At 71.5% G+C, this 57,671-nt stretch carries 45 protein-coding genes (1 of these 45 running past the window's edge); 23 read left to right on the top strand and 22 right to left on the bottom strand.

The features are described from left to right. The 5 genes in view from Psi02_RS12430 to Psi02_RS12410 are tightly spaced (at most 38 nt apart) and all read left to right on the top strand, a layout consistent with a single transcriptional unit that may run on beyond the window. Positions 1 to 677, top strand: the 3' portion of a protein-coding gene (locus Psi02_RS12430) for an ATP-binding protein (RefSeq protein WP_203973659.1). The gene continues 391 nt to the left of window position 1, outside the view; only the last 677 of its 1,068 coding nucleotides appear in the window; the start codon falls outside the window, past its left edge; its stop codon occupies positions 675 to 677. Then, positions 667 to 2,811: a DUF5682 family protein gene (locus tag Psi02_RS12425; RefSeq protein ID WP_203973657.1), complete on the top strand. Its 2,145-nt coding sequence runs from the start codon at positions 667 to 669 to the stop codon at positions 2,809 to 2,811. The genes Psi02_RS12430 and Psi02_RS12425 overlap by 11 nt, the downstream gene beginning before the upstream one ends. Further along, complete coding sequence (locus Psi02_RS12420) at positions 2,811 to 3,929, top strand: VWA domain-containing protein (protein ID WP_203973655.1); 1,119 nt, start codon at positions 2,811 to 2,813, stop codon at positions 3,927 to 3,929. The genes Psi02_RS12425 and Psi02_RS12420 overlap by 1 nt, the downstream gene beginning before the upstream one ends. A 10-nt stretch (positions 3,930 to 3,939) precedes the next feature. Further along, entirely contained in the window at positions 3,940 to 5,286 is a 1,347-nt protein-coding gene (locus tag Psi02_RS12415; protein ID WP_203973653.1) for an MFS transporter, read from the top strand. Between the two features lie 38 nt (positions 5,287 to 5,324). Further along, a complete protein-coding gene (locus Psi02_RS12410; RefSeq protein ID WP_203973651.1) occupies positions 5,325 to 6,320 on the top strand; it encodes an enolase C-terminal domain-like protein in 996 nt (331 codons plus the stop codon). Positions 6,321 to 6,337: 17 nt separating this feature from the next. Here Psi02_RS12410 and Psi02_RS12405 read toward each other — a convergent pair whose 3' ends face one another. Then, positions 6,338 to 7,723 (bottom strand): LCP family protein, encoded by a 1,386-nt coding sequence (locus Psi02_RS12405; RefSeq protein WP_203973649.1) that lies wholly within the window; start codon positions 7,721 to 7,723, stop codon positions 6,338 to 6,340. 149 nt (positions 7,724 to 7,872) lie between these two features. Between Psi02_RS12405 and Psi02_RS12400 the strand changes: the two genes are divergently transcribed. Next, the gene (locus tag Psi02_RS12400) at positions 7,873 to 8,823 is read left to right on the top strand and encodes an alpha/beta hydrolase (protein ID WP_203973647.1); all 951 of its coding nucleotides are present in this window, start codon (positions 7,873 to 7,875) and stop codon (positions 8,821 to 8,823) included. On the opposite strand, the gene Psi02_RS12395 is transcribed toward Psi02_RS12400, so the two are convergent. Then, positions 8,796 to 10,298 (bottom strand): alpha/beta hydrolase family protein, encoded by a 1,503-nt coding sequence (locus Psi02_RS12395; RefSeq protein ID WP_203973645.1) that lies wholly within the window; start codon positions 10,296 to 10,298, stop codon positions 8,796 to 8,798. The two genes, Psi02_RS12400 and Psi02_RS12395, sit on opposite strands and share 28 nt — an antisense overlap. A gap of 126 nt (positions 10,299 to 10,424) precedes the next feature. On the opposite strand from Psi02_RS12395, the gene Psi02_RS12390 reads away from it, so the two are divergent. Beyond that, positions 10,425 to 11,543: an exonuclease SbcCD subunit D gene (locus Psi02_RS12390; RefSeq protein WP_203973643.1), complete on the top strand. Its 1,119-nt coding sequence runs from the start codon at positions 10,425 to 10,427 to the stop codon at positions 11,541 to 11,543. After that, entirely contained in the window at positions 11,540 to 14,638 is a 3,099-nt protein-coding gene (locus Psi02_RS12385) for an AAA family ATPase (protein WP_203973641.1), read from the top strand. Before Psi02_RS12390 ends, Psi02_RS12385 begins: the two co-directional genes overlap by 4 nt. A 9-nt stretch (positions 14,639 to 14,647) precedes the next feature. On the opposite strand, the gene Psi02_RS12380 is transcribed toward Psi02_RS12385, so the two are convergent. Beyond that, positions 14,648 to 15,361: a M50 family metallopeptidase gene (locus tag Psi02_RS12380; protein WP_203973677.1), complete on the bottom strand. Its 714-nt coding sequence runs from the start codon at positions 15,359 to 15,361 to the stop codon at positions 14,648 to 14,650. A 112-nt stretch (positions 15,362 to 15,473) separates the two neighbouring features. Here Psi02_RS12380 and Psi02_RS12375 point away from each other — a divergent pair, with 112 nt between their 5' ends. The 5 genes from Psi02_RS12375 to Psi02_RS12355 all read left to right on the top strand — a co-directional run bounded on the left by Psi02_RS12375 (position 15,474) and on the right by Psi02_RS12355 (position 21,302). Then, positions 15,474 to 16,559: a magnesium and cobalt transport protein CorA gene (locus Psi02_RS12375; protein WP_239094834.1), complete on the top strand. Its 1,086-nt coding sequence runs from the start codon at positions 15,474 to 15,476 to the stop codon at positions 16,557 to 16,559. 85 nt (positions 16,560 to 16,644) lie between these two features. Beyond that, complete coding sequence (locus Psi02_RS12370) at positions 16,645 to 17,193, top strand: PadR family transcriptional regulator (RefSeq protein ID WP_203973637.1); 549 nt, start codon at positions 16,645 to 16,647, stop codon at positions 17,191 to 17,193. Further along, positions 17,193 to 18,164, top strand: coding sequence for an ATP-binding cassette domain-containing protein (locus Psi02_RS12365; protein WP_203973635.1), 972 nt, complete (start codon positions 17,193 to 17,195; stop codon positions 18,162 to 18,164). Before Psi02_RS12370 ends, Psi02_RS12365 begins: the two co-directional genes overlap by 1 nt. Before the next feature lie 4 nt (positions 18,165 to 18,168). Continuing rightward, positions 18,169 to 19,023 (top strand): ABC transporter permease, encoded by an 855-nt coding sequence (locus Psi02_RS12360; RefSeq protein ID WP_203973633.1) that lies wholly within the window; start codon positions 18,169 to 18,171, stop codon positions 19,021 to 19,023. 176 nt (positions 19,024 to 19,199) lie between these two features. Beyond that, a complete protein-coding gene (locus Psi02_RS12355; RefSeq protein WP_239094833.1) occupies positions 19,200 to 21,302 on the top strand; it encodes a thiamine pyrophosphate-dependent enzyme in 2,103 nt (700 codons plus the stop codon). A 7-nt stretch (positions 21,303 to 21,309) separates the two neighbouring features. Here Psi02_RS12355 and Psi02_RS12350 read toward each other — a convergent pair whose 3' ends face one another. Continuing rightward, positions 21,310 to 21,888 (bottom strand): SACE_7040 family transcriptional regulator, encoded by a 579-nt coding sequence (locus Psi02_RS12350; RefSeq protein ID WP_239094832.1) that lies wholly within the window; start codon positions 21,886 to 21,888, stop codon positions 21,310 to 21,312. 54 nt (positions 21,889 to 21,942) lie between these two features. Between Psi02_RS12350 and Psi02_RS12345 the strand changes: the two genes are divergently transcribed. Genes Psi02_RS12345 through Psi02_RS12330 form a run of 4 tightly spaced genes read left to right on the top strand, consistent with a single transcriptional unit; the run spans position 21,943 to position 27,468 of the window. Continuing rightward, a complete protein-coding gene (locus Psi02_RS12345; protein ID WP_203973675.1) occupies positions 21,943 to 23,511 on the top strand; it encodes a carboxyl transferase domain-containing protein in 1,569 nt (522 codons plus the stop codon). 7 nt (positions 23,512 to 23,518) lie between these two features. Continuing rightward, positions 23,519 to 25,438 (top strand): acetyl/propionyl/methylcrotonyl-CoA carboxylase subunit alpha, encoded by a 1,920-nt coding sequence (locus Psi02_RS12340; protein ID WP_203973673.1) that lies wholly within the window; start codon positions 23,519 to 23,521, stop codon positions 25,436 to 25,438. Further along, the gene (locus Psi02_RS12335) at positions 25,429 to 26,322 is read left to right on the top strand and encodes a hydroxymethylglutaryl-CoA lyase (RefSeq protein ID WP_203973627.1); all 894 of its coding nucleotides are present in this window, start codon (positions 25,429 to 25,431) and stop codon (positions 26,320 to 26,322) included. The genes Psi02_RS12340 and Psi02_RS12335 overlap by 10 nt, the downstream gene beginning before the upstream one ends. Then, the gene (locus Psi02_RS12330) at positions 26,323 to 27,468 is read left to right on the top strand and encodes an acyl-CoA dehydrogenase family protein (protein WP_203973625.1); all 1,146 of its coding nucleotides are present in this window, start codon (positions 26,323 to 26,325) and stop codon (positions 27,466 to 27,468) included. Here the strand turns inward: Psi02_RS12330 and Psi02_RS12325 are convergent. The 3 genes from Psi02_RS12325 to Psi02_RS12315 form a co-directional block, all read right to left on the bottom strand. Then, positions 27,465 to 27,905, bottom strand: coding sequence for an ester cyclase (locus Psi02_RS12325; RefSeq protein WP_239094831.1), 441 nt, complete (start codon positions 27,903 to 27,905; stop codon positions 27,465 to 27,467). The genes Psi02_RS12330 and Psi02_RS12325 overlap by 4 nt on opposite strands. 147 nt (positions 27,906 to 28,052) lie before the next feature. Further along, complete coding sequence (locus tag Psi02_RS12320) at positions 28,053 to 28,664, bottom strand: DUF3887 domain-containing protein (protein ID WP_203973621.1); 612 nt, start codon at positions 28,662 to 28,664, stop codon at positions 28,053 to 28,055. 77 nt (positions 28,665 to 28,741) lie between these two features. Continuing rightward, on the bottom strand, positions 28,742 to 29,557 hold the full coding sequence (locus tag Psi02_RS12315; RefSeq protein ID WP_239094830.1) for an alpha/beta fold hydrolase: 816 nt from the start codon (positions 29,555 to 29,557) through the stop codon (positions 28,742 to 28,744). 119 nt (positions 29,558 to 29,676) lie between these two features. Here Psi02_RS12315 and Psi02_RS12310 point away from each other — a divergent pair, with 119 nt between their 5' ends. Then, positions 29,677 to 30,246 carry a hypothetical protein gene (locus Psi02_RS12310; protein WP_203973617.1) on the top strand — a complete coding sequence of 190 codons (570 nt, stop codon included), beginning with the start codon at positions 29,677 to 29,679 and terminating at the stop codon, positions 30,244 to 30,246. Here Psi02_RS12310 and Psi02_RS12305 read toward each other — a convergent pair. Next, positions 30,243 to 31,292 carry a DNA alkylation repair protein gene (locus Psi02_RS12305; protein WP_203973615.1) on the bottom strand — a complete coding sequence of 350 codons (1,050 nt, stop codon included), beginning with the start codon at positions 31,290 to 31,292 and terminating at the stop codon, positions 30,243 to 30,245. The genes Psi02_RS12310 and Psi02_RS12305 overlap by 4 nt on opposite strands. Before the next feature lie 79 nt (positions 31,293 to 31,371). On the opposite strand from Psi02_RS12305, the gene Psi02_RS12300 reads away from it, so the two are divergent. Continuing rightward, positions 31,372 to 31,815, top strand: a complete 444-nt coding sequence (locus tag Psi02_RS12300) for a GNAT family N-acetyltransferase (protein ID WP_203951327.1) — start codon at positions 31,372 to 31,374, stop codon at positions 31,813 to 31,815. Here the strand turns inward: Psi02_RS12300 and Psi02_RS12295 are convergent. The 3 genes from Psi02_RS12295 to Psi02_RS12285 form a co-directional block, all read right to left on the bottom strand. Beyond that, on the bottom strand, positions 31,805 to 33,640 hold the full coding sequence (locus Psi02_RS12295; RefSeq protein ID WP_203973613.1) for a hypothetical protein: 1,836 nt from the start codon (positions 33,638 to 33,640) through the stop codon (positions 31,805 to 31,807). The two genes, Psi02_RS12300 and Psi02_RS12295, sit on opposite strands and share 11 nt — an antisense overlap. Positions 33,641 to 33,746: 106 nt before the next feature. After that, positions 33,747 to 34,685 (bottom strand): carbohydrate kinase family protein, encoded by a 939-nt coding sequence (locus Psi02_RS12290; RefSeq protein WP_203973611.1) that lies wholly within the window; start codon positions 34,683 to 34,685, stop codon positions 33,747 to 33,749. Next, entirely contained in the window at positions 34,685 to 35,590 is a 906-nt protein-coding gene (locus tag Psi02_RS12285; protein WP_239094829.1) for a pseudouridine-5'-phosphate glycosidase, read from the bottom strand. The genes Psi02_RS12290 and Psi02_RS12285 overlap by 1 nt, the downstream gene beginning before the upstream one ends. 55 nt (positions 35,591 to 35,645) lie before the next feature. Between Psi02_RS12285 and Psi02_RS12280 the strand changes: the two genes are divergently transcribed. Together Psi02_RS12280 and Psi02_RS12275 are read left to right on the top strand one after the other, a co-directional pair. Next, entirely contained in the window at positions 35,646 to 37,166 is a 1,521-nt protein-coding gene (locus Psi02_RS12280; RefSeq protein ID WP_203973607.1) for a phytoene desaturase family protein, read from the top strand. Positions 37,167 to 37,308: 142 nt separating this feature from the next. Beyond that, entirely contained in the window at positions 37,309 to 39,255 is a 1,947-nt protein-coding gene (locus Psi02_RS12275; protein ID WP_203973605.1) for a glycosyltransferase family 39 protein, read from the top strand. A 2-nt stretch (positions 39,256 to 39,257) separates the two neighbouring features. Here Psi02_RS12275 and Psi02_RS12270 read toward each other — a convergent pair whose 3' ends face one another. The 9 genes from Psi02_RS12270 to Psi02_RS12230 form a co-directional block, all read right to left on the bottom strand. Next, the gene (locus Psi02_RS12270; protein WP_203973603.1) at positions 39,258 to 39,515 is read right to left on the bottom strand and encodes a hypothetical protein; all 258 of its coding nucleotides are present in this window, start codon (positions 39,513 to 39,515) and stop codon (positions 39,258 to 39,260) included. A 70-nt stretch (positions 39,516 to 39,585) separates the two neighbouring features. Further along, positions 39,586 to 40,497, bottom strand: coding sequence for a helix-turn-helix domain-containing protein (locus tag Psi02_RS12265; protein ID WP_203973602.1), 912 nt, complete (start codon positions 40,495 to 40,497; stop codon positions 39,586 to 39,588). Between the two features lie 89 nt (positions 40,498 to 40,586). Beyond that, on the bottom strand, positions 40,587 to 40,793 hold the full coding sequence (locus Psi02_RS12260) for a hypothetical protein (protein WP_203951319.1): 207 nt from the start codon (positions 40,791 to 40,793) through the stop codon (positions 40,587 to 40,589). 82 nt (positions 40,794 to 40,875) lie between these two features. Beyond that, positions 40,876 to 42,612 (bottom strand): acyclic terpene utilization AtuA family protein, encoded by a 1,737-nt coding sequence (locus Psi02_RS12255; RefSeq protein WP_203973601.1) that lies wholly within the window; start codon positions 42,610 to 42,612, stop codon positions 40,876 to 40,878. A 7-nt stretch (positions 42,613 to 42,619) separates the two neighbouring features. Continuing rightward, a complete protein-coding gene (locus Psi02_RS12250) occupies positions 42,620 to 43,399 on the bottom strand; it encodes an enoyl-CoA hydratase-related protein (RefSeq protein ID WP_239094828.1) in 780 nt (259 codons plus the stop codon). After that, entirely contained in the window at positions 43,399 to 45,549 is a 2,151-nt protein-coding gene (locus tag Psi02_RS12245; RefSeq protein WP_203973599.1) for an ATP-binding protein, read from the bottom strand. The genes Psi02_RS12250 and Psi02_RS12245 overlap by 1 nt, the downstream gene beginning before the upstream one ends. Before the next feature lie 13 nt (positions 45,550 to 45,562). After that, entirely contained in the window at positions 45,563 to 47,158 is a 1,596-nt protein-coding gene (locus Psi02_RS12240) for an acyl-CoA carboxylase subunit beta (protein WP_203973597.1), read from the bottom strand. Continuing rightward, entirely contained in the window at positions 47,155 to 47,781 is a 627-nt protein-coding gene (locus Psi02_RS12235) for a TetR/AcrR family transcriptional regulator (protein WP_203973596.1), read from the bottom strand. The genes Psi02_RS12240 and Psi02_RS12235 overlap by 4 nt, the downstream gene beginning before the upstream one ends. A gap of 30 nt (positions 47,782 to 47,811) precedes the next feature. Further along, positions 47,812 to 49,176, bottom strand: a complete 1,365-nt coding sequence (locus tag Psi02_RS12230; RefSeq protein WP_203973594.1) for an FAD-binding oxidoreductase — start codon at positions 49,174 to 49,176, stop codon at positions 47,812 to 47,814. Positions 49,177 to 49,359: 183 nt separating this feature from the next. On the opposite strand from Psi02_RS12230, the gene Psi02_RS12225 reads away from it, so the two are divergent. Continuing rightward, a complete protein-coding gene (locus Psi02_RS12225) occupies positions 49,360 to 52,107 on the top strand; it encodes an immune inhibitor A domain-containing protein (protein WP_239094827.1) in 2,748 nt (915 codons plus the stop codon). Between the two features lie 126 nt (positions 52,108 to 52,233). Continuing rightward, positions 52,234 to 53,163 carry a diacylglycerol/lipid kinase family protein gene (locus tag Psi02_RS12220; protein WP_203973592.1) on the top strand — a complete coding sequence of 310 codons (930 nt, stop codon included), beginning with the start codon at positions 52,234 to 52,236 and terminating at the stop codon, positions 53,161 to 53,163. On the opposite strand, the gene Psi02_RS12215 is transcribed toward Psi02_RS12220, so the two are convergent. Then, on the bottom strand, positions 53,126 to 53,911 hold the full coding sequence (locus Psi02_RS12215) for an SWIM zinc finger family protein (RefSeq protein WP_203973590.1): 786 nt from the start codon (positions 53,909 to 53,911) through the stop codon (positions 53,126 to 53,128). The two genes, Psi02_RS12220 and Psi02_RS12215, sit on opposite strands and share 38 nt — an antisense overlap. Next, positions 53,911 to 56,994: a DEAD/DEAH box helicase gene (locus Psi02_RS12210; protein WP_239094826.1), complete on the bottom strand. Its 3,084-nt coding sequence runs from the start codon at positions 56,992 to 56,994 to the stop codon at positions 53,911 to 53,913. The genes Psi02_RS12215 and Psi02_RS12210 overlap by 1 nt, the downstream gene beginning before the upstream one ends. Positions 56,995 to 57,671 lie beyond the last annotated feature (677 nt).

The raw sequence follows: 57,671 nt of genomic DNA, 5'->3' as shown, positions 1-57,671 counted from the left end.
AGGCGATGACCCCGAGCCCGGTGATGCGGGCGATGGCCGAGGGGCGGCTGGCCCGGGTGGAGGAGCTCACCCGGATGCCCTCCGACGTCCAGGACGCGCTGATCACGGTCCTGTCCGAGAAGACGCTGCCCATCCCCGAGCTCAACGACGAGGTCCAGGCGGCCAAGGGATTCAACGTCATCGCCACGGCCAACGACCGGGACCGGGGGGTCAACGACCTGTCGAGCGCGCTGCGCAGGCGCTTCAACACCGTCGTGCTGCCCGTCCCCGCGAGCGCGGAGGAGGAGGTGGAGATCGTGTCCCGGCGGGTGGCCCAGCTCGGCCGCTCGCTGGAACTGCCCGAGACCCCGGCCGGGATTGAGGAGATCCGCCGCGTGGTCACGGTCTTCCGCGAGCTCCGCGCCGGAGTGACGTCGGACGGGCGGACCAAGGTCAAGTCGCCGAGCGGCACCCTGAGCACGGCCGAGGCGATCTCGGTGGTGACCAGCGGGATCGCCCTAGCGGCGCACTTCGGCGACGGCGTGCTGCGTCCCGCCGACATCGCGGGCGGGATCGTCGGCGCGGTCATCCAGGACCCGGTGGCCGACCGGGTGGTCTGGCAGGAGTACCTCGAGGCCGTGGTCCGCGACCGCGACGACTGGCGCGACTTCTACCGGGCCTGCCGCGATGCGGGCTGACGTCGCCGCACCGTCGATCCTGGGCGTCCGGCACCACGGCCCCGGCTCCGCGAAGGCGGTTCGCGCCGAACTCGAACGGCTCAAGCCGGACGTCGTCCTCATCGAAGGCCCCCCGGAGGCCGACCCGCTGATCGCGCTGGCGGGCGATCCCGGCATGGAACCGCCGGTCGCGCTCCTGGCGCACGCGCAGGGACGGGCCGCCTTCTGGCCGTTCGCCGTGTTCTCACCCGAATGGCAGGCGATCACCTACGCGCGCGAGGCGGGCGTCGAGGTGCGCTTCTGCGACCTGCCCGCCGCGCACAGCCTCGCCCTGCCCGAAGAGGAGGAGGCCGTACGGCTCGACCCGATCGGGGAACTCGCCCGGGCCGCGGGTTACGACGATCCCGAACGCTGGTGGGACGACGTCGTCGAGCATCGCGGGGAGAGCGGGACCCTCCACGCGGTCGCCGAGGCGATGGCGGCCATCCGGGAGGGACACGAGCCGTCCGGCACCGAGGCGCTGCGCGAGGCCGCCATGCGCCGGGCTCTGCGCAAGGCGCTCAAGGAGGGGTTCGGGTCCGTGGCCGTCGTCTGCGGCGCGTGGCACGTCCCCGCGCTGACCGACCTGCCGTCCGCGGCGGAGGACGAGCGGTTGCTACGGGGCATCCCCAAGGTCAAGGTCGACATGACCTGGGTGCCGTGGACGCACGGGCGGCTCGCCGCGCGCAGCGGGTACGGCGCGGGCGTCGCCTCGCCGGGCTGGTACGACCACCTGTTCTCGGCTCCCGACCGTCCCGTCGAGCGCTGGCTGGCCGGCGCCGCGGCGGTCCTGCGTGAGGAGGGCCTGCCGGTCTCCTCCGCCCACGTGATCGAGTCCGTACGGCTCGCGCAGGGCCTGGCCGGGCTCCGCGGCCGGCCTCTCGCGGGGTTGTCGGAGGTGACGGAGGCCGCCAGGGCCGTGTTGTGCGAGGGCGACGACCTGCCCGTGGAGCTCATCCAGCGCCGCATGGTCGTGGGGGAGCGGCTCGGCGGCGTGCCGGGCTCGACCCCGATGGTCCCGCTTCAACGGCACCTGCGGGAGGAACAGCGGCGGTGGCGCCTCAAGCCCGAGGCTCTCCCGCGCGAGCACGACCTCGACCTGCGCAAGCCGCTCGACCTCGGGCGCAGCCGCCTGCTGCATCGGCTCAACATGATCGGCGTGCGGTGGGGGACCACGCGGGAGACCCGCGGGAAGGGCACCTTCAAGGAGTCGTGGACGCTGGAGTGGCATCCCGAGTTCGACATCGCCCTCATCGAGGCCGCTCCCTTGGGAATCACGGTCGACGGCGCGGCGGCCGCCCGGGCCAGGGAACTCGCGGCGGAGGAGAGCACGTCCCTGGCCGATCTGACCTCGCTGGTCGAGCGGTGCCTGTTCGCCGACCTGGCCGGCGCGCTGCCGGACATCCTCCAGGCGATCAAGGACAAGGCGGCGCTCGACGGGCAGGTGTCCCATCTCATGGCGGCCCTTCCCGCGCTCGTCCGGGCGCAGCGCTACGGCGACGTCCGCGGGAGCGGCGGGCTGGCCGCGATCACCGACTCGCTGCTCGCGCGGATCTGCGCCGGCCTGGCGCCCGCTCTGACCGGGCTCGACGACGACTCGGCCCGGCAGATGGTCGCCCTCATCGACGGCGTCCACAGCGCGGTGGGGCTGCTCGAGAGCGACCTGTGGCAGGCGACGCTCGCGAACCTGGCCCGGCGCACCGGCCTGCCGGGGATCATCGAGGGCCGGATCGTGCGCATCCTCTTCGACGCCGACGCGAGCGTGGACGACGTCTCCGTCCGCATGGCACGGGCGATGTCCTCCGGCAACCCGCCCGAGCGGGCGGCAGCGTGGATGGAGGGCTTCCTGTCGGGCGGAGGCCTGCTGCTGGTCCACGACCCGAGGCTGCTCGCGATCGTGGACGGCTGGCTCACGGGGCTGCCGGCGGAGGCGTTCGTCGACGTGCTTCCGCTGCTCAGGCGCACCTTCGGGGCCTTCGCGGCGCCCGAGCGCCGCATGATCGGCGATCGCGTCAGATCCGGCGCCCCCGTTCCCGCCCACGAGGTGTCCGGCATCGACGACGAGCAGGCCGCGGGAGCCGTACGGACCGTTCTGGAAATCCTGGGGAGAGCGTGATGGACGAACGGGCACGCCGGTGGAGGCTGGTGCTCGGAGGCGCGGCTGAGGGCGCCCTGCAGGGCGCCGACGCCGGCATGGACGCCGCGCTCGCGGCGCTCTACGAACGGGGGGCAGGTCTCGGCGCGTCCGCGCCCCGGGTGGCGAGATGGCTGGGGGACATCAGGGAGTACTTCCCGTCGACCGTCGTCCACGTCATGCAGAAGGACGCGATCGAGCGGCTCAACCTGACCCGCCTGCTCCTCGAACCGGAGATGCTGGAGGCCGTCGAGCCCGACGTGCATCTCGTCGGGACGCTCCTGTCGCTCAACCGGGTGATGCCCGACAAGGCGCGGGAGTCCGCCCGGGCGGTCGTCAGGAAAGTCGTGGCCGAGCTGGAGGCCAGGCTCGAGCGGCGGACCCGCGCCGCCGTCACCGGTGCGCTGGACCGCTCGGCCAGGACCCACCGGCCGAGGCGGGCGGCCGACATCGACTGGAACCGCACCATCAAGGCCAACCTGAAGAACTACCTGCCCGAACGGAACACGGTGGTGCCGTCCCGGCTCGTGGGCTACGGCCGAAGGCAGCAGGCCGTCCAGCGGGAGGTCGTCCTGTGCATCGACCAGAGCGGGTCGATGGCCGCCTCCGTGGTCTACGCGAGCGTCTTCGGCGCCGTCCTCGCCTCGATGCGGTCGCTCCGGACCTCGCTCGTGGTTTTCGACACCGCGGTCGTCGACCTCACCGATCAGTTGCACGATCCGGTCGAGGTGCTCTTCGGCACCCAGCTCGGCGGCGGCACCGACATCAACCGGGCGATCGCCTACTGCCAGGGCCTCGTCACCCGGCCGTCGGACACGATCTTCCTGCTGATCAGCGACCTTTATGAGGGCGGCGTGCGTGAGGAGATGCTGCGCCGGGTGGCCGCGATGACCGACGCCGGCGTCCAGGTCATCGTCCTGCTCGCCCTGTCCGACGAGGGGACGCCGCAGTACGACCACGACAACGCGGCGGCGCTCGCGCAGATGGGGGTGCCGGCGTTCGCCTGCACACCTGACGCGTTCCCCGAGCTGATGGCCGCGGCGATCGAGCGCCGGTCCTACGACCAACGTCCGATGGCCGCCCCCGGCCGCCACCCGTAAGGTCCATGCCATGTCCGCCACGTTGACCGAGTCCGCCGTGTTCTCCCCGCGCCTGCGCGCTCTGAGCGCCGGGATGATCGCGCTGAGCACGCTGGTCGCGTTCGAGTACCTCGCCGTGGCGACGGCGATGCCCGTCGTCGGGCGTGAGCTCGACGGCTACCACCTGTACGGCCTGGCCTTCAGCGGCGGCCTGGCCGCGGGAGTGATCGCGACGGTCGTGGGCGGGCGCTGGAGTGACGCGAAGGGCCCGCGTGCGCCTCTGTGGACCGGCGTCGCCGCCTTCATGGGCGGCCTCCTCATCGCCGGGACGGCACCCACGATGGAGGTTTTCCTCGCGGGCCGGTTCATCCAAGGGCTCGGCGGCGGCCTGTTCAACGTCGCGCTCTACGTCCTGGTCGCCCAGGTGTATCCGGCCCAGGCGCACCCCCGGGTCTTCTCGCTGCTGGCCGCCGCCTGGGTGCTGCCCTCGGTGGTCGGGCCCGCGATCACCGGCATCGTCGCCGAGCAGCTGAGCTGGCGGTGGGTCTTCCTGGGCGTGCCGGTGCTCGCCGCTCCGGCGGCGCTCGTCCTGTGGCGCGGCCTGCCGCGGGGGACCGCGCCGCCCGCCGGGGCGGACGGGAACCGGGACTTCGTGCCGGCCCTCGTGTGGGGCGCGGTGGCCGCCGTGGGCGCGGCCCTCCTCCAGTACGGCAGCGGCACGTCGTGGCCCGGTTCGTCGCTGGCGATCGTGGGCCTGGTGCTCCTCGCTCTCGCGCTGCCCCGCCTGCTGCCGCCGGGGACGTTGCGGGCGGCGCGCGGCCTGCCGGCCGTCGTGGCCCTGCGCGGGCTCGCGGCCGGCGCGTTCTTCGCCACCGAGGTCTTCGTCCCTCTCACCCTGACGTCCGAGCGGGGGCTCAGCCCGGCTCAGGCGGGCATCGCCCTCACCGGAGGCGCGCTGGCCTGGTCGCTCGGCTCGTGGATCCAGGGGCGCGGGTCGTTCGGCAGGGCGACCGTCCTCCGCGTGGGCACGGCGCTGATCGCGGCCGGGATCGCGGTCACCGCTCTGGCCGTCTTCGAGAGTGTCCCCGTGCTCGCCGCGTTCGCGGGATGGGTCCTCGCCGGGCTCGGCGTCGGCCTGGTCTACCCGACGTTGTCCGTCCTCGTCCTCGAGTTGTCCGCGCCCGGCGAGGAGGGCAGGAACTCCGCGTCCCTCGCCATCGGAGAGTCCGTGTTCTCGATCGTCGCCGTCGCCGCCACAGGTGCGATTTTCGCGGGGTTCGGCGGCACACCGGCCGTCTATCTGGCGTGTTTCGGCCTGCTCGTCGTCATGGCGGGGACGGGTGCCGCCGTCGCCGGGCGTTTTGACCACGCTCGCTGAGCGGGCACCATGGAGATCTGAAACAAGGGGGATTTCCATTGCCGCGCGTTCGGGAGCTCGAGATCTTCAGGATGACCCTGCCGTACGGCAGGCGTCCGGAGAGCGCCCTGGTCAAGTTCACCGACTACGGCGGCATGGCCGGCTGGGGTGAGATCGTCCAGCCGTCGCCCGACAACCCGCTCGAGAAGTCCCTGCCCGCGCTGATCGGCGTCGACTGGGAGCATCCGTCCGAGCTCGGGGAGATCCCCGGCGGGGCGGCCGGCGACATGGCCTGCTGGGACCTGTGGGGACGGATGAGCGGAGTCCCGGTGTTCCACGCCCTCGGCGGGACCCGTACCTCGCTGATCGCCACCGTGCGGGTGCAGGCCGACCGCTCGCTGGAAAGCATGGTCGCCCGGGTGAACCGCCACGTCGGCGGGGGCTACGCCCACGTGACGATCGACATCCACCCCGGCTGGGACGTGGAGCCGGTCCGCGCCGTCAGGGCCGCCTATCCGGGGCTGGCCATCGCGGTGGACGGCCGCGGCGCCTACACCGAGATCTCCCAGCTCGAGGCGCTGGACTCCTACGACCTGGCCGCCATCGAGCGTCCGTTCGCGGACCTGCTGACCAGCGCGGAGTTGCAGGACCGGGTGAGCGCGCCGGTCGCGGTGGAGGTCCACTCGGTGGCCGAGCTGGACGAGGCGGTCGGCCTGCACGCCGGTCGCGCGCTGCTGCTGCGCCCGTCGCGGTTCGGCTCGCTCGGCGCCGTGCGCGCCGCGCACGACCGGGCGGTGGCGGCGGGATGGGACATCGTCTGCATGGGCGGTCTCGGCGTGGGACTGGCCCGCGCGGCGACGGTGGCCGTGGCCAGCCTGCCGGGGTGCACGCTTCCGAGCGCCGTGGCCGAGCCGCCGCAGAGCGCCCAGGTCGTCGTCCCCCCGGTCGGCGCCTCCGGCGGCGTCGTCGCGGTCCCCCTCACCCAGCCGGGCCTCGGCCACACCGTCGACGAGGCCAGGGTCCGCCGCCTGTCCAGGGAGTCCTTCCGGGTCTGAGGGACCGGCCAGGGGCGTCACACCGCGGCGCAGCCCTCACCGATGGCGGCGAACGCCGGTGCGGGCTCGGCGACGACGGGCCGGTGCGGCGCGGGGACGGGGGCGGCCGACTCGCGCAGGGCCTGCGCGGTGAGCGACCGGATCCGCGCCCAGTCGGGGGTGACCGTGCTGATCAGCGGAGGCATGAACTGCAGGCTCGTCACCCCGGCCTGCTTGACCTTCCAGGCGAGCGGGACCAGGTGCTCCAGCATGGGCCGGGGCACGTCGGTGCTGATGATCTCCTCGGTGGCCTCGGCCATCTGGCCGAAGTGCCTGAGCACGGCCGCCGGGTCCGCCTGCTGGAGCAGCGCGCCGAACACGCAGCGCTGACGGTGCATGCGGTCGTAGTCGTCGCTGCCGGTGCGCGACCGGGCGTACCAGAGCGTGTCGGAGCCGTTCAGCCGGCGGGTCCCCGCGGCGACCGTGCCCTCGCCGTAGGTGCCGTATGTGATGTCCCTGTCGACGCTGAGCACCAGCCCGCCGAGGGCATCGATGATCTTGGCGAAGCCCCAGATGTTGACCATCGCGTACCAGTCGATCCGGATGCCCAGGATGTGACCGATGGTCTCCTTCAGCACCTGGGGGCCCATGTTCGTGCGGCCGCCGAAGAGCTCGGGATGGTCGTCGGCGTACTGCCACACCGAATACAGCAGGTCCTCACGCCAGCCGGGCCGCGACTCCGGCAGGAGGAACCCGGTCGGGAAGCGCGCCGCCATGGGGCTGCCCGGCGGGAAGCGCACGTGCTCGAGGTTGCGCGGCAGACCCAGCAGCACGGTCTTCCCCGTACGGACGTCCACGCTGGCCACGTTGATGCTGTCGGTCCTGATCCCGACGCGGGTGGTGTCCCCGTCTCCGCCGAGCAGGAGCACGTTGACGCGGCTCCGGCCGGCCCAGGGGTCCTCCGGCCTGACGGGCTCACCGGGGATCCCCGGCGCAGTGAAGACCGTGTCGATGGTCCGTTCCGAGATCGCCGCGTACTCGGCGACGACGGTGAACGGCACGGCGACCAGGACGGCCAGCGTGCCCGAGGCCAGGCCGGTGACCACCTGCGCGCCCTGCGGCAGGGTTCCCGGGCGGAGCACCACGAACGAGTGCACCACGAGGCAGAGCCAGGCGACGGCGCCGACCAGGGCGCCGACGGTGATCGGGATCAGCCAGGCGATCGCCCGTCCCGCCGTGCCGGCGTCGGCAGCCGCCGACACCACGACGAGGCAGGCGGCGAGCGTCACGTAACCGCCGAGCAGGGCGAACCCGGTGCGCCGCCAGCCGGCGTGGAGGTGGGCGGCGCCCGGCACGAGAGCCGACAGCGCGACCCAGCCGATCAGCGCGGCGGCTTTTCTCGACGACACACCCCAGGAACGCATTTTCACATTGAAGCGGTCTGTCCCCGGACGTACCGATGGGCGAACGACGCCTAGCGAGTCGCGACCCGCGGTTTGCCCGGGCCCTGCCCGCGAGGTCTTCCGCTTGACCACCTCTTGTCCGTTAACCGACGCCGTTTACGATGTGCGCCGTGGACGACATTCTTGGCCCCGATTACGAGGCCATCACCCTGCCCATGGGCCGCGACAGCGAAGGGGAGGTCGTCGCGACGCTCGTCCGGCGGCCGGTTCCGGGGTCCCGCCGGGCCGTCCTCTACCTCCACGGGTTCACCGACTACTTCTTCCAGACGCACGTCGCCGACCACTTCGTCTCCCAGGGGATCGGCTTCTACGCCCTCGACCTGCGGAAGTACGGACGGTCGTTGCTGCCGCACCAGACCAGGGGCCTCGTCGGCAGCGTCACCGACTACTTCCCCGAGATCGACGAGGCCGTCCGCATCGTCAGGGAGGACTGCGACGAGCTGACGATCATGGCGCACTCGACCGGCGGCCTGATCGCCGTCCTGTGGGCCGACCGGACGCGCGGCCGCGGACTGGTCGACGCACTCGTCCTCAACAGCCCGTTCCTCGACCTCAACGTGCCCGCTCTCGTCAGGGGCGCCGCCGACGCGCTCGGGGGCGTCCTGGCCAAGCTGCCCCCGAAGACGGTGCTCCCGCTCGGCGTGGCCACCGCGTACGGCACGAGCCTCCACCGCGACCACCAGGGGGAGTGGGACTACGACCTCGCGTGGAAGCCGCTCGAGGGCTTCTCCGTCCACGCCGTGTGGCTGGCGGCGATCAGGCGGGCGCACCGGCGCCTCCACGCCGGGCTGCGCGTGGACGTGCCGGTGCTCGTGCTGGCCGCCGAGCAGAGCCTCAAGGCCCGCGACTTCGTGCCGGGGGCGCACGGCGCGGACATCGTCCTCGACACCGAGCAGATCGCCCGCTGGTCCACCCGGATCGGCCCGCACGTCACCTGCGTCCGCGTGCCCGGCGGCATGCACGACCTCGTGTTGTCGGCGGAGCCGGTGCGCAAGCAGGTGTTCGCGGAGATCGACCGGTGGACGGCCTACGCCTACCAGGGGAAGGCGTACAACCCGTAGTAGGCGGCGGTCAGCAGCAGCAGTCCCGTGCCGCCGAGGACGCCGATCAGGACGCTCTTCTGCCAGCGGGTCGGCTCCCAGCCGTCCCGCAGGCCGCTCAGCACCGCCGCGGCCGCGGCGACCTCCTGCAGGAGCATCACGACCGCCAGGAGCCGCACGACCAGCCATCCGGCCTGTACGGCGGGCCACGCGCCCGCCTGGTTGACCGAGAACAGCACGATCAGCGTGATGAACGCGAGGACTGCGGCGAGCTCTCCGAGACCGGTCCAGGCCATCCGCCGCAGCCGGCGCCGGACCGCGGGCCAGATGTCGACCACCGGCTCCAACGGCGCCTGCAGCCGCGTGTCGCGTCCCCGGATCCGCACGACCATCTCCGTGACCGGCGCCGCCACGTAGCCGACGGCGGCCAGGCAGATGGTCAGCCAGAGGATCGTGACGCCGCCGTACCACGGGGCGGCGGGCACGTCGCTCGCCTCGAACCGCTGCACGGGAGTCGCGCCCGCGATGGGCACCGACGGCTTGGCCGTACGGGGGAGGTCCCTGATCCAGTTGGCCAGGGTCGGCAGGTAGTCGGGGACGAAGGGGCCGCCGGTCATCCGCATGGCGTGGTCGGCGCCGGCGAGGAAGCGGATCGTGTAGTCGGGGTTCCCGGCCGTCCGCAGCGCGCCGGTCAGCGTCTCCGTGCTCTCCACGAAGGGGATGGAGGGATCGGTCGTGCCGTACAGCGCGAGGACCGGCTGCTTCATGCCCTGGAGCGCGGGGACGCCGTCGTGGCGCAGGAAGTCGAAGCCCACGCCGCCCATCGCGCGGGTCAGCAGGTCACGCACGCCGGAGGGGGCGTGCAGGCGCAGCAACTGCTCGTTCAGCGCCCACGCGACCTGCCGCAGGGGGGAGACGTTCGGCGACGACACCAGGACCACGTACGCCACGTCTCTGCTGGCCGCGGCGATCGGGACCACCCAGCCGCCTTCGCTGACGCCCCATAACCCGGCCTTGGCGGGATCGACGTCGGACCGTTGCAGCAGCGTGTGCAACATGCGCAGCGCGTCGTCCGCGAGCAGGGAGAAGTCACGCTGCCGGAAGTTGTAGCCCACGGTGCGCTTGTCATAGGAGAGGGTCACGACGCCCGCCTTGGCGAGCCACTCCGACTGGGTGGTGAACTCCGACCCGCTGCCCGATCCCGAGCCCTGGACGAACACCATCGCCGGGTGCCTGCCCGGCGTCGTGGGGGACTTGATCGTGGCCGTCAGCGTCTCGTTCTTGGCGGCCACCTTGACGTGCTCGGTCCTGATCGGCGCCGTGGCGGCGACCGGACGCGTCTCCGACGCCGGCTGGGCGGGCAGGTTGCTGAACTCTGGAGAGGCGGTCAGGGGTGGAGGATCGAACGCCGGAGGAGACAGCATGTAGCCGATCGCCGCCAGCACGACCAACAGCACACCCGCCGCGAAACCCAGCGTGCTCCGGCCGACATTCATGAGGCCGCTCCCCGGTGGATCATCCTGTACCGAGTCCAGGCTAAGTCATTACTCGTTCCATGGCCCGGATGGATTTGGGATCAGTGGGGCCGCATTTGTCGGAGGGACCTGTTAGCTTCCTGCGACATGCGTGTCCTGCACACTTCCGACTGGCATCTCGGCCGGTCGTTCCACCGGGAGAGCCTGCTGAGCGCCCAGGCCGCCTTCGTGGAGCACCTCGTCGAGACGGTCAGGGCCGAGCGGGTCGACGTCGTGGTGGTCTCCGGCGACGTCTACGATCGGGCGCTGCCGCCCGTCGACGCGGTGGCCCTCTGCGACGAGGCGCTCGCCCGGCTGAAGGCGGAGGGTGTGCACACGGTGCTGATCAGCGGCAACCACGACTCCTCCATACGGCTCGGCTTCGGCGCCGGCCTCATGGAGCGGGTGCACCTGCGGACCGACCCGGCGCGTGCCTGGGATCCCGTCGTCATCGGCGACGTGGCCTTCTACGGCATCCCCTATCTGGAGCCCGAGCTGGTCAGGGGCCCCTGGGAGCTGGCCGAGCGCACCCACACGGCCGCGATCACGCACGCCATGGAGCGGATCCGCGCCGACAGGTCCGGCCGGCGCAAGGTCGTGCTCGCCCACGCGTTCGTCACCGGCGGCGAGGCGAGCGACAGCGAGCGGGACATCAGCGTCGGCGGGGTGTCCCACGTGCCGCTGGCCGCCTTCGCCGGCGCCGACTACGTGGCGCTGGGCCATCTGCACGGCCGTCAGGTGATGAGCGAGACCGCCCGCTACTCGGGGTCCCCGATCGCCTACTCCTTCTCCGAGGCGGGGCAGCGCAAGGGGTCCTGGCTGGTGGATCTCGACGCCGGCGGGCCGGGGGACGCCCGCGTCGGCTTCGTCCCCGCGCCCGTTCCCCGGCCCGTCGGCACGCTGAGCGGCCGTCTCGACGACCTGCTGACCGATGCCCGTCACGCGGACCGCGAGGACCACTGGCTCCAGGTGACCCTCACCGACCCGGTCCGTCCGCGCGAGGCCATGGAGCGCCTGCGGCGCCGCTTCCCGCATACGCTGGCGCTCGCCTTCAAGCCCGACGGCCCGGTGGCCGCGCCCGCCCGGCCGCCCCGCGTCGCGGGGCGCGCCGAGATCGACGTGGCGGCCGATTTCGTCCGCGAGGTCCGCGGCGAGCCGGCCGACGACGAGGAGATCCGCCTGCTCGGGGCGGCCGTCGAGGCCTCCCGGATCAAGGAGAGCCTGTGAGATTGCACCGGTTGGTGCTGGAGGCGTTCGGGTCCTTCCCCGGGGCCGAGGAGGTCGACTTCGACGCCCTCGGCGAGGCGGGGCTCTTCCTGATCCACGGGGCGACGGGCGCGGGCAAGACGACCGTGCTCGACGCGGTCTGCTACGCGCTGTACGGCCGGGTGCCCGGCCGGCGGGACAGCGCCCGCAGTCTGCGCTGCGACCACGCACCTCCCGGGCGGGGGCCCGTCGTCACGCTGGAGGTGACGATCCGGGGGCGGCGCCTGCGTGTCACCCGGTCGCCCGCCTGGATGCGGCCCAAGCTGAAGGGAGAGGGTCTGGTCGAAGAGAAGGCCAAGGTCCTCGTGGAGGAGTTCACCGGCACGTGGATCGGGCGGAGCACCCGCGCCGACGAGGCCGGTCACCTGATCGGCGAGTTGCTCGGGATGAACGCCGAGCAGTTCTGGCAGGTCGCCATGTTGCCGCAGGGTGACTTCGCCCGATTCCTGCAGGCGGACGGCGACGACCGCCGCAGGCTCCTCGAGAAGCTGTTCTCCGTCAAGATCTTCACCGACGTCGAGGCGTGGCTGGCCGACCACCGCACGCGGACCGGGCGCGATCAGCAGGAGCTCCGGCAGCGGGCCCAGTCCGTCGTGGACCGCATGCGCGGGGCGGCGGGCGCGGAGCTTCCCGTCCCGGAGGACGAGCCCGAGGCGGTGGTCGCCCTCGCCGCCGCCGCCTTCGAGCGCGCCGCCGGGGAATGGGCGGTGAGCGAGGCCCGCCTGCGCTCCGCCCGGGACCGGCTCGCCGGCGGCCGGGCGCTGGCCGACCGCCGGCGCAGGCACGCGGACGCGCTCGCCAGACGTGAGGCACTGGACGGCGCCGCCGAGGAACGGGTGGACATCCAGGCGATCCTCGACGACGCGGCCAGGGCCGCGCGGGTGCTGCCGCTGATCCGCCTGGCGGAGCAGCGGGCCGAGACCGCGGCCAAGGCCCGGCGGCTGGCCGCCGACGCCACGAGCCGGGCGCTGCCGGGGGAGGAGCCGCCCGGTGAGGAGCGCCTGGCTGCCATGGAACGGGAGCGCCTCGACGAGGTCGCCCGTGTGCGGCAACTCCTCCCCGAGGAGACCCGCCTGCGGCAGGTGCGCGCCGATCTCGGCGCCGGCAGGCGCAGGCTCACCACTCTCGAGGAGCGTGAGGCGGTCCTCGCCGTCCGGCTCGCCGCATTGCCCGAGGGTCGGCGCGAGGCCGGCAGGCTCCTCGACGAGGCGCGACTGGCGGCGGCGGGCATCCCGGGCCTGGCGGCCGCCAGGGACACCGCGGCGCGTGCCGCCGAGGTGACCCGGCGGATCGGCGTGCTGGAGGCCGAGCTCGCGGCTCTCACGGAGAGCGAGAAGGAGATCCTCGCCGCCTCCCAGACCCGCCAGCTGGGGGTTCCGGCGCTGGCGGCCGCCGCGCGGCTGGCCCGCGAGCTCGACGCGGCCGAGCATGCCAGGCGCGTCGCGGTGGACGGGGCGCAGGCCGCGCGCGACCGGCTGCAGGAGGTGCGCCGTGCCCGGATCGAGGGCATGGCCGCCGAGCTGGCGGCGTCCCTCGTCGAGGGGGAGCCGTGCGTGGTGTGCGGGTCGGCCGACCACCCCGCGCCGGCCGAAGCCGCCGGCCGGGCGTTGAGCGGCGACGACGAGCAGGCGGCCCAGGACGCCTTCGAGATCGCCCGCCAGGCCCGCGAGGCGGCGGAGGAGAGGTGCGCCGAGTGGTCCTCGCGGCTCGCCGCCGAGATCCGTGACCAGGTGGCCCTGGCGGGCCGCCGCGTCGCCGAGACCACGACGGTGCTCGGCGCGTTGCTGGAGGAGAAGGAACGCCTCGCCGGCGACGGCGGCGACCTCGACGAGGCGGAGCGTAGCCTGCGGCGCGCCGAGCAGGTCGCGGGCCGGGAGCCCGAGCTGGCGGACAGGGCCGCCCGGCTGGCGGCCGAGCTGGAGGATCTGACGGTCCAGGCCCAGGAGATCGCGATCGAGGCGGCGGACACCCGGGCACGTGACGAGCAACTGACCGCGGACGAAGGCAGGCTCGCCGCGCTGGTGGACGCCGCGCGAGGTGGCGACGCGTCACTCGCGGCCCGGCTCGACCGACTCGTCGACGAGGCCGCCCTCCTCGGGGACGCCGGCGAGGCGGCCCGCGCCGCCGCCACGGCGGACCTCGAACGCCGGGCGGCGCTCGAGCGGGCCGCCGACGCCGCGACCGACGCGGGGTTCGCCGGGCTCGAGCACGCCGGGGCGGCGGTGCGCGCGCCGGCCGATCTGGAGGCGATGGCCGAACGCCTCAGGTTCCTCGACGGTGAGCAGGTGGCCGTCGGCCGGCTGCTCGCCGATCCCGAGCTCGTCGCCGCGGCGGCCGAACCCGCGCCGGACCTCGTGACCCTGGAGAGCGAGCATGACCGGGCCGACCGGGAGCACGCCGCCCGCACCTCGGCCAGGGATCTCGCCGGCGAGACGGCGTTCCGGCTCACGGCCCTCGCGGGGGAGCTGGGCGAGGCCCTCGCCCGCTACCGTCCGGCCGCCGAGCGGCACCGGCTCGCCCGCCGGCTCGCCGAGCTCGCGGGCGGGACGTCCGCCGACAACCAGTGGCACATGCGCCTGTCGTCGTTCGTGCTCGGCGAGCGGCTCAGGCAGGTGGTCGAGGCCGCCAACGAGCGGCTCGAGCACATGTCGTCGGGGCGCTACCTGCTCCAGCACGACCTCCGCCGGGCCGCGGGCGACCGGGGCCGGTCGGGCGGCGGGCTCGGCCTGCGCGTCCTCGACGCGTGGACCGGCGTCGACCGGGACCCGGCCACGCTGTCCGGCGGGGAGAGCTTCATCACCTCCCTCGCCCTCGCGCTGGGGCTGGCCGACGTCGTGACGGCCGAGGCGGGCGGCGCGGAGATCGGCACCCTGTTCGTGGACGAGGGCTTCGGCACGCTCGACGAGGAGACGCTCGACGACGTGCTCGACATCCTCGACGGCCTTCGCGAAGGCGGCCGGGCGGTCGGCATCGTCAGCCACGTCGCCGAGTTGCGCGTCCGCGTGCCCGTTCAGCTGCGGGTGGTCAAGGGCAGGGCAGGCTCGACGCTCGCGTGAGGGACGCCGTCAGGCGACGGGGATCCACCGGACCGCGAGGAGATAGGTGCCGGTCACGAGAGAGACCGCGGAGACGAGCAGGAACAGCAACACCCAGAAGGTGCCGGGAATGCGGGTGAGCCGGGCGAGCTGGTCGGCGTCGGAGTCGGGCGCCCGCCCCCTGCGCCGTTTGCTCTGCAGCTCGAGAATCGGGCGCATGCCGCCCAGCAGCAGGAACCAGACCGCTCCGTACGCCGACACGGCCTGGGCGGTCGGGGGCGCGAACCACGACAGAGTGAACACGGCCCCGCCCACGGCGAGCAACGCCGCCGCGCCGTAGAGGTTCCTGATCTTGAACAGCATGCACGCGAGCAGCAGGAGCACCGCCCACAGGAGCAACGTGATGTAGCCGTCCGCGACGAGCCAGGCGGCCCCGAACCCGAGCAGCGAAGGGGCGACGTATCCCGCGGCCGCGGTCGCCACCATCCCGACCCCTCTCGGGTTGCCCCGGGTGAGCGTCACGCCCGAGGTGTCCGAATGCAGCCGGATGCCCTGCAGCTTCCGCCGGGTCAGCACGGCCATCAGCGCGTGGCCTCCCTCGTGCGCGATCGTGATCAGCCCGCGGGAGACGTGCCACGACGGCCGGTAGGCGATGACCGCGAGCGCGACGCAGCCGGACAGGACGATCAGCCAGAGCGGGGGCGCGACCTGTGTCGCGGTCAGCTCGTTCCAGAGGGCGTTCAGGTGGGCCACCTCCGCGGGGAATCGTACGGCCTCCGGGCACTTCGTGGGTTCGAGGCTCTACCGTCTATGTGTGGCTGAGCGTGGAATACGTGGATTACGTGGATTGATGCGAATGAAGGCGGAAAATTCCCCCGAGCATTCGATGGATCCCCGGTCGGGCGAACAGGCGGCGACCCGGGAGAGCGTGGTCGACAACGCGATCTACGTCGGCGGCAGACGGGTGGACTCGCCCCCGTCGCTGGCCGCCGCGATCACCGCGCTGCGGTCCAGGCCCGGCGCGATGGCGTGGATCGGCCTCTACCGGCCGGAGGACTCGGAGCTGGTGAAGGCCTCCGAGGAGTTCGGCCTGCACGAGCTGGCGATCGAGGACGCCATCGTCGCCCACCAGCGGCCCAAGGCCGACCGCTACGGAGAGACCCTCTTCGTGGTGCTCAGGGCGGCGCGCTACCTCGACCAGGAGGAGAAGGTCGAGTTCGGTGAGCTGCACGTCTTCATCGGCTCCGACTTCGTCCTGACCGTACGGCACAGCGAGGCGCCCGACCTGTCGAGGGTGCGCCGCCGGATGGAGTCGAACCCCGACCTCCTGCGCCAGGGTCCGCAGGCCGTGCTGTACGCGATCCTCGACGCGGTCGTGGACGGGTACGCGCCCGTGGTCGCCGGGCTGCAGAACGACATCGACGAGATCGAGGTCCAGGTCTTCGGCGGGGACCCGGCCGCGCCCCGGCGCATCTACGCGCTGTCCCGCGAGGTCATCGAGTTCCAGCGCGCGACCAGCCCCCTGGTGGGCATGCTCGACGGGTTCATCGCCGCCTCGCCCAAGTACGGCGTGGACGAGGAACTGCAGAGCTACCTCCGTGACGTGTCCGACCACGCCATCACCGTGACCGAGCGGGTGTCGGTGTTCCGGCAGATGCTCCAGGACATCCTGATCGTCAATTCGACGCTGGTCAGCCAGGCCCAGAACGAGGAGATGACCAAGCTCACCGCCGCCAGCATCGCCCAGGGCGACGAGGTGAAGAAGATCTCGGCGTGGGCGGCCATCCTGTTCGCGCCGACGCTGGTCGGCACCATCTACGGCATGAACTTCGACCACATGCCCGAACTGCACTGGGTCGTCGGTTACCCGTTCGCCGTCGTGCTCATGGGCGTCGTCTGCCTGACCCTCTACTTCGTCTTCAAACGCCGCGACTGGCTCTGAACTCCCAAGGCACAGTAAAAAGTGCCTTGCTCTGTCAACTATCTAGATATATCTTTACGCTATCTCGATAGTTGAGGAGTAGGAGATGTACGAAGACGAGCACCCGCACTGGATGAACGCCCCGTTCCCGCCGCACCCCGGGCTTCCCCCGCTGCCGCCGATGCCCCCCGCACCCCCCGTGCCGCCGCATTTCGCGCCACGGGTACGGCGCGGCGACGTCAGGATCGCCCTGCTCAGGCTCCTCACCGAGGAGCCGCGCAACGGCTACCAGATGATCGAGGAGATCTCCCGGCGCAGCGGCGGCGTATGGCGGCCGAGCCCCGGTTCGGTCTACCCCGCGCTCCAGCAACTGGAGGACGAGGGCCTCGTCCGGGGCGAGGAGTCGGGCGGCAGCCGCACCTATCGGCTGACGGACAAGGGCCGCGACAACGCGGACGAGGGCGCCGAGCCGTGGGCAGACGTGGCCCGCAGCCTCCCCGAGGACCGCCACGAGCTGCGCCTGTTGTGGGGCCATCTCGGCGAGGCGTTCGTGCACCTCACGCACGTGGCGGACGACCGGCAGGTCGCCGAGACGAAAAAGCTTCTCCGGAGCACCCGTCAGGCGATGTTCAGGATCCTTTCGGAGGGCGAGTGATGGATGCCGCGGTGGCCGTGAAAGGCCTGAAGAAGACCTACGGAAAGGTCGAGGCGGTGAAGGGGGTCGACTTCGAGGTCGCCCCTGGCGAGGTGTTCGGCTTCCTCGGGCCGAACGGCGCGGGCAAGACGACGACGATCAGCATGCTCTGCACGCTGATCAACCCCACGGGCGGCACCGCGACGGTGGCCGGGCACGACGTCGTGACCCAGCGCGACCAGGTCCGCCAGAACATCGGGCTGGTCTTCCAGGACCCGACGCTGGACGGATACCTCACCGCCGAGCAGAACCTGCGCTTCCACGCCGAGCTGTACGGCGTGCCCAGATCGGCGCTCGACGACCGGCTCAGGCAGGTCATGGAGATGGTCGCCCTGTGGGACCGCAAGGACAGCAAGGTCATGACCTTCTCCGGCGGCATGAAGCGCCGGCTGGAGATCGCCCGCGGCCTGCTGCACTCGCCGCGTGTGCTGTTCCTCGACGAGCCCACTGTGGGGCTCGACCCGCAGACCCGGTCCGCCATCTGGGGATATATCAACAAATTGCGCCTGACTGAGGACATCACGATCTTCATGACGACGCACTACATGGAGGAAGCCGAGTTCTGCGACCGGATCGCGATCATCGACCACGGGGAGATCGTGGTGATCGACTCTCCGGAGGCGCTCAAGGCGAGCATCGGCAAGGACCGGGTCCAGCTCCAGACGGGTGACGACGACAAGACGATCGCGCTGCTCAAGGACCGCTTCGACATCGACGCCGCCGTCCACGAGGGCCAGGTGACCTTCGCCGTCGCGTCCGGGGAGTCGTTCGTGCCGCGACTGTTCGCCGATCTCGGGCTGCCGATCCGGTCGGTCAGCGTGTCCCGCCCGTCGCTCGACGACGTCTTCATGTCCTACACCGGCTCCACCATCCGCGACGCCGAGTCCGGCGACGGCAACGCGTGGATGCGTGCGATGGCTCGAGGAAGGTGAATCGATGACCGCCGAAGTGGTCGGGGTGCGCGTCATCCCGAGGACCGGCTCGCACGACGTCCGTGCGATCAAGGTGGTGCTCCACCGGGAGCTGCTGCGGTTCGCGAACGACCGCACCCGCATGATCACGATGCTGATCCAGCCGATCCTGTGGCTGTTCGTCATGGGAACCGGGCTGGGCACGCTGGTGCGCGGGGTGATCCCGGGCATCGACTACCGCACGTTCATGTATCCGGGCATGATCTCGATGACCGTGATCATGACGGCGATGTTCTCCGCCGGCTCGATCGTCTGGGACCGCGAGTTCGGCTTCCTGCGCGAGATGCTCGTCGCACCCGTGAGCCGGGGCGCGATCGTGATCGGCAAGTGCCTCGGCGGCGCCGTCGTCGCCACCGCGCAGGGCGTCATCATCCTCGCCCTCGCCGGTCTCGTCGGCGTGCCGTACTCGCCGATCCTGCTCGTCACCCTGCTGGGGGAGATGTTCCTCGCGGCCTTCTCGATCACGGCCTTCGGCGTGCTGCTCGCCGCCCGGATGCGCAACATGCAGTCGTTCTTCGGGGTCATGCAGATGGCCATCATGCCGATGATGTTCCTGTCGGGCGCCATGTTCCCCCTGGCCAACCTGCCCTCGTGGCTGCACGTCCTGACCACGGTCAACCCGCTGACCTACGCCGTCGACCCGATGCGGCAGGCGGTGTTCGGCCGGCTGGACGTGCCCGCACAGGTCAACGCGATGCTCAACCCCGGAGTGACCTGGTTCGGCTGGCGGCTGCCCGTCATCGTGGAGATCGGCCTAGTCGCCGCCATCGGCGTCGCCCTGCTCGGTGTGGCGATCACCCAGTTCAGGCGCGCGGAGTGAAGGAGATCTGAACGGACTCATCACTGTGCGGGACGGAGCGTGCATCCTGCGACATAATCGGGCTTGTGGTGCGGGACGCTGTGGAAACTCATTTCGCCGAGGCCGTCGGTGCTCTGACGCCGGGATCCCCCAGGGATCCGAGCCTGCCGGTGCGACCGGGAACGACCCTTATCGGCATGCGGTGCCGCGAGCTTTTCGAGGTGCAGCTGGCAAGCAGGCTCCTCGACATCGCCGCGCGGGTGCTGCGCGAGCGCGGTGAGGGGTTCTACACGATCGGGTCGGCGGGGCACGAGGGGAACGCGGCCGTGGCCGCGGCCCTCCGCGTGTCCGACCCCGCGCTCCTGCACTACCGGTCGGGCGCGTTCTACCTGACCCGCTCCGCTCAGGCCGGGCGGCTGGCCGAGGAGGGACTGCGCGACGTTCTCCTCGGCCTCGCCGCGTCGGTGGAGGAGCCGATCGCGGGCGGCCGGCACAAGGTGTTCGGCCACCACGACCTCGCGGTGATCCCGCAGACGTCCACGATCGCCAGCCACCTCCCGCGCGCGGTCGGCGTCGGCTTCGCCATCGAGCGCGCCAGGACCCTCGGCGTCTCGTCGGGGTGGCCGCAGGACGCCATCGCCGTCTGCAGCTTCGGTGACGCCTCCGCCAACCACGCCTCCGCGCTCAGCGGGTTCAACACCGCGGCCTACAGCCGGTTCCGCGGGCTCCAGCTCCCCGTGCTGTTCGTCTGTGAGGACAACGGCCTCGGCATCAGCGTGAAGACGCCCCCGGACTGGATCGAGCAGGCCCGGCACCCCCTGCTCGAGTACTTCGACGCGGACGGCTGCGACCTGGCGGACGTCTACGACAAGGCTCGCGAGGCGGCCGAGCACGTGCGGTCGACCCGTTCGCCCGCCTTCCTGCGCATGCGGACCGTCCGGCTGATGGGCCACGCGGGCTCCGACGTGGAGATCGGCTACCGCACCCGCAAGGAGATCGCCCTCGACCTGGAGCGCGACCCCCTGGTGGCCACGGCCCGGCTGCTCGTCGAGGGCGGCCTCGCCGAACCCGACGAGTTGCTGGCCCGCTACGAGGCCGAACGGGAGCACATCGTCAAGCTGGCGATGGAGTGCACCCGCCGGCCCCGCCTCACCACCGCGGAGGAGGTGATGGCCCCGCTCGCCCCGCGCGACCCCGAGGCCGTCGCCGCCGAGATCGCCAGGGCCGCGCTCACCGAGGTGCGGGACCGGACGTTCGGCACGCTCCCCGAACTGGAGGGCAAGCTCACGCTCGCGCAGTCCGTCAACAGGACCCTCGCGGACATGATGGCGCTGGATCCGGGTGTCATGGTGTTCGGCGAGGACGTCGCCAGAAAGGGCGGCGTGTACGGCGTGACCCGCGGCCTGCTGCGGAAGTTCGGCTCCGAGCGGGTCTTCGACACGCTGCTGGACGAGCAGGCGATCCTCGGCCTCGCGCTCGGCTCCGGGCTGTCCGGCCTGCTGCCCGTGCCCGAGGTCCAATATCTGGCCTACCTGCACAACGCGCTCGACCAGATCCGGGGAGAGGCCGCCACGCTGCAGTTCTTCTCGCAGGGGGCGTTCCGCAACCCCATGGTGCTCCGCGTGGCCGCCTACGCCTACCAGAAGGGCTTCGGCGGGCACTTCCACAACGACAACTCGATCGCCGCCCTGCGCGACATCCCCGGCGTCGTCGTCGCGTCGCCGGCCCGGCCGGACGACGCGGCGGCCATGCTGCGCACCTGCCTCGCCGCCGCCCGCGCCGACGGGAGCGTCTGCGTCTTCCTGGAGCCGATCGCGCTCTACCACACCCGCGACCTCTTCGACGAGGGCGACGGCGGATGGCTCGCGTCGTACGCGCCGCCCGCCAGATGGACCGAGACCCATGTGCCCATCGGCCGCGCGCGCTCGTACGGCGACGGCCGCGACCTCACGATCGTCACGTTCGGCAACGGCGTGCGGATGAGTCTGCGGGCGGCCGTGAAGCTCACGGCCGAGGAGAAGGGCTGCCGGGTCCTCGATCTGCGCTGGCTGTCCCCCCTGCCCGTCGAGGACCTGATGCACTCGGCGGAGCTCACCGGGAAGGTCCTGATCGCCGACGAGACCCGGCGCAGCGGCGGCGTCTCCGAGAGCGTGATCGCCGCGCTCATCGACAACGGCTTCACCGGGAAGATCGCCCGGGTGACCTCGCGCGACAGCTTCGTCCCGCTGGGCGACGCGTCCGGCACCGTGCTCCTCTCGGAGTCCGACATCGAGGACGCGGCTCGCAAAATGCTCGCCTGACGCCCGTTCAGGGCAGGGCGGCGAAGGCGGCGCGCGCCATCTCGTGCAGGACGGCGGCCATCGCCTCGGGCGGGAGCTCTCCGGCGCTCCGGGGTGTCGAGTTGAGCAGGCCGAAGACCGCGTGGGTGGCGGCGCGCAGGCGGGCCGGCTCGCAGGAGGGGTGCAGCTCGCTGAGGACCGTCACCCACTCCTCGACGTAGAGCCGCTGGAGTCGCCGGATCGCCCGGCGGGCCGGTTCCGGCACGTTGTCGAGCTCCCGCTCGTGGACCCGGATGAGCTCGGGATTGCCGAGCGCGAACTCGATGTGGCCGCCCAGCAGCGCGTCGAGCGCGGCCTCCGCCGTCGGGGGCGCGGTCGCGAGCCGGGCGCCCTGTTCGTGCAGCCGCTCGCTGATGTCGAGCAACATCTCACGGAGCAGCGCGTCCTTGCCGCTGAAATGGCGGTAGAGCGCCGGTCCGGAGATCCCCACGGCCGAGCCGATGTCCTCGATGGACACCCCGTGGAAGCCCCGCGCCGCGAACAGGGCGGCCGCCGCGCCGAGGATCTCGGCACGCCGATTGCGGGTAGGGATTCGTGCGGTGGTCACGACACCCCATGGTAGACGAAGCCAGTTAATGATGACTAACATCCGAGCATGAGCATGAGTGCCTGGCCGGTGCTGGAGAGCACGTGCGACCCGGGCGCCGAGCCGTACAAGCGGAACGCGGAGGCGAACGAGGGCCTCGTCGCCGATCTGCGCGACCGGCTGGCGGCGGCCGCCCTGGGCGGTCCCGAGCGGTCCCGCGAGCGGCATGTCCAGCGGGGCAAGCTGCTGCCGAGGGACCGGGTGGACACGCTGCTCGACCCGGGCGCGCGGTTCCTGGAGTTGTCCCCGCTCGCCGCCACCGGCCTCTACGACGACCAGGCGCCCGCCGCGGGGATCATCACGGGAATCGGGCGGATCTCCGGCCGTGAGTGCGTGGTCGTGGCCAACGACGCCACCGTCAAGGGCGGGACGTACTACCCGGTCACCGTCAAGAAGCACCTCCGCGCGCAGGAGGTGGCCCTGCACAACAACCTGCCCTGCGTCTACCTGGTCGACTCGGGCGGGGCGTTCCTCCCCAGGCAGGACGAGGTCTTCCCCGATCGGGAGCATTTCGGGCGGATCTTCTACAACCAGGCCACGATGTCGGCGCGGGGTATTCCGCAGATCGCCGCGGTCCTCGGGTCGTGCACGGCGGGAGGCGCCTACGTGCCCGCGATGAGCGACGAGGCCGTGATCGTCCGCGGCCAGGGCACGATCTTCCTCGGCGGCCCGCCGCTGGTGAAGGCCGCCACGGGCGAGACCGTCACCGCCGAGGAACTGGGCGGCGGCGACGTCCACGCGCGCGTCAGCGGCGTCACCGACCACCTCGCCGAGGACGATCCCCACGCCCTGAAGATCGTCAGGGACATCGTCGCCACGCTCGGCCCGCGTTCGGCCCCGCCGTGGGAGGTCGCCCCCGGGGAGCCTCCGGCCCACGATCCGCGTGAGCTGTACGGGATCGTCCCGCAGGACACCCGGACGCCCTACGACGTGCGGGACGTCATCGCCCGCGTCGTCGACGGCAGCCGCTTCCTGGAGTTCAAGGCCGAGTACGGTCCCACCCTGGTCACCGGCTTCGCCCGGATCCACGGCCACCCGGTGGGGATCGTCGCCAACAACGGCATCCTGTTCAGCGAGTCCGCGCTGAAGGGCGCGCACTTCATCGAGTTGTGCGACCGGCGCAGCATCCCGCTCGTCTTCCTGCAGAACATCAGCGGGTTCATGGTCGGCAGGGCCTACGAGGCCGGGGGGATCGCCAAGCACGGCGCGAAGATGGTCACCGCCGTGGCCTGCGCGCGGGTCCCGAAGTTCACCGTGATCATCGGCGGCTCGTTCGGCGCGGGCAACTACGCGATGGCGGGCCGGGCGTACTCGCCGAGGTTCCTGTGGATGTGGCCGAACGCCCGGATCTCCGTCATGGGCGGCGAGCAGGCGGCCACCGTCCTGTCCACGGTGGGGAACGCCGACGCGGACGAGATCCGCGCGCAGTACGAGCACCAGGGCAACCCTTATTACTCGACGGCCAGGATCTGGGACGACGGTGTGATCGACCCCGCGGACACCCGGACCGTCCTCGGCCTGGCGCTCGGCGCCGCCGCCAACGCGCCGCTCGACCCCGTCGGCTACGGCGTCTTCCGGATGTGAGCGCATGATGTTCGACAGCGTGCTGATCGCCAACCGCGGCGAGATCGCCGTCCGGATCATCCGGACGTTGCGGGCCATGGCCGTCCGCTCCGTCGCCGTGTACGGCGACGCCGACCGCGACGCCCCCCACGTCCGGGCGGCCGACCTCGCCGTACGGCTCCCGCGGGGTTACCTCGACGCGGACGGGATCATCGAGGCCGCCCTCGCGACGGGGGCGCAGGCGGTGCACCCCGGTTACGGGTTCCTCGCCGAGAACGCGGACTTCGCGCGGCGGTGCGCCGAGGCGGGCCTGGTGTTCGTCGGCCCGCCGCCCGCCGCGATCGAGGCCATGGGCGACAAGATCAAGGCCAAGGCGACCGTCTCGCGGGCCGGGGTGCCGGTGGTGCCCGGTGCCGCGGAGCCGGACGACGATCTTCTCGAGTGGGACCGCTTCCCCGCGCTGATCAAGCCCTCCGCGGGTGGCGGGGGCAAGGGCATGCTGCTGGTCAGGGCCGCGGCCGATCTTCCGGACGCGGTCGAATCCGCCCGGCGTACGGCGACAGCCGCGTTCGGGGACGGCACGCTGCTCGTCGAGCGATACGTGGAGACCCCCCGGCACATCGAGATCCAGGTCATGGCCGACGCCCACGGCCACGCCGTCCACTTGGGCGAGCGCGAGTGCAGCCTGCAGCGGCGCCATCAGAAGATCATCGAGGAGGCGCCGTCCCCCCTGCTCGACGCCGAGACGCGGGAGCGGATGGGCGCCGCCGCGGTCGAGGCCGCCAGGTCGGTCGGTTACGTCGGAGCGGGCACGGTGGAGTTCATCGTCCCCGGACGGTCCGGGCCGTTCGAGTTCTTCTTCATGGAGATGAACACCCGGCTGCAGGTCGAGCATCCGGTGACCGAGATGGTGACCGGCCTCGACCTCGTCGAACTCCAGCTCAGGATCGCCGCGGGGGAGCCGTTGCCGTTCGGCCAGGACGCCGTCCGCCTGGAGGGCCACGCCGTCGAGGCGCGGGTCTACGCCGAGGACCCCTCGCGCGACTTCCTGCCCACGGGAGGCCGCGTGCTCGCCCTGCGCGAGCCCACGGACGTCAGGGTCGACTCCGGGCTGGCCGAGGGGATGGCCGTGGGCAGCGACTACGACCCGATGTTGTCGAAGATCGTGGCGTGGGCCCCCGGCAGGAAGGACGCCCTGAGGACGCTGGACCGGGCCTTGGCATCGACCGCGATCCTCGGCGTGACCACCAACATCGCCTTCCTGCGGGCCCTGCTGACCCATCCCGACGTGGTGGCGGGACGCCTGGACACGGGCCTCGTCGAGCGGCACCTCGGCGACCTCGCCGGAGGTCCGGTGCCCGACGAGGTACTGGCGGCGGCCGCGCTCGTCTTCCACTCGCGCGCCGCCGGCGACCCCACGGGCGATCCGTGGGACGTGGCGGACGGCTGGCGGCTGGGGGAGCGCGCCTGGACCGACCACCGGTACGCGAGGGTGCGCGGGCCGGCGGACGACGCGGAGATCGAAGTTAATGGTCGTTCACTTGGGCGCGGCAGGATCGAGCTGGGGGCCGGGGAGGCGGCCGTGACCGTGGCCGGCACCACCCGGCGCTACGTGACCGCGGACGACCGCGACACCGTCTGGCTCGGGAGGGACGGCCGGGCCTGGCCGTTCGCCCGGCACCAGCCCGGCGACCCGGGCGACCGGCCCGGTGGCGCCCACGCCGCGGACGGCGTGGTCCGCAGTCCAATGCCCGGAACCGTGCTGGTGGTGAAGGCGGCCGAAGGCGACCCGGTGACCGCGGGCCAGGCGCTGCTCATCGTGGAGGCGATGAAGATGGAACACACCGTGACCGCGCCACTCGACGGAGTGCTCGCCGAGCTGCGCGCCCGGCCGGGTCAGACCGTCGAGCTCGACGCCGTGCTGGCGAGGGTGACGGCATGCGAGTGACGATCTACGAGGTCGGGCCCAGGGACGGCCTCCAGAACGAGGACGTCGTCGTACCGGTCGAGGTGAAGCGGGAGTTCATCGGCCGGCTGGCCGACGCCGGCCTGACCACGATCGAGGCCACCAGCTTCGTCCACCCCACGTGGGTTCCGCAGCTGGCCGACGCGGCCGAGCTCCTGGACGGGCTGCGCCGCGTCCCCGGCGTGCGCTACCCGGTGCTGGTGCCCAACGAACGGGGCCTGGACCGGGCGCTGGAACACGGGGTCACCGAGATCGCGATCTTCGGCAGCGCGACGGAGACCTTCGCGCGGCGCAACCTCAACAGATCCCTGGACTCCCAGTTCGAGATGTTCGAGCCGGTGGTCGCGCGGGCGTTGGAACACGGCCTGCGCGTCAGGGCGTACGTCTCCATGTGTTTCGCCGACCCGTGGGAGGGCCAGGTCGCGCCCGCTCAGGTGGTCCGGGTGGGGCGGAGGCTGCTCGACCTCGGCTGTTATGAGCTGTCACTCGGCGACACGATCGGCGTCGGCACGCCCGCCCACGTCACCGCGCTGCTGGAGGCGTTCGGCGCCGAGGGCGTCGGCCCCGAACGGCTCGCGGTCCACTTCCACGACACCTACGGCCAGGCCCTGGCCAACACGCTCACCGCGCTGCGCATGGGGGTGACCACGGTGGACGCCTCGACGGGCGGCATCGGCGGCTGCCCGTACGCCAAGAGCGCCACCGGCAACCTCGCGACCGAGGACCTGGTCTGGATGCTCGACGGTCTCGGCATCGAGACCGGGGTCGACCTCCGTTCACTGACCGCAACCAGCCTGTGGCTCGCCGGGAAGCTCGGCCGTCCGAGCCCGTCCCGGGTCGTCCAGGCGCTCGCGAAGGAGATCTAGATGCTGGGCGACGAGTACATCGAGCTGCGCAAGACGGTCGAGGCCTTCGCCCGGGAGGTGGTCGCCCCCGTCATCGGGGACTACTACGAGCGGTGCGAGTTCCCCTACGACATCGTCCGCAAGATGGGCGCGATGGGACTGTTCGGCCTGCCCGTCCCCGAGGAGTACGGCGGCATGGGCGGCGACTACTTCGCCCTCTGCCTGGCGCTCGAGGAGCTCGCCAGGGTCGACTCCTCCGTGGCGATCACGCTGGAGGCGGCGGTCTCGCTCGGCGCGATGCCGATTCTCCGGTTCGGTACGGCCGAGCAGAAGGAACACTGGCTCCCCAAACTGGCCTCGGGGGAGATGCTCGGGGCCTTCGGCCTGACCGAGCCCGGCGGCGGAACGGACGTCCCCGGGGGCATGCGGACCACCGCCGTGCTCGACGGGGGCGAATGGGTGATCGACGGGACCAAGGCGTTCATCACCAACTCGGGGACGGACATCACCGGAGTGGTGGGCGTGGCCGCGATCACCGGCAGGAACGGTGCCAAGCCGGAGATCTCGACCATCCTCGTGCCCTCCGGCACGCCGGGCTTCACGGTGTCCAAGAAGTACTCCAAGGTCGGCTGGTCCGCCTCCGACACCCGCGAGCTGTCCTTCTCGGGCTGCCGGGTGCCCGAGGAGAACCTGCTCGGCGAGCGCGGCCGGGGGTACGCCCAGTTCCTGCAGACCCTGGACGAGGGGCGCGTCGCCATCGCCGCCCTCTCCGTGGGCCTCGCGCAGGGCTGCGTGGACGAATCGGTCAGGTACGTCGGAGAACGCACGGCCTTCGGCAACGCGATCGGCCGCTACCAGGCCATCCAGTTCAAGATCGCCGACATGGAGGCGCGGGTCCACACGGCCAGGCTCGCCTACTACCACGCTGCCGAGCGGATGCTGGCCGGCCTGCCGTTCAAGAAGGAGGCCGCGATCGCCAAGCTCGTCTCGTCGAACGCGGCGATGGACAACGCGCGGGACGCCACCCAGATCTTCGGCGGCTACGGCTTCATGAACGAGTTCCCGGTCGGGCGCTTCTACCGTGACGCCAAGATCCTCGAGATCGGCGAGGGCACCAGCGAGGTCCAGCGCATGCTCATCGCCCGCGAACTCGGACTGGGTGCCTAGGAGACGGTGCTGGGCTCCGTCAGGCACAAGCCGAGCTGGGTGTACAGCTCCAGCTGATCGAAGTACTCCCGGTGTGTGGTGATCTTGCCGTTCTCGATGAAGGAGGCGCATGAACCACGGATGGTGATGCGCCGGCCGGTTGCTTCGATCACGCGCCCGTCGGGGAGAAGGAAGGGGCCCGTGTGGGTGCCGGTGACCGTCCATTCCGCGACCATGGGCTCATCGCAGTCGAAGACCTCATACCAGGGGATCAGGCGAAAGTCCGGGAAGCCCTTGAAGAACTGCTCGTAGACCCAGGCGATCTGCTCGCGTCCCTCCGCCACGCCTGACGGCGAGACGAAGACGGCGTCCGGGCTGAAGAACTCGACCACTCGCTGCACGTCGTGCGTGTTGATCGCTTCGGTGAACCGGCGTTTGACGTTCCAGGGAAGTGTCATGACCACGGCCCTTCCATGGTCGGAATATGGACCTTTCCTCATGTTTACCCGGCAAGCGATCGGCCGCTGATCACGACGGCGTCGTATGTGCGCCACGGAACGACTCGCGGTTTCACGGCCGGCCCATGCCGGCGCCAACGAGGTAGATCAGGGGACGTCGGGATTGAGGATGAACAGGCCGCCGACGGTCCGGTCCGCGTTGAAGGTGACACGGGCCTTCATCTCACCGGCCTCGAACTCCAGCGGGATGTCCACCACGGTCAGGTCGCCCTGGGCGCGGACCAGCGGCTCGTCGGTCCTTTCCAGGGTCCCGACCGTGCCGACGACCTGTGCCCAGGCGGCCGCCAGCTCCGTGGCGGACAGGGCCGCGCTCATCGTGGCGTCGAAGTCCGCGACGACCTGCTCGTACCGGCCTTCGGTCCAGTCGGCGAGCAGGGCGGTGGCGCGGCCGGCCGCGTCGGTCTGTGCAGTGTTGCTCATGGGTGCTCCCGTTCGGGGGTCGATGGGTTTACCGAAACGCTGGAACGCGGCCTGCCGGCTGACTCCGAGGAGATCGCCGAGCTCCTGCCAGGTGTGGCCCGCTGCCCGGGCCCGCTCCACGCAGACCCGCAACGTCACACCCGACAGCGCGTCCAGCTGCTGCGCCAGCCTTACGGTGGCCAGCTCGCCGGGTGCCCCCGACTCTTGCTTCGCCACCTCGGCCAGATGCCGGGCGCTTCGCGCCACCTGTTCGGCGAGTTCACCGAGCCGCTCGTCCATACGTGTAAACGTAGCCTTTACGTCGAGCGGGCGTCAAGATTTGATTTACACGCTCTAGGCGCTGTTCCCCACGCCGATCATTGTCCGTTCAGGAAGTCGAGCAGGAGGCGGTTGACCCGGTCGGGCGCGTCCAGTTGCAGCCAGTGCCCGGCTCCTTCGACCCGCTCATAGCGCCACGGGCCGGCCACGAACGCCGCCGAGCCGGTCATGCCGTCCTCGACGAGCGCGAGGTCCTCGGTGCCCCACACACCCATGGTGGGAGCCTGGATCGGCGGCAGTTCGGGGGGCGGGGCGACCAGCGATTCCGGGGGCACGTTCGCGCGGTACAGGCCGAGGCTCGCAGTCAACGCCTCGGGAACGCGCAGCCGGGCCACCACCGCCTCGTGGTCAGGGTGGTGCGCCCACTCGCGGAGGTTGCGGAAATCGTCCTGGGAGAGCCAGCGCTCGGCGATCCCGGGGAACTGGAACAGCAGCATGTACCAGGACTTCTGCCGCTGGGCCAAGCCCGCTGCGGCGAACGCCGTGGGATGGCCGACCGACATGCAGGTGAGGCTGGCGACGCGCTCGGGCATCAGCGCGGCCATGGCCCACGCGATCGCCGCACCCCAGTCGTGGGCGACGAGGTGAACCTTCGGCACCTGAAGATGATCCAGTAGCGCCGCCTGGTCGCCGACCAGCCGCATCATCCGGTAGTCCTCGACGCTGCCGGGCTTGTCGGAGTCGCCGAGCCCGCGAAGGTCCGGGACGATCGTCCGGTATCCGGCCGCCGTGAGGGCGGCCACCTGGTGACGCCACAGGTCATGGGTGTCAGGCCAGCCGTGTAGTAGCAGGACCGCCGGGCCCTGCCCGGTGTCGGTCACATTGATGCCGATGCCGTCAAGGTCGATGCGCATCCCGGCCTCCTTCGATGTCATCTCGCAGGACGAGTGTTTCAGATGGGACCGTTATGGGTCGTTTGCCTGCTAGACGAATTCATCCTCGTGGGGGTTTCCGGATGATCTAAGGTCGGCCCGTGACGATCAATGAGGTGCCTGAGACCCGGCCGGACCCGGGAGCCGTGCGACGGCGGTGGTTGTGGTTCACCGGCCCGGCGACATTCGCGGCGGTGCTGACGCTGCTCGCCTTCGTCCCTCCGGATGGTTATCTTCTCGGCGTTCTGGCCGCTTTCGGGGCCTGGTTGTTCGCGGGAGTGTGGTGGCTGATTCTGCTCGTCGGACCCGCCACCCGGGCCGCCAGATTGAACGCCTGGCCGCCCGTCATCGGCGCCCTGACCGCCGCCCTCGTGATCATCGGTGTTCCGGCGCGCGCCGCCTTGCTCATCTCCGAACCGGCACTGCTCGAATACGCCGAGTCGCTTCCGAACGAGGATTACATTTCCGTGGACAGGTTCGCCGGAGTGCTTCCCATCAGTGGCGTCCAGCGGTCCGGGAGCGCTGTGATCTTCGCCGTGGACGGCGCGGGCGGGATGCTGACGCAGTGCGGGTTCGCCTACGCGCCGGGCGGCCGGGTGAAGGACCTCCCGGTCTCCACCGCCGACCACCTGATGGGCGACTGGTACGCGACCTGCACCGACTTCGACTAGCCCTCGACGAGGGTGAAGCCGGCGCTCGCCCGGACGGCGCCGTTGACGACGATCTCGAGCACGCGGGGACCGGGAGGCTCGGTCCTGGTCGTGACCGGCCGGAACGAATGGGATCTGGTCACCGTGAAGCGCTGCCCCGAAGCGGTGGCGACGCGCTCGCCGAGGTGGAAGATCCTCCGTGAACCGTCTCGGCGCACGGCGTACTTGAGCACCACGGGGCCGGGGGAGTCGGCGCGGACCGTGACCGTGAACGGCAGTCGCTCGCCCACCGCCACCTCGGTGCCGTCGAGGGCCAGCGACTCGACCGCCCCGCTGCCGGGGACGGCGCCCATCAGCGACAGCGCCTCCGGATGCCCGGAGCGGATCAGGCCGCGCACGGCATGACGGACGACCCGCTCGACATGGGAGCCCCCCTCGGCCCGCCAGCGGCCCAGCAGGTCGATCGCCACCTCGGGGTGATCCTTCGCGAGATCGTTGACGTGGTTGGCCACCGAGCGCCGGACGTATTCGCTCGGATCGTCGCGGAGCAGGTCGAGGATGGGCAGGGTGGGCCCCGGCGACATCAGCCAGCGGACCCGTGACCCCCACGGCAGCCGCGGGCGTGACCCCTCCGAGGCGAGTCGCCGCAGGTGCTCGTCCGCCGACCCGGCCCAGCCGTACAAGATCTTCAGGGCGTCGTCCCGGTGGCGGTCGAGGAAGGGGCGGACCGCGAACTCGCCGGTGGCGTACGGGGTGAGGGCCGCCAGAGTGGTCATCGCCTCGTCCAGGTGGTCGAGGCCGCGCGTGCCGACGTAGTCGGTCGCCGGCCAGCCGCTCCACATGTCCAGCCGGACGCGTGCCGTCGCCTCCCGGAGCGCGGCGGCCGCCTCGGGAAACGGCAGCGGAAGGGCGCCGTCCAGTGCCTGCGCGACGTGCCGGACGCGGTCCTTCAACTCCAGTCCGCCGAGACCGGTCGTGGCGGCGGACACGAAGTCGTCGCCCCGGAACGGCGCCCACGCCGCCGCCACCCCGTCGGCGAGCCGGCGCACGGACCCAACGTTGATCATTTCCTTCAATGGTTCGGCCACAGCCGACAGGCTGCCAGGCGGTGCCGACATTTTCCGCCCGTGGCTTAGAGTCCTTTTCATGACATCTGGTGATCTCAAGCTTCGGCAGGCCGAGAAGACCGATGCCGACCAGATATTCGCGCTCGCCCGTGAGTTCGCGCTGACCTTCCGGCCGGAGCGGCAGGCGTTCGACGACGCGTTCCCGCAACTGCTGGAGAACGAGGACGCCCTGCTGCTCGTGGCCACCGTCGAAGGGACGGTACGGGGCTACCTGCTGGGGTTCACCCATCTGACGCTCTTCGCCAACGGAAGGGTCGCCTGGGTCGAGGAGGCGATGCTAGAGAGCGCCTACCGGCGGCACGGCATCGGCCGCATGCTGCTGGAGGAGTTCGAGACCTGGGCCCGCTCCCGCGACGCCGGATACGTCGCCCTCGCGACCCGGCGCGCCGCGGAGTTCTACGGCGCGCTCGGGTTCGAGGTGTCGGCGACCTACTACCGGAAGATGCTGACGGTCACGAAGTGAGCTGGGCGTCCAGGCGGTAGCCGTCCACGGTGACGTAGACCGCGTCGCCCGGCCGCGCGTTGAGCCGCATCAGCACCGGCTGGAGCGAGTCGAACATCGGCTGCCTGTCCCGCCAGACCAGGACGACGGCGTTGTCCCCAGGTCCGGTGACCGACAGCAGGGTGCCCGGCCGCATCCCCAGCTGGGTGGCGTACCCCTCGGGAACGGCCACCGGCTCGCCCCGGAGATGGCCGCTCGTCACGTCGATGCGCTGCCAGCGGCGCGGGTCCGAGGCCGGGCTCGGGGTGGCGCGCGGCCCGGGGACGAGGTGCGGCCGCGGAGGCTGGGCCGTCAGCGCGTTGAGCGCCGCCAGAGCGGTGGCCGCGTCCGGTCCGTTGTTCGCCTGTGACGGGATGGGAACCCCGCCACGCTGAAGCTGGTGGCCGTTCGCGCCCGGTGTACGGCGGGGTAGCGGCTGAGGCTGCTCCATCGGCGCGGGCGGTGCGAACGCGCGCGGGTCGGAGGCCGGGGGAATCGAGTCCAGCCACGCCCTGGCCGAATGGGCCCGGATGCCGAGCTGGCCCAGCACCTGGACGACGTCGGCGTCCGGGGGGCTGCCCGCCAGGATCTGCCGCGACTTGTCACGCAGGCCGGCGAGGTCGCCCACCACCAGCCATCCGTCCTGGAGACGGCGGTCGGGCATGAGCGTGACCAGGACCCGCCAGAGCGGCGTGCCCAACGCGGGCACCTCGATCGGGTGGGAGGGGTCGGCGGCGATCAGTTGGTCCTGCGTGGCGGCCGCGCCCAGCCACTCGGTCAGCCCGAACAGATGGCCGGTCAGCGCCGTCGAGTCGGGGGAGCGCAGCCAGTGCAGCACCCGCTCCTCGGCGGCGCGCTGGGCCTGCGACAACGTCTCGCGGTCGACGTTGAGCTCGTGCGCGAGCGTGCGGAGGCTGACGGGCTCGGCCGCGAACAGCCGCTGGACCGCGACGGCCCGGGCCAGCGGGTCCCACTCGCGGAACAGCCCGTCGACGACCCCCACCATCGGGTGCTCGCTCGCCAGCGACGGGGGCAGGGGCGGCGGGCTCAACAGCGCCGCCGTGGGGGCGGGCGCCTCGACCGGTGCGGGGGGAGCGGGAACCGGCTGTGCCTGGGCAGAGGGCGCCGGGGCCGGTGCCTGCTGGACCGCTTGCTGGGCCGGTGGTTGCTGGACCGGCGCCTGCTGAACCGATGCCTGCTGAGTGAGTGCTTGCGGAGCGAGCGGCTGCTGGACCGGTGCCTGCTGAATCGGTGGTTGCTGGACCGCTTGCTGAATCGGTGCCTGCTGGGCCGGGGCCAGCGGAGCACGCGGGCCCGGCACCAGGGATCCGTTGGGTTCCGGCCGCCGCTGCTGCGAAGGCGCCTGCGCGGGGGTTTGAACCGGGACCTGAGCCGGGGTCTGCAGGGAGGGCCGGACAGCCGCCTGCACCGCCGCCTCGGGCGCCGGGTGGATCAGCGGATGGCTGAAGATCTCGCGGAAGAGCGTCGCCAGCACGGCCTCCGGCGCCGCCGGCGCCGACGGCGACTGGAGGTCGTGCGGGGTCAGCCTGCGCAGGCGGAACCAGCCGCCCGCACCCTTGACGGCGGCCTGAACCGGCTCCGGCCAGCCCGGCAGGGCCAGGTCCACCGGATGGACCTGGAGAGCCGGAAGCAGATCGGTGAGGGTCAGATGATCCCAGCGGCTCACGGCCAGCCGGGCGAGCCGCTCGCACAGCCAGTCAACACCGGTCGCCTCCAGAGCGCGCTTCAACGCGACGGAGGCCCACCAGCCGCCAGGCAGGCGAGGATCGGCCAGAATTTCGGCCACCTGCTGAGGACGGCTCCAGCGCAAGGCGGGAACCATATCGCTCAGGCAGATCGTTGACTCGGCGTCCATCTGTTAGACCGCACCCTCCCGAGAGTGACGCGTGTTGCTACTGAGGCAGCTTACGCTGGAAGCGAGCAATTGGTGTCAATCGGGTAAAGTTCCCAGCGCCTGGTCGGCCTCCCACCTCGGAGACCGCCGCCGCACCCGCCTCACAACCTTTTTTCAGAGCCTCGGCCGGAGAGATTCCGGCGAGCAGCGCGGCCAGGAACCCGGCCGCGAAGGCGTCTCCCGCACCGGTCGAGTCCACGAGATCGGCGGCGGCCGCGGGCGCCCTGTCGACCACCCGGCCGCCCACCCCGAGAAGCGCGCCTCCGGAGCCCAGCTTCACGACCGCCGTGCCGTACCGGGCGCTGAGGATCTCCGCCGCGGCCTCCGGGACGGACTGCCCGGTGAGCACGAGTGCCTCCTCCAGGTTGGGGATGACGATCCCCGCGGGTGAGGTCTCGCTGAGGAAGCGCTCGACGCCGAAGGCGCGCAGAGGACCCGTCGACGCCGGATCCACGCTCACGGTGACACCGCGCTGCGCCGCCTCGCGCATCGCGAGCCGCGCGAGCTCCAGGCCGGGTTCGGCGAACAGCGTGTACCCCGAGACGTGCAGGTGCCGTACGCCGTCGAGCAACGAGGTCGCCCAGTCGGCCACGGAGATGTGGCCGCCCGCGCCCCGGTTGGTGAGCATCGACCGCTCACCGGTCGCGTCGACCATCGCGATCACGATCGCGGTCGGCCGGTCGGGGTCCACCCGCACGTGCGGGCGGACCCCCGCCTTGACCAGTTCGGCGATGTGCCAGTCGCCGGTGTCGTAGCCGGCCCGTCCCAGGAAGCGGGTGTCCGCCCCGAGGACGGCGGCCCAGGAGGCGGTGTTCGCCCCCGAGCCGCCCGGGCGCAGCACGATGTCGGCGGCCGTGTCCGTGCCGGTGGCGAGCGGCCGCTCGTGCAGCGCCACGACATCGGTGACGACGTCGCCGATCACGAGCAGGCCCTCCACTAGCCCTCCCGGCTGAAGGCGGCCGCGATCCGCCCCGCGAGGCCGGCGTTGCCGCGGACGGCGGCCAGGTTGGCCTCCAGCGACGCCCCGCCCGTGCCGTTCACGAGGTACTCCAGCAGGAACGGCGTGATGGCCTGGCCGGTGACCCCCTGGGCGTCGGCCGCGGCCAGCGCCTCGGCGAGCACGCGGTCGTGCAGGGCCGGGTCGAGCTGGTCGGCGACGGGCACCGGGTTGGCGACGATCAGCGCCGTCTCCGGGCCGCCGAGGGCGTCCTGCGCCCGCATGATCCCGGCGGCGTCCGCCGGCGTCTCGATCCGCCAGTCGACCGGTTCGCCCGAGGTGTGCAGGTAGAAGCCGGGGAACTCCTCGGTCTGGTAACCGACGACGGTGACCTGCCGGGTCTCCAGCCGCTGCAGCGTGGCGGGAACGTCGAGGATCGACTTCACGCCGGCGCAGACGACCGTGATCCGCGTACGGCTCAGCGTGTCGAGGTCGGCCGACTCGTCCTGGACGGTGGTCCAGTCGCGGTGGACGCCGCCGAGACCTCCGGTGGCGAAGACCCGGATGCCCGCACGCGCCGCCAGGAACGACGTCCCCGACACCGTGGTCGCACCGCTGAGCCGCAGCGCGGCGGCCGGCGCGAGGTCGCGGAAACCGAGCTTGCGCAGGCCGGGCTCGGTCGCGATCCGCTCCAGGCCCTCCTTGTCGAGGCCGATCCGCGGGACGCCGTCGAGGACCGCGATCGTGGCCGGTACGGCTCCCGCCTCGCGGACGGTCTCCTCGAGTTCGACGGCGACCTGCAGGTTCCGGGGCTGGGGCAGCCCGTGGGAGATGATGGTGGACTCCAGGGCCACGACAGGCCGGCCCTCGGCGATGGCCTCGGCGACCTCATCGGTTATGCGCATGACTCTCCTGTGTGGGGTTGGCGGAATATGTCCGCTTCGGGATATTGTGCCCGCCATGTCGCCTAGCTCGCGCTACGACGTCGTCATCGCCGGCGCCGGGCACAACGGCCTGGTCGCCGCCGCCTACCTGGCCAGGGCCGGCCGGCGGGTGCTCGTCCTCGAACGGCTCGGGCACGTCGGCGGCCTCGCCGTCTCCGCGCGGGCCTTCCCCGGCGTCGACGCGCGGTTGTCGCGCTACTCCTACCTGGTCAGCCTGCTGCCGACGAAGATCGTCAAGGACCTCGGGCTCGGGGTGGAGCTGCGCCACCGGCGCTTCGCCTCCTACACCCCGGTCGGCGACACCGGGCTCCTCGTCGACAACGGCGACGCCGGCCGTACGGCCGCCTCCTTCGCCGCGGTCACGGGCGGAACCGAGGACCTCGAGGCGTGGCGGCGCTTCTACCGGATGACGGCCCACGTGGCCGGGCGCGTCGCCCCCACCCTCCTGGAGCCGCTCCGGGACCGTACGGCGCTGCGCGGCATCGTCGGCGACGACGAGGCCTGGCGTGACCTGTTCGAGCGCCCGATCGGCGCGGTCGTCGACGAGCGGTTCGCCGACGACACCGTCCGCGGGGTGGTCCTCACCGACGCCCTCATCGGCACCTTCGCCGACCCCGACGCCGACCTGCTGGCCAACCGCTGCTTCCTTTACCACGTCATCGGGGACGGGACCGGCGACTGGAACGTCCCCGTCGGCGGGATGGGCGCGGTCACCACCTCACTCGCCGAGATCGCCGTCCGCGAGGGCGCGGAGATCCGCACCGGCGCCGAGGTGCTGGCGATCGACCCGGACACCGGCGAGGTCACCTTCACCGACGGAGCCGAGCACGTGGTCACAGGCGGCCGTGTGCTGGCCGCCCTGCCGCCCGCCGTGCTCGCCCGGCTCCTCGGGGAGCACGTCCAGACGCCGGAAGGCGCCCAGCTCAAGGTCAACATGGTGCTGTCGCGGCTGCCCCGCCTGAAGGACCCCGCCGTCGGCCCCGCGGAGGCCTTCAGCGGTACCTTCCACATCAACGAGAGCCGCGACCAGCTCGCCGCCGCCTACGCGCAGGCGGCCGCGGGCCGGATCCCCGACCTGCCGCCCGTCGAGGTCTACTGCCACTCGCTCACCGATCCGTCGATCCTGGGGGAGTCGCTGCGGGAGTCGGGCGCGCAGACGATGACGCTGTTCGGGCTGCACATGCCCGCCCGGCTCTTCCAGGATCCGCGGGCGCGGCACGAGGCGTTGCGCCGGACCATCGCGTCCGTCGACTCCGTGCTCGCGGAGCCGATCGAGGACTGCCTGCTCCGCACCCCTTCCGGCGAGCCGTGCCTGGAGGCCAAGACGCCCGCCGATCTGGAGCGGGACGCCGGGCTCCCCGGAGGCCACATCTTCCACCGCGACCTGTCCTGGCCGTTCGCCGAGTCGGCCGACGAGGGGCCCTGGGGCGTCGAGACCCAGCATCCACGCGTCCTGCTGTGCGCCGCCGGAGCCCGCAGGGGCGGCGGCGTGAGTGGAATCCCCGGGCACAACGCGGCAATGGCCGTTCTCACCTGATTGCCGCCTGTTCTCGACTGAATCTCACCCCATATCCCCGTAAGGACTCTTCCTGCTGACGGCGTCGCCTCCCGCCGCGGCGGTCCGGTCGTCGTGACACTTGCCGCTGGGCCACCCGCAGGCCCATCGGGAGGGGAACACGATGACGACCCGCATGACCGGGATGACCGGGACGACCAGGACGGCCGGGACGACACGCTGGGCGCGGCCGGCCCTGTGGGGTGTCCTCGCCCTCGCGGCGGTGCTCTACACGTGGGCGCTGGGCCGCAACGGCTACGCGAACGAGTACTACGCCGCTGCGGTCTACTCCGGGACCCGGAGCTGGAAGGCGTTCTTCTTCGGCGCGCTCGACGCCGGGTCGTTCATCACCGTCGACAAGCCGCCGCTCGCCCTGTGGGTGATGGGCCTGTCCACGCGGATCTTCGGCTTCGGCCCGTGGAGCATGCTCCTGCCGCAGGCCGTCGCCGGAGTGGTCTCGGTCGCGCTGGTCCACTCGGCGGTGCTGCGCTCGCTCACCGGGGCCCAGGCCCGCGTGGCTGCGCTGATCGCGGCTCTGGTGATGACGCTGACGCCGATCACCGTGGCCATCACGCGCGACAACAACCCCGACACGATCCTCGTGCTGCTGCTCGTCACGGCGGCGTGGTTCTGCCTGGAGGCGGTGCGGACGGGCCGCCTGCGGCCCCTCCTGCTGGCGGCCGCCTTCGCGGGACTGGCGTTCAACGCCAAGATGTTGCAGGCCTACCTCGCGGTGCCCGCGCTCTGCCTCGCGTACCTGTACGTGGCCCCGGGCGGACTGGCCCGGCGGGTACGGCACCTGCTCACGGCCGGGGCCGTCCTGGTGGTCTCCAGCGTCTGGTGGATGGTCCTGGTCGACCTGTGGCCCGCCTCCTCCCGGCCCTACATCGGGGGCAGCACGGACAACAGCGTCTGGGACCTCGTCATCGGATACAACGGCATCGGCCGGATCGTGGGCCGCGGCGGCGAGACCGGCTGGTTCCCGGGCGCACCGGGCGCACCGGACGTCTCCGCGGGCGGCTGGGGCGGGACGTCCGGCGCCGGGCGGCTCTTCAACGAGTCCATGGCCGGGCAGATCTCCTGGCTGCTGCCGTTCGCGGCCCTCGCCCTCGTGGCGGGCCTCCTTCTGGCCTACCACCGCTCGCCCGTCCAGGCGGCGCTGGTCCTGTGGGGCGGCTGGCTCGTGGTCCACTTCGTCGTCTTCAGCTTCTCCCACGGCACCTTCCACCCCTACTACACGACCGCGATGGCGCCGGCGGTCTCGGCGCTGACCGGCATCGGGGCCGTCCTGCTCTGGCAGGCCCTGCGCGAGTCGCCCGCCTGGAGATGGGTGCTGCCCGCGGGGGTGGCCCTCACCGGCGGCTGGTCGTTCGTGGTGCTCCGCCGTACGCCCGACTTCGTGCCGTGGCTGGCCTGGGCCGTCGCGGCCGCGACGGCGGTCGCCGTGGTGGGCCTGGTCATGGTGGCGCGGCGGATCCTGCTCATACGGCCCGGCAGGCGGCGGCTCCTCGTGGCGACCTCGCTCGCCGGACTGTTCGCCTGTCTCGCCGGGCCGGCCTCCTACGCCCTGACTCCGCTGACCGTCTCGGTGCGCGGAGGCGATCCGACGGCCGGCCCGGCGAACCGGCGTGCGTTCTGGCCGGGCGCCACGCGGCAGGAGGGCGTCCTGTCGCGCGCTCTCACCCCCTGGACGAGGCGGAACGGAAGCGTCGCCGACGAGATGATCGACTATCTGGAGCGCAACCAGGGCGACGCCACCTGGCTGCTGGCGGTCGGCCAGGCGCGCAACGCCTCGTCGATCATCCTGTCCACGGGGAGGCCCGTCCTCGCGATGGGAGGGTTCAACGGCCGCGATCCCGCGATGACCCTCGACAAGCTGAAGGAATACGCCTCCGCGGGCCTGCTCAAATACGTCCTGGTCGGCGACAGGATCGGCCCGCGGCTCACGGGAAGGGGCCGGGGGGCCGGCATGAGCGCCGACCTCACCGACTGGGTCACGGGGAGCGGAACCCCGGTGAACCCCCAGGAGTACGGCGGGCCGGCCGGCGGCACGCTCTACCGGCTCGGGTGAGACTAGGCGGGCAGGGCGGCCATGAGATAGGCCAGCCGGGCGGCGGCGTCCGGAACGTCGTCCACCGTCCCCAGCCGGTAAGCCCACGAGGTGACGAAGGCGCCCTCGTCGGAGCAGGTCACCGTCTCGTGCAGCGTCTCGCTGAAGCGGTTGCGGACCTCGACCCGGGGAGGCGTGCCGGCCATCACCCGGACCGACAGGTCGATGTGCCGGCGAGCGGCGGCGGCGAACTCCTCGATGCCGGTAACCGTGTCGACCATCGCCCGTCACCTCCCGTTCAGAGGGACAGGATTGCACGCTCCGGGAGCGGCCATCAAGCAATTGCCACGATCAGCCCGGTGATTGTTCCCGTATCCGCTCCCGGCTGTGATCCCGGGCGTGATCCCGGGCGTGCTCGCGGTGCTGCCCCAGGCCCTCGTCGATGACACCGACGATGACGGCCCTGGCGGCCTCGTGGAACGACGCCACCTCGCAGAGCTCCTCGAACGCCTGGGCGTAGAACGCCACGTCGTCGGGGTCGCGCAGCAACAGATCCTTGGTCCTCGTCGCCACTCCCACCGTGGAGTCGTTGTAGATGTAGAACGAGTTGACGAGCGCCGACGGCAACGGCGCCTCGAACGGGATGATCCCGAACTCGACGTTCGGGAGGGTCGTGACCGCGAGCAGCCGGTCGAGCTGGCCGCGCATCACGTCGAGCGGCGCCAGACGATAACGCAGCGCCGACTCCGGCATGACGAAGCGGAACCGGCGGCCCGGGTCGTAGAGGATCTCCTGCCGCTGCATCCTGACCCGGATCGCGGCGTCGACGTCGTCGGTCGTCTCGTAGAGGCGGCGGACCTTGCTGAAGATGTGCCTCGCGTACTCGGCGGTCTGCAGAAGCCCGATCACCAGGCCGGGTTCGAACGCGCGCAGCAGCCGGGTGCGGGACTCCAGGTCCTTGACGTCCTCCTGGAGCGCGGCCAGCCCGCTCTTGTGCCGCTGCCGCCACGTGTCCTGGTGGGCCTGCAGCCCGACCGCCTGCTCGATCAGGCCGTCGAACGTCTCGGGCCCGGCCTGTACTGCCTGAGCCCAGACGACCACGTCGTCCTCCGTGGCGGTCTGCCGGGCGTTCTCGATGCGGGAGACCTTGGACGGCTGCCACCCCAGCCGTTCGGCCAGATCCTTTCCCGACAGGTGGGCGGCCTCGCGCAATTGCCGCAGATGGACCCCCAGGTCGACGCGGGCCTGCTGGAAACCGCTCACTCCCACCTCCGGCCGTGGTGCGCTCAAAGGTAGCCCCGGCCCGGAGGATCAAGCCATAGGGAAGTCCCTATTGGTGATCAGCGCCGTGATCAGCCGAGCACGCGCCTGGCGATCTCGACCAGGAGCTCGCGCGGGACCTCGACGGCCGTCTCCCCGTCGAGTACGTGGAGCAGGTCGGCCCGGGCGTCGTGGTCGACCAGCTCGAGACCCTGGACGACGACCGTGCCGCGGTCGGTCTCGTACAGCGAGGGACACGCCCCGGACTCCGAGGTGGAACCGAGAAACCGCAGTCGCATGGCAGTACCCCCGCATGTGAGCGCCAAGAAGAGCAATTGCGCGCAATGGTAGGACGAGCCCCGTTGCTCCTGCTCCCATATTTCAGGAAATGTCGTTTTTGGGGGCGTCGATAAATGGGGGAATGGGTACAGCAACCGCTCTCAGCCGTTCACCCAGCGCCTTCGCTTGGGCGTCGAGCAGGGGACTGGCCGCGACGCCGCGCCCCAGCAGACCCCGCACGACGAAGTTGAGCGCGAGCAGGTTCGGCAGCGCGAACCGCTCGATCGGCAGGTCGCCGGTCTCCGGCAGCAGCTCCCTGAGCCTGTCCACGGTGAGGAAGGAGCTCAGCCACGCGTACTGCTCGGCCGTACGGACCCAGACGCCCAGGTTGGCGTTGCCGCCCTTGTCGCCGGAGCGGGCACCGGCCACCGTCCCGAGCGGCCGCACCGGGCCGCCGGCGGGCGCGTCCCCCGCGCCGGCCCGGCCCGGCTCCTCCTGCCCCGCGGGCTCGGGCGCCTCGTCCCCGGGCGCGGCCACGTGGGGGACCTCGATCCGCGTGCCGTCCACGGTCACCACGGCCCGCACGGCGTCCGCGGCGACGGACGACGGCGTGTACACGCCGTACGGCGAGGCGTCGCCCGGGGGAGTGAGGCCGTAGAAACCCGGATACCCCGCCAGCCCGGTCTCCACCACGGCCGAGGAGAACGCCCGGCCTGCCTTCCCCTTGTCGGCGTCCATCACCGTGATGCGGAGCAGGGCGGTGCCCGCGCCGCCGGCCGGCGGGAGCATCGGGGTCAGCTCGACGTGGACCTCGTCGAAGGACTCCCTGGGCACGCGGGCCCAGACGGCCTCCTGCGCGACCCGCGCCTTGTCCTCGACGCCGAGCCCGGTGAGCACGAGCGTCATCGTGTTGCGGTAGCCGCCGAGGTGGTTGACCGCGACCTTCAGCGTGGCGGGCGGGGCCTCCCCGCGCACGCCGGAGACGAGCACGCGGTCGGGGCCCTCCTGCTCCAGCCGGATCGTGTCGAACCTGGCCGTCGCGTCCGGCCCGAGATACCGCGGCGAGCCGATCTCGTAGAGCAGCTGGGCCGTGACGGTGCCCACCGACACCAGGCCGCCCGTGCCGGGATGCTTGGTGATCACGCAGGACCCGTCGGCCCGCAACTCCGCGATCGGGAACCCGCAGTGCGCCAGATCGGGCACCTCGCCGAAGAACGCGTAGTTGCCGCCGGTCGCCTGGCAGCCGCACTCGATGATGTGCCCCGCGACCACCGATCCCGCCAGCGCGTCGAGGTCGCCGGGCTCCCAGCCGTGCCACCACATCCCGGGGCCCGTCACCAGGGCGGCGTCGGTGACGCGCCCGGTCACCACGACGTCGGCGCCGTGCTCCAGCGCCACCGCGATGGGCCGGCCGCCGAGGTAGGCGTTCGCGGTGATCGGTGCGGCCGCGAGGGTCTCGCCGGTGTCGGCGTCGACGACCGGCCCGCGCAGCGGCATGAGGTCGTCGCCGGTCACGTGGGCGACCGACGCCCGCAGGCCCAGACGCCCGGCCAGCTCGGACACGGCCTCGGCGCAGGCCCGCGGGTCGAGGCCGCCCGCGTTCGAGACGACCTTGATGCCCCGGTCGAGGCAGGTGCCGAGGACCTGCTCCATCTGCGTGAGGAAGGTGCGGGCGTAGCCGGGACGCCCCTTGAGCCGGTTGCCCGCGAGGATCATCATGGTCAGCTCGGCCAGCCAGTCGCCGGTGAGCACGTCGATCGGGCCGCCCTCGACCATCTCCCGCGCGGCCGACAGGCGGTCGCCGTAGAAGCCGCTGCAGTTGGCGATGCGCAGAGTCATATCCGGCTCAGCTCCGGCCGTCCGGCACCCAGGAGGCGGGCCGCTTCTCCATGAACGCGCGGATGCCCTCCTGGCCCTCCTCCGAGGTGAAACGCCGGGCCGACAACTCGGCCATCTGGCGGAACCCCTCGTCGACGGGCATCCCCGGCACCTCCCGGACGAGCCTCTTGGTGATGGCCAGGGCCTCCGGCGCGCCGCGCAGCAACATGTCCGCGTAGTGCGCCACCGTGGCGTCGAGATCCTCCTCCGGCACGGCACGCGTCAGCAGGCCGATCTCGGCCGCACGGGTGGCGCCGAAGACCTCGCCCGTCAGGAAGTACTCCGCCGCGGCCCGCGGATCGAGCCTGCGCAGAGTGGTCACCGAGATCATCGCCGGGACCACGCCCAGCCGTACCTCGCTGAACGCGAACGACGCCGTGTCCGGCGCGACGGCGAAGTCGCACGCGGCCACGAGCCCGAGGCCGCCCGCGCGGGCCGTGCCGTTCAGCCGGCAGACGACCGGCTTGGGGCTCTCCCAGATCAGGCTCATGATCTCGGGGAAGGACGTGGTGACCGGCGCGGCGCCGCGCTGCTCCTTCAGGTCGGCGCCGGAGCAGAACACGGGCCCGGCGCCCGTCAGCACCGTGACGCGCACGTCCGGCTCGGCGATCGCCCACGTCAGCGCGTCGTCCAACTCCTGGAGAAGCCGGGACGACAGGGCGTTGCGGTTGTGCGGCGAGTCGAGGGTGATCGTGGCCACGCCGCCCGCCTCCTCGCAGCGTACGAGCGGCTCCATCACGGGCTCCATCACTGCTCCCCGGCAGGTTCGGCCACCGGGGGTTCCACCGGCTGCGCGGGTTCGACGGGTTCCGCAGCTCCCACGGGTTCCACGGTTCCCGCAGCTTCCACAGCTCCCACGGCCGCCGGTTCCGCGGGCACCGGGTCGGGGAGCACGGGGCCTGGGGATGCGGGGTCTACGGGCACGGGGCCTGGGGGCACGGGGTCTGCGGGCACCTGCTCCGCGGCTTCCTCGATCACGGCGAGTACGGCTCCCGCTTCTACCTGCCGGCCGGGCGCGACGTTCAGGACGGACAACGTGCCGGAGGCCGAGGACACGATCTGATGTTCCATCTTCATGGCCTCGAGCACGATCACCGGCTGGCCCGCCGTCACCGTGTCGCCCTGCTCGACCTCGACCCGCAGCACCGTCCCCGGCATGGGGGCCAGCAGCGAGCCGGGCACGACCTGTTCGACCGGCTCGGGCAGCCGCTCGACCGGTGCCAGCCGTACGGGACCGAGGGGGGAGTCGACGTGCACGAGCCCCGGATAGGCGGCCACGTCGAACGCGTGCCGGAGGCCTCCCGACTCGAGCACCACCCGGTCGGGGGCCGCGGACACCAGCGTGACGCCGTCGAAGCCCTCCGCCGCGAGGCCGCCGCGGGTGAACCGGTAGGCGATCTCGACCGTCTCGCCGCCCTCGGTCAGGAAGGCAGCGCTCTGGGGCCGGGAGACGACGTTGCGCCAGCCGCTGGGCAGGCCGCCCAGCACCCGGGCGGCGGCGCGGTTGGCCGAGGCCTGCGCGAGCGCCGCGGCGAGTCCCGAGATCCGTACGGCTGCCGCGTCCGCGAGGGGGGCGGTCACCGCGTTCCGGTCGAGGAAGCCGGTGTCGAGGGCGCCCGACAGGAAGTCGGGATGCCGAAGGACCGAGACCAGCAGGTCACGGTTCGTCGTGAGCCCGTGGATCTTCGTCCGGGCGAGCGCGGACGCCAGCCTCCGGGCGGCCTCCGCGCGGGTCTCGCCGTAGGAGATGATCTTGGCGAGCATGGGGTCGTAGTGGACGCCGACCTCGTCTCCGGCCACCACCCCCGAGTCGAGCCGGAGCCTTCCGCCCAGCCGGAACTCGGCGTCCACCTCCGGGACGTCGAAGCGGCGCAGCACGCCGCTCTGCGGGAGCCAGCCTCGCGCGGGGTCCTCGGCGTACAGGCGCACCTCGATGGCGTGGCCCACCGGGCTCGGCGGCAGCCCCGCCAGCTGGGCGCCCTCGGCGATCTCCAGCTGGAGCCTGACGAGGTCCACCCCGTAGACGCACTCGGTCACCGGGTGCTCGACCTGGAGTCGCGTGTTCATCTCCAGGAAGAAGAAGCCGTTCTCCCCGAGCAGGAACTCCACCGTTCCCGCTCCCACGTAGCCGATCGCCTTCGCCGCCCTGATGGCCGTGTCGCACAGCTCCCTGCGCAGCTCGGGGGAGACGGCGGGGGAGGGCGCCTCCTCGATGACCTTCTGGTGGCGGCGCTGGATCGAGCACTCCCGTTCGCCCAGCGCCCAGACGGTGCCGTGGGAGTCGGCGAGGATCTGCACCTCGATGTGCCGGGCGCCCTCGAGGAGCGGCTCGGCGAACACGGTGCCGTCCCCGAACGCCGCCAGCGCCTCCCGCTGGGCCGACTCGACGGCGGCGGGCAGCTCGGCGGCGTCGCGGACGACGCGCATGCCCCGGCCGCCGCCTCCCGCCGAGGCCTTCACGAGCAGGGGGAGGTCGAGCGCGGGAAGCTCGTCAGGCGTGACGGTCACACCGGCGAGCACCGGGACCCCGGCCTCGATCATCATCGCCTTCGCCTCGATCTTGGACCCCATCGCGGCGATGGCCTCGGGAGCGGGCCCGACCCACGTCAGGCCCGCGTCCAGGACGGCCTGGGCGAACGGCGCGTTCTCCGACAGGAAGCCGTAACCGGGGTGCACCGCGTCGGCCCCCGACTGCCGGGCGGCCTCGACGATCCGCCCCGGGTCCAGGTACGCCCTCGGGTCGCCGAGCCGTACGGCATGGTCGGCCTCGGCCACGTGCGGCGCGGACGCGTCGGCGTCGGAGTAGACGGCGACCGTCTCCACGCCCAGCTCGCGGCAGGTCCTGAAGACCCGGCGAGCGATCTCTCCCCGGTTGGCCACCAGCAATCGCCGGATCATCCCCACCACCCCTTCACATCCGGAAGACGCCGTAGCCGGCGGGTTCGGCGGCGGGCGCGTTGCCGACCGCGGACAGGCATATCCCGAGCACGGTCCTGGTGTCCCGGGGGTCGATCACGCCGTCGTCGTAGAGCCTGCCGGACAGGAAGAACGGCAGCGACTCGGCCTCGATCTGCGCCTCCACCATCTGCCGCATCGCCACGTCGGCCTCCTCGTCGTAGGCCTGGCCGCGCGCCTCCGCGGCGGCCCGGCCCACGATCGACAGGACGCCGGCCAGCTGCGCCGGGCCCATGACGGCCGACTTGGCGCTCGGCCACGAGAACAGGAACCGGGGGTCGTAGGCCCGCCCGCACATCCCGTAGTTGCCCGCGCCGTAGGAGGCCCCCATGACGATCGTGATGTGCGGCACGGTCGAGTTGGACACGGCGTTGATCATCATCGCGCCCTGCTTGATGATGCCGCCCTGCTCGTAGTCCTTGCCGACCATGTAGCCCGTCGTGTTCTGCAGGAACACCAGAGGGGTGCGCGACTGGTTCGCGAGCTGGATGAACTGCGCCGCCTTCTCGGCCTCCTCGCCGAACAGGACGCCGCGCGCGTTGGCGAGGATCCCGACCGGGTGCCCGTGCACCGACGCCCATCCGGTCACCAGGCTCGCGCCGTAGAGCGGCTTGAACTCGTCGAAGTCGCTGCCGTCCACCACCCGGGCGATGACCTCGCGCGGGTCGAAGGGGATCTTCAGATCCTCGGGGACGATCCCCAGCAACTCGTCCTCGTCGAGGAGCGGCTCGGCCGCGGGGCCGGGGAGCCGGCCGGCCTTGCGCCAGTCGAGCCGCCTGACGATCCGGCGGCCCAGGCGGAGGGCGTCGTGCTCGTCGGCCGCGAGGTAGTCGGCCAGGCCGGAGGTCCGCGCGTGCATCTCCGCGCCGCCGAGCGACTCGTCGTCGGACTCCTCGCCGGTAGCCATCTTCACCAGGGGCGGCCCGCCCAGGAAGACCTTGGCCTGCTCCCTGACCATGACGACGTAGTCGCTCATGCCGGGGACGTAGGCCCCGCCGGCCGTGGAGTTGCCGAAGACCAGCGCGATGGTGGGGATCCCGGCCGCCGACAGCCTGGTCAGATCACGAAATATCCGGCCGCCGGGGATGAAGATCTCCTTCTGCGTCGGAAGGTCGGCTCCCCCCGACTCCACCAGGTTGACGAACGGCATGCGGTTCCGCAGCGCGATGTCCGCGGCCCGCAGGGTCTTGCGGAGGGTCCACGGATTGGACGAGCCGCCGCGGACGGTCGGGTCGTTGGCGGTGATCACGCACTCGACGCCCTCGATGACGCCGATCCCGGTCACCACGCTCGCGCCCACGGGGAAGTCGGAGCCCCACGCCGCGAGGGGGGACAACTCCAGGAAGGGGGAGTCGGGGTCGACGAGCAACTCGATCCGCTCACGCGCGAGCAGCTTGCCCCGCTCCCTGTGCCGCTCGACGTACTTCGGCCCGCCGCCGGCCACCGCCTTGGCGTGCTCGGCGTCCAGGTCGGCGAGCTTGGCCAGCATGGCCTCGCGGCGGGAGCCGTACTCGGGGCCGGAGGGGTCCAGCCTGCTGCTGACGACGGTCATCGGGGGACCTGCCCCTCCTCGAGTCGGATCGCTCTGGTCCACAACGTCGTCAACATGTCCACCGCCGTCTTCTCGTCGCACGATTCCCCGAGATCCAGCCACACGTGGGCGAAGTGCTCGACCATCCCGCCCAGCATGACGGCCGTCAGCCGCGGGTCGAGCGCGGGGTCGGCCAGCCCCTCCTCCTGGAGGCGCCGCAGGCCGTCCGCGCCGCGCCGCACGAACATCTCGCGCAGTTCCAGCAGCAGGCCGCGGAAGCTCTCGTCGTCCATCGCGGCCTGCTCCAGCATGCGCATCAGGCGCGAGTTGCCCGCCCACGCCCGCAGGTAGAGCCGGTTGGCGGCCTCGACCCTGGCGTACGGATCGCCGGGGACGGCCGGGCCGACGACGCTCGCCGCGAACATCTCGCCGACGACCGCCTCCGCGACCTCGCGGAACAGGGCTTCCTTCGAACCGAAGTAGGTGTAGAAGGTGCCGTGCGAGACGCCCGCCCGTGTGCACACGTCGTCCACCCGCACGTTGTCGTACGGATGCTCCTCGAACGCCTCGCGTCCCGCCCGGACCAGGGCCGTGCGCGTACGGCGGCCCCGCCCGGTGATCGGCGGCTCGGACTTGACGATCACGTCAGGTACCTTACCCGGGATTGGACCGATTCAGATGGCCTTTCCCGGATTGAGGATGTTCAGCGGGTCGAACACCTGCTTGATCCCCAGGTGGAGTTCGGCGGCGACGGGCCCGATCTCCAGCCCGAGCCACCGGCGCTTGATCAGGCCCACGCCGTGCTCGCCCGTCAGCGTCCCGCCCAGGTCGAGCGCCCCGCGGAAGATCTCATCGGCCGCCGCCCAGACCTCAGGCGGCGGCTCCGCCAGGCCTCGGTCGAAGATGAACACGGGGTGCAGGTTGCCGTCCCCGGCGTGCGCCACCGTCGCGATGGTCACACCGTGTCGCTTCGCGGCCTCCTCCACCGCGGAGATCATCTCGGGCAGTCGCGAGCGGGGCACGCACACGTCCTCGACGAGGCACTGCCCGAGGCGCTCCTTGGCCTCGTAGGCGAGCCGCCGGACGCCGACCAGTTCCGCGGCCTCCTCGGGCGTCGACGCCTCCGCGACGAACGAGGCGGAATCGCACAGGGCGGCCATCTCGTCCGGCGAGCCCTCGGCCTGGGCGATGAGCATGGCCCGCGTCGCGGGCTCCAGGCCGATGTTCTTCCAGGCGTCGATGGCCTCCAGGGTGGTCCTGTCCATCAGTTCCAGCATCGAGGGCCGGCAGCCGGCCGCGATGATCGCCGAGACGGCGGAGGCGGCGTCCCGCAACGAGGTGAACTCCGCGGCGACGGTGGCGACCTGGACGGGGGCGCGCCGCAGCCGCAAGGTGGCCGCGGTGATCACACCCAGCGTTCCCTCCGAGCCGACGAACAGGCCCGTCAGGTCGTATCCGGTGACGCCCTTCACCGTCCGCCGCCCGGTGTCGAGCACCCTGCCGTCCGCGAGGACGACCTCCAGTCCCAGCGTCGAGTCGCGGGTCACGCCGTACTTCACGCAGCGCAGGCCGCCCGCGTTCGTGGCCAGGTTGCCGCCGATCGTGGAGATCTCGTACGAAGACGGGTCGGGCGCGTACATCAGCCCGTGCTCCCGGGCGGCCCGGTCGAGGTCGGCGGTGATCACACCGGGTTCGACGACCGCGATCTCGTCCGCCGGGGACAGCTCGCGGATCCGCGTCATCCTGGCCAGCGACAGGATGACGCATCCGTCGACGGCGGTCGCCCCGCCGGCGAGGCCGCTTCCCGCCCCGCGCGGAACCACGGGCACGCGGTGCTCACTCGCCCAGCGCAGCGTGGCGACCACGTCGTCACGCGACTGCGCGAGGACGACGCCGAGCGCCTTCCCCGGCGGGACGAACGTGCGGTCCCTCGCGTACGACTCGGTGACGTCCGGGTCGGTCAGCACCCGCCCCTCGGGCAGCGCGGCGACGAGACCGGTGACGAGGTCGGTTACGGGGTCGGCGTTGTGGTCCTTCACATCTGGACTGTACGGCCGGTCGACAAAACGGCGGTAACGCCCATTTCTCCAAAGATCACGGTTTGACAACCTTCGGTGAAGGCTCTTTACCCGAATTTACCTTCTCTTTATGGTCCGTCCAGTGCGCCTATCCGGCGTGCCCTGAACGGCGTCCGGAGAACCCCGGGCGGGAAAGGGATCTTGTTGTCCAAGAGATTTCGGCGCTTAGCCGCCATCGTTCCTGCGCTGGGGCTCGCGGCCGCGGGCCTTGCCACCACCGGAGCGGCTGAGTCCACCGCGTCGTACCAGCCTTCGGCCAAGGATCACTACATCAACTACGCGCCTCCGCGCGTGCAGGGCGACGTCACCACGATCGACGAGAGGGTGCCGTCCAAGGCCGCCAAGCGGGCCGGCCAGACGGCGACGGAGATCGACCACAAGTTCGCCATGGGCAACCCGGTGGCCGCGCGCGTGCTGGCCAAGCACGAGAAGCAGGCGCTGCGGACCGGGAAGAACCCCTTCGACTTCATCTACAAGAAGGCGAAGACGACCAAGAAGGCCGAACTCCTCACACTGCTCGTCGAGTTCAACGACACGGCGAACGACGACTTCTCCGGCTGGTCGCACCCCAAGACGATCGACGACGTCAACGACTGTGTGACCGAGCCCCCCGGCACCAAGCTCAACGGGCCGCTGCACAACAAGATCCAGAACCCTGCCACCGCGGCCGGCGGCGGCAAGGACAACAACTCGATGTGGGTCTCCGACTTCAACACGGTCCACTACAACGACATGCTCTACACGTCCAAGGGGATCACCAAGCGGGTCCGCCCCGACTTGACCGACCCCAGGGACGGCAAGAAGGGCATCGACATCGCCGGCTCCACGATGAAGAACATGTACGAGGAGCTGTCGAAGGGCGCCTACACGGTCACCGGCCAGGCGGTCGGCTGGATCAAGGTCCCCCACTCCGAGGCCTGGTACGGCGCGGGCCAGTGCGGCACCTTCCCGCAGGACATGGCCGGCCACCCCGACAACCCGCGCGGAGCCGCTCAGCTCCCCATTGACGCGGTGAACGCGCTGGCCGCGCAGAACCCGTCGTTCAACTGGGCGGACTACGACAAGGAAGACGTCTCCGACGCCGACGGTGACGGCGACTTCGACGAGCCCGACGGCGTGATCGACCACCTGGTGCTCATCCACGCCGGTGAGGACAAGTCCGGCGGCGGCGGCGCCGAGGGCACGTTCTCCCTCTGGGCGCACTCCAGCGACGTGACCGGCGGCTACACCGTGCCCGGCACGAGCGTGAAGATCTCCAACTACATCCTCCAGCCGGAGGACGCGGGCGTCGGCGTCTTCGCCCACGAGTACGGCCACGACCTGGGCCTGCCCGACCTCTACGACACCTCGGGCACAGGCGACTCCGACATCGACTTCTGGGACCTCATGTCCAGCGGCTCGCACTCCGGGCCGATCTTCCAGTCGCTGCCGACCCACATGGGCATCTGGGACAAGTGGGTGCTCGGCTGGGCCAACCCGAAGATCATCAACCCGGGTGACCGGGAGAGCCTCCAGGTGGTCGGCCAGACCTCCCGGACGCCGAAGGGCACAGAGGACGGTCTGCGGATCAACCTCCCGGACAAGCACGTCGTCATGTCCACCCCGCACAGCGGGTCGAACCTGTGGTGGTCCAACAGCGACCAGAGCTGGGCGGACACCCGCCTGACCCGCACGCTGAGCGTGCCCGCCGGCACCGACGAGAAGTTCCGCTGGTGGACCGACTACGGCATCGAGCAGGACTGGGACTACGGCTTCTTCGAGGTCTCCGCCGACGGCGGCACGACCTGGACGGAGCAGAAGGTCTACCACCAGGACGGCACCCTCGCCTCCACCGGCGACGACTACGCCGACCCGAACCACCGCCTGGTCGACTACGGCGGCAAGAAGTACGGCATCACCGGTGAGAGCGGCGGCTGGACCCAGCTCTACGCCGACCTCGCCCCGTACGCCGGCAAGTCCGTGCAGGTCCGCCTGCGCTACGCCACGGACGCGGCGGCCGAGGAGCGCGGCTGGTTCAACGACGACTTCTCGCTCACCAACGGCGCGGCGACGGCGTGGAGCGACGACGTCGAGAGCGGCGCCAACGGGTGGACCGCCACCACGGGCACCTTCACCGACACCACGGGCGCCGGGTTCGTGACCCACTCCGGCCAGCTCGAATCCGCCCAGTACTACCTGGCCGAGTGGCGGAACCTCGACGGCTTCGACAAGGGCCTGTCGTACGCCTACGACACCACCTACCAGCGCGACGGCGCCTGGAAGGTCGAGAAGATCAAGTACAACGCGCCCGGCCTGCTGGTCTGGTACCGCGACGCGTCCCGTGCGAACAACAACGTGGTGGACTCCTCCTTCGACCTGCCGTCGGTGGGACCGAAGGGTGAACTGCTCCTCGTGGACTCGCACTTCGAGCCGCTCCGCCGTACGGGCGAGGCGGCCACGATCGACACGTCCGCGCTGAAGAACCTGCCCTCGCGGCCGCAGTCCTCCAACGCGGCGTTCAACTTCGACGGGACCTACCCGTTCAAGGAGTGCATCGAGGGCGCGCCGTTCACGCAGTACTGCACCTCGTACGGCAAGCTGCCCGCGGTGAAGACGTTCACCGACGCCAAGGGCTGGTACCCCGGCATCGAGGTCCGGAACGGCTCGCTGTTCTACCGGATGCGCGACGCCTCCACGGTCGTGCCGTCCAAGGACAACCAGGCGTACACCACCCGGGTCGTCAACCCCGACGGCTCTCCGGCGAAGGACTACTACGGCGCGGACATCGGCAGCATCCTCGGCTCCGGAAACCCCGGTGACGAGGGCAAGCAGCTCGGCGTACAGATCAAGCTGGTCAGCCCGCTGCCCGCCGACCTCGGTGTGATCGTCCAGGTCACGCCGCCGAAGAAGTAGCAGCCCGAGTAGTTGCAGAAGTAACAGAAGAAGTAACAGAGGAAACAGCGTCACGCGTGCCCGGCGGCCCCCGCCGCCGGGCACGCTCCCCGCGCGGCACCCTCCGGATCTGCCTACGATGTGATCATGCGGAGCAAGGCGGACCACACGGCGGCCATCCACGAGCACCGGCGGGCCGCGCTGGTGGTGAACACCAGGTCCAGAAGAGGCCGGCGTCACTACGCCGAGGTCTTACGCCTCATCGAGGCCGCGAACTTCCGGCTCACCGGCGTGCATCCGATCACGGACCCCTCCCGGCTCCGTGACATCGTCGAGCGCGCGCTCGCCGGGAACCCCGACCTGCTGATCGCCGGCGGCGGCGACGGCACGCTGAGCAGCACGATCAGGCACGTCGCCGGCCGGGACGTCGCCCTCGGGGCCCTCCCTCTCGGCACGACCAACAACTTCGCCCGCAGCCTCGGCCTGCCGCTCGACCTCCCGGGAGCGGTACGCGTCCTGACCGAGGGCAAGGTGGCCGACATCGACCTCGGCCTGTGCGGCGACCGGCCGTTCGCCAACCTCGCCAGCTTCGGCGTCTCCGTCGAGGTCGCCGGGACCGTCCGGCCCTGGCTCAAGCGCATCATGGGCCGGTCCGCCTACCCGCTGACCGCGATGCGGATCCTCCCCGGGCACCAGCCGTTCCGCGCCTACATCACCGCGGACGGCAGGCGGCACGAACTGCTCACCCATCAGCTCAACATCGCCAACGGCCGCTTCCACGGCGGCTGGCAGATCGCCAGGGACGCCGGGATCGACAACCGCATGCTCGTCGCCTACCAGCTCGGGTCCGGCAAGCGGCTGCGGCTGATCGGCGAGACCCTCGTCCGGGCCACCACCGGCCGGTGGCGCAGCCTCGCCGGAGGCCCGTTCGTCACCGGCAGCGAGATCCTCGTGGAGACCGATCCGCCGATGGCCGCCGACATCGACGGCGAGGTGCGGCTGCGCACCCCCCTGGTGATCAAGACGATTCCGAACGGCGTCAGGGTGATGGTTCCCCGGGACTTCGTGGATCGGTGAGCCGCCGGTAGGCCGGGCGCAGCAGGTCGGTGATGGGGATGTGCCTCGTCTTGACCGGAGGCGGGTCGAGCGTGCGGAGCAGGATGTCCGCGGGAGCGGAGGCCCGCGACGGCTGGTGCCGCAACCGGGCCGGCGACATGCCGGGCTCGTAGAAGGAGCTCAGCCGCTCGGCGAACGGCACGTCGTCCGTGACCTCCCTGAGGTCGTCGAGCAGCGACTCCTTCGGCATGCCGCGCCAGGCCAGCACCAGGAACGGGTCGTCGTCGAACCGCTCGGCGAGCAGATACAACACCGCCGACAGGTGCTTGCAGGGGAAGCCCCAGTCCGGGCAGGAGCACTCCATCTCCAGGCCCTGCTCGTCCGGGAACAACGGCAGGCCGCAGTCGCCGAACACGTCCTCGATCTCCGGCGGCATCTCCCCGGCGAGCAGTTTGGCCCGGTACAGCGCGCGTGCGGCGAGGGCCTCGGTCAGGACCTCCCACTCGCCGTCCCCGTAGGCCGTGATCCGGACGTCCACGTCGTACGGCGCGGGCCGCGACCCCTGCACGCGCGCCCCGACGTGGCCCGGAGCGATGCCGAGCTCGAGCACCCGGCCGGAACGGGCGTAGGAGCGTCCCCGGCTGAGCCGGCCCTTGTCGCAGATGGTCTCCAGGATGTCGATGAACCGCCGCGACCACCATCGCTCGCCCATGGTCCCGCGCCTGGAGCGGGCTCGCAGGCCCTCGAGCGGCTGCTCGGGTGAATCCATCAGCTCACCGCCTCGGGGGACAGGCGGAACAGCTCCCGCAGCTCCTCGGTCGACAGGTTCGCGATCCAGTCCTCGCCGGCGCCGACGACGCTCTCGGCCAGGGCCTTCTTGCGCTCGATCATCTCGTCGATCCGCTCCTCCAGCGTTCCCACGCAGATGAACTTCCTGACCTGGACGTTCTTGGTCTGCCCGATGCGGAACGCCCGGTCGGTCGCCTGGTCCTCCACGGCGGGGTTCCACCAGCGGTCCACATGCACGACGTGGTTGGCCGCGGTCAGGTTCAGCCCGGTGCCCGCCGCCTTGAGCGACAGCAGGAAGACCATGGGCTCGTCGTCCTCCTGGAACCGCTCGACGAGCGCGTCGCGGCGGGCCTTCGGCAGCCCGCCGTGCAGCCAGAGCACCGGCCGGTCCAGATGCGCCGCCAGGTACGGCTGGAGCAGCGTGCCGAACTCGGCGTACTGGGTGAAGACCAGGGCCTTGTCGCCTTCGGCGACGATCTCCTCGGCCAGCTCCTCCAGCCGGGCGAGCTTCCCCGAGCGGCCGGCCAGCCGGGAGCCGTCCTTGAGCAGGTGGGCCGGGTGGTTGCAGACCTGCTTGAGCTTGGTCATCGTGGCCAGGACGTTTCCCCGGCGCTCGATTCCCTCGGAGCTGGTGATCTTGCCCATCATGTCCTCGACGACCGCCTGGTAGAGGGTCGCCTGCTCGGGCGTGAGGGTGCACCAGATCTTCATCTCGAGCTTGTCCGGCAGGTCGGAGATGATCGTCTTGTCGGTCTTGAGGCGGCGCAACACGAACGGCCCGGTGGCCCGCCGGAGGGCGGCCGTCGCGGCCTCGTCGCCATGCCGTTCGATCGGCTCCTGGTAGCGGCTCCGGAACGCCGCGGCCGACCCGAGCAGGCCCGGGTTGCAGAACTCCATGATCGACCAGAGCTCCGCCAGGTGGTTCTCGACCGGCGTTCCGGTCAGCGCCAGTCGCGTCCTGGCGGGCAGGGACCGTACGGCCTGGGCCTGCCTGGCGGCGCTGTTCTTGATGGCCTGGGCCTCGTCGCAGACGATCCTGCCCCAGGTGAGCCCGGCGAGCGCCTCCCGGTCACGCAGCGCCGTGCCGTACGTCGTGAGGACCAGGTCGGCCCCGCCGACCCGCTCGGCGAGCTCCTCCTCGCGCGACCGGGACGAGCCGTGGTGGAGGTAGACGTCGAGGGAGGGGGCGAACCTCGCGGCCTCCTTCTGCCAGTTGCTCAGCAGGGACATGGGGCAGACCAGCAGCGTCGGCGCAGGCTCGGCGCCGCCGGCCCGCTCCTCCAGCAGCAGGGACAGCGTCTGGGCGGTCTTGCCGAGCCCCATGTCGTCGGCGAGGACGGCGCCGAGCCCGACGCCGGACATGAAGGCGAGCCAGGACAGGCCGCGTTCCTGGTAAGGACGCAGACTGCCGTGGAAGTCCGCGGGTGTGGCGACCGGCGTCAGGCGGCGGTCGGCCTCGCCGGACAGCAGATCGCCGAGCATTCCGTCGGCGTCCACGACCATGGGCAGGTCGTCCTCGCCTCCGTGGACGACCTCCCGGATCACCTCCGCGACCGTCATCTCGCCGGAACGGCGCCGCTCGACCGCCCTGAGGGCGGCGCCGAGCTGGCGGTCGTCCAGCTCGACCCAGCGTCCTCTCACGCGGACCAGCGGCACCTTCAGCCGGGCGAGCTCGGCGAGCTGCTCCTCGGTGATCGTCTCGTCGCCGATGGCCAGATCGACCCGGAAGTCCACGAGCTGCTGGAGGCCGAAGCCCTGATCCGAGGCCGCCCCCGGCCCGGATCGCTGCGACCTGGTGGTCATCTTGAGGCCCAGGCGCGACTTCCCCGCCCAGGCGGGCAGCTGGACCCCGAATCCCGCCGCCTGGAGGAGGGGAGCCGCGTGGCGGAGGAAGTAGAAGGCGCCCGCCATGTCGAGCCGGACCCCTGACGGGCGTGTTCCGCCGAGGGCTTCGTCGATCTTGGGATAGAGACGGGCGGCCCTGCCGAGGCCCGCGAGCAGCGTCTCCTCCGGGCGTCCGACGAGGCCCGGTACGGTCTCGCCCGCCCACAGGAGCTCCGCGGGCAGGTACAGGCTCGGGTCGTCCGAGCCCTGGAGGGCGAACTCGACCTGCCAGAGCTCGCCGTCCTCGGTCGCGGGCGGCTCCGTCGCCGGTGTCGTGGACGGCTCGGTCACGGGCGGCTCTGCTGTGGACGGTTCTGTTGCGGGCGGCTCTGCTGTGGACGGTTCTGTTGCGGGCGGCTCCGTCGGGGGTTCTGCCGGTTCCGCGAGCCGGAAGCACACGCGGAAGGGGCCGTCCGCCCGCTGGGCCTGGTTCAGCCACGTCTGGAGTGGCCGGGACAGTTGCTCGGCCTGGAGTGCGGTCACGCCGGGCAGGGCGCCGTCATCGCCGGTGAGCGCGACGATCCAGCGGTCCGGCAGCGGGCTTCGCGTCCCCGGGCGATGCCCCCCGAGAAGGCGCTCGGGAAGGGCCTGCCGTACGGCGGAGTCGGCGAGCCCGGCGAAGGCCTCGCCGAGCACATGGGCGGAGGGCCACTCGTCGCCGGCGGCCCGGCAGACCGGAGGCATCGCGGCCGCCAGCTCCCTGAAGCGCACCCCGTCGGCCCCGGTCAGCACCGGCCGCCAGCGTGCCGCGTAGCCGTCCCCCTCGGTGACGAGCTGCGGCAGGATCCGGCCTCGGCGGACCATGTCGCGGACGTTCGCGGCGACCACGGCCAGGTAGCGCAGCGAGGCACCGGGAATCGGCGCGCCGTCGAGCGACTCGCCCGGTTCGTACGCGGCGGCGGGAAGCTGGGCGATCTCATCGACCGCGTCGAGCAGATCGAGCGCGGCGGCCGGCTCGACCAGCAGCGCGGGCACACGCCACAGGCTGATCCTGGGCTGGCGGGCGCCGACGTTCAGCCCGGACTCCGGGGATGGGAGCGGGCTCCTGGCGGAGCTCGGCAGCAGCATGGTCAGCTCGGCCGCGGTCGCTTTGGCGCAGACCGTCGCCGTGGCGTCACCCCAGAGCGGCAGTTCGGTGAAAAGCCCGTCCGCGGCGGCGGCGAAGGGATGTGCACGCACGGCCGTACGTGAGGCAGTGGCAGGCGGTCCGACTGTCTCAGCCTGCCGTGCGTGTGTCGTGGACGGCCGTATTGCGGCCGGCTGGGTCTGGGGAGCCCGTGCCTTTGAAGCCAGTGTTTCGAGCGGCTGTGTTTCGAGCGGCTGTGTTTCGAGCGGCTGTGTTTCGAGCGGCTGTGTTACGTGTGGCTGCGTTTCGTGTGGCTGTGTTTCGTGTGGCGCTGTCTTGGAGGACTGCGCCTTGAGGGGCGGCGTCTCGGGTGGCTGCGTATTGAGGGATGACGCCTTTGCGGTCTTGGCGGGTGGTGTCCCGCCCGATGCGTCCTCCGCCCAGAGGGCCAGCCTGCCGCCGATCCATGTTCCGTGGACCACCAGCACCGTCGCTGCCTCCCTCCGCCACCCGAAACCGTAGCAGTGGTCGGTGCCTGCCACGACTGAGCCGCCGCGTGGCTGTCGCGCAGCCGGTGCATACCTGACGCGTACCCGCGCCGCTGAGCCGCTGCTGGGACGCCACGACGACCAGATCATTTCCGACAATTGTCCCTTTTATTTCAATGGCCCATTTACTACTCGAATAATGAATTTTCATGACGAAAGAATTCTCTAATTACTTGCCGGTATGTATTGATGGCCATTCTCTTCCGTGAAATGATTCGTGCAAGTGTTCGAATGTGTTGTTC

The organism is Planotetraspora silvatica, assembly GCF_016863315.1.
In the GTDB taxonomy this organism is placed as follows: Bacteria; Actinomycetota; Actinomycetes; order Streptosporangiales; family Streptosporangiaceae; genus Planotetraspora; species Planotetraspora silvatica.
Note: the sequence above shows the minus strand (reverse complement) of the source record. Positions and strands in the feature narration are given on the sequence as shown.

Bases quoted from the DNA above. Each gene is read 5' to 3' on its own strand.
- Psi02_RS12425 (WP_203973657.1), top strand. From the start codon at position 667: ATGCGGGCTGACGTCGCCGCACCGTCGATCCTGGGCGTCCGGCACCAC.
- Psi02_RS12420 (WP_203973655.1), top strand. From the start codon at position 2,811: ATGGACGAACGGGCACGCCGGTGGAGGCTGGTGCTCGGAGGCGCGGCT.
- Psi02_RS12415 (WP_203973653.1), top strand. From the start codon at position 3,940: ATGTCCGCCACGTTGACCGAGTCCGCCGTGTTCTCCCCGCGCCTGCGC.
- Psi02_RS12405 (WP_203973649.1), bottom strand. From the start codon at position 7,723: ATGCGTTCCTGGGGTGTGTCGTCGAGAAAAGCCGCCGCGCTGATCGGC.
- Psi02_RS12395 (WP_203973645.1), bottom strand. From the start codon at position 10,298: ATGAATGTCGGCCGGAGCACGCTGGGTTTCGCGGCGGGTGTGCTGTTG.
- Psi02_RS12390 (WP_203973643.1), top strand. From the start codon at position 10,425: ATGCGTGTCCTGCACACTTCCGACTGGCATCTCGGCCGGTCGTTCCAC.
- Psi02_RS12375 (WP_239094834.1), top strand. From the start codon at position 15,474: ATGAAGGCGGAAAATTCCCCCGAGCATTCGATGGATCCCCGGTCGGGC.
- Psi02_RS12370 (WP_203973637.1), top strand. From the start codon at position 16,645: ATGTACGAAGACGAGCACCCGCACTGGATGAACGCCCCGTTCCCGCCG.
- Psi02_RS12365 (WP_203973635.1), top strand. From the start codon at position 17,193: ATGGATGCCGCGGTGGCCGTGAAAGGCCTGAAGAAGACCTACGGAAAG.
- Psi02_RS12360 (WP_203973633.1), top strand. From the start codon at position 18,169: ATGACCGCCGAAGTGGTCGGGGTGCGCGTCATCCCGAGGACCGGCTCG.
- Psi02_RS12355 (WP_239094833.1), top strand. From the start codon at position 19,200: ATGCGGTGCCGCGAGCTTTTCGAGGTGCAGCTGGCAAGCAGGCTCCTC.
- Psi02_RS12345 (WP_203973675.1), top strand. From the start codon at position 21,943: ATGAGTGCCTGGCCGGTGCTGGAGAGCACGTGCGACCCGGGCGCCGAG.
- Psi02_RS12340 (WP_203973673.1), top strand. From the start codon at position 23,519: ATGTTCGACAGCGTGCTGATCGCCAACCGCGGCGAGATCGCCGTCCGG.
- Psi02_RS12335 (WP_203973627.1), top strand. From the start codon at position 25,429: ATGCGAGTGACGATCTACGAGGTCGGGCCCAGGGACGGCCTCCAGAAC.
- Psi02_RS12330 (WP_203973625.1), top strand. From the start codon at position 26,323: ATGCTGGGCGACGAGTACATCGAGCTGCGCAAGACGGTCGAGGCCTTC.
- Psi02_RS12325 (WP_239094831.1), bottom strand. From the start codon at position 27,905: ATGACACTTCCCTGGAACGTCAAACGCCGGTTCACCGAAGCGATCAAC.
- Psi02_RS12320 (WP_203973621.1), bottom strand. From the start codon at position 28,664: ATGGACGAGCGGCTCGGTGAACTCGCCGAACAGGTGGCGCGAAGCGCC.
- Psi02_RS12315 (WP_239094830.1), bottom strand. From the start codon at position 29,557: ATGCGCATCGACCTTGACGGCATCGGCATCAATGTGACCGACACCGGG.
- Psi02_RS12305 (WP_203973615.1), bottom strand. From the start codon at position 31,292: ATGATCAACGTTGGGTCCGTGCGCCGGCTCGCCGACGGGGTGGCGGCG.
- Psi02_RS12300 (WP_203951327.1), top strand. From the start codon at position 31,372: ATGACATCTGGTGATCTCAAGCTTCGGCAGGCCGAGAAGACCGATGCC.
- Psi02_RS12285 (WP_239094829.1), bottom strand. From the start codon at position 35,590: ATGCGCATAACCGATGAGGTCGCCGAGGCCATCGCCGAGGGCCGGCCT.
- Psi02_RS12280 (WP_203973607.1), top strand. From the start codon at position 35,646: ATGTCGCCTAGCTCGCGCTACGACGTCGTCATCGCCGGCGCCGGGCAC.
- Psi02_RS12275 (WP_203973605.1), top strand. From the start codon at position 37,309: ATGACGACCCGCATGACCGGGATGACCGGGACGACCAGGACGGCCGGG.
- Psi02_RS12270 (WP_203973603.1), bottom strand. From the start codon at position 39,515: ATGGTCGACACGGTTACCGGCATCGAGGAGTTCGCCGCCGCCGCTCGC.
- Psi02_RS12260 (WP_203951319.1), bottom strand. From the start codon at position 40,793: ATGCGACTGCGGTTTCTCGGTTCCACCTCGGAGTCCGGGGCGTGTCCC.
- Psi02_RS12255 (WP_203973601.1), bottom strand. From the start codon at position 42,612: ATGACTCTGCGCATCGCCAACTGCAGCGGCTTCTACGGCGACCGCCTG.
- Psi02_RS12250 (WP_239094828.1), bottom strand. From the start codon at position 43,399: ATGGAGCCCGTGATGGAGCCGCTCGTACGCTGCGAGGAGGCGGGCGGC.
- Psi02_RS12245 (WP_203973599.1), bottom strand. From the start codon at position 45,549: ATGATCCGGCGATTGCTGGTGGCCAACCGGGGAGAGATCGCTCGCCGG.
- Psi02_RS12240 (WP_203973597.1), bottom strand. From the start codon at position 47,158: ATGACCGTCGTCAGCAGCAGGCTGGACCCCTCCGGCCCCGAGTACGGC.
- Psi02_RS12220 (WP_203973592.1), top strand. From the start codon at position 52,234: ATGCGGAGCAAGGCGGACCACACGGCGGCCATCCACGAGCACCGGCGG.
- Psi02_RS12215 (WP_203973590.1), bottom strand. From the start codon at position 53,911: ATGGATTCACCCGAGCAGCCGCTCGAGGGCCTGCGAGCCCGCTCCAGG.